The organism is Bermanella marisrubri, assembly GCF_012295615.1.
Taxonomy (GTDB): Bacteria; Pseudomonadota; Gammaproteobacteria; order Pseudomonadales; family Oceanobacteraceae; genus Bermanella; species Bermanella marisrubri.
In genome coordinates this window covers 2,818,845-2,876,515 of the sequence record NZ_CP051183.1, presented here as the reverse complement: position 1 = coordinate 2,876,515, position 57,671 = coordinate 2,818,845, and the positions used below count along the sequence as shown (strand labels likewise).

53 protein-coding genes and 1 other RNA gene (1 of these 54 only partly in view) are annotated in these 57,671 nt (G+C 44.3%); 30 read left to right on the top strand and 24 right to left on the bottom strand.

What is annotated here, in order from left to right; translation table 11 throughout:
* Positions 1 to 139: 139 nt before the first annotated feature.
* Positions 140 to 2,866, bottom strand: a complete 2,727-nt coding sequence (locus HF888_RS13385) for a hybrid sensor histidine kinase/response regulator (protein ID WP_007018517.1) — start codon at positions 2,864 to 2,866, stop codon at positions 140 to 142.
* A gap of 48 nt (positions 2,867 to 2,914) precedes the next feature.
* Positions 2,915 to 3,982, bottom strand: a complete 1,068-nt coding sequence (locus HF888_RS13380) for a tRNA-queuosine alpha-mannosyltransferase domain-containing protein (RefSeq protein ID WP_007018518.1) — start codon at positions 3,980 to 3,982, stop codon at positions 2,915 to 2,917.
* A gap of 152 nt (positions 3,983 to 4,134) precedes the next feature.
* Here HF888_RS13380 and HF888_RS13375 point away from each other — a divergent pair, with 152 nt between their 5' ends.
* The 4 genes from HF888_RS13375 to HF888_RS13360 all read left to right on the top strand — a co-directional run bounded on the left by HF888_RS13375 (position 4,135) and on the right by HF888_RS13360 (position 8,880).
* Entirely contained in the window at positions 4,135 to 4,788 is a 654-nt protein-coding gene (locus HF888_RS13375; protein ID WP_007018519.1) for a TetR/AcrR family transcriptional regulator, read from the top strand.
* Between the two features lie 37 nt (positions 4,789 to 4,825).
* Positions 4,826 to 6,541, top strand: a complete 1,716-nt coding sequence (locus HF888_RS13370; protein ID WP_007018520.1) for an acyl-CoA dehydrogenase family protein — start codon at positions 4,826 to 4,828, stop codon at positions 6,539 to 6,541.
* Between the two features lie 292 nt (positions 6,542 to 6,833).
* Positions 6,834 to 7,772: a lipase family alpha/beta hydrolase gene (locus HF888_RS13365; protein ID WP_007018521.1), complete on the top strand. Its 939-nt coding sequence runs from the start codon at positions 6,834 to 6,836 to the stop codon at positions 7,770 to 7,772.
* Between the two features lie 79 nt (positions 7,773 to 7,851).
* Positions 7,852 to 8,880 (top strand): lipase secretion chaperone, encoded by a 1,029-nt coding sequence (locus HF888_RS13360; RefSeq protein WP_007018522.1) that lies wholly within the window; start codon positions 7,852 to 7,854, stop codon positions 8,878 to 8,880.
* A 20-nt stretch (positions 8,881 to 8,900) separates the two neighbouring features.
* On the opposite strand, the gene HF888_RS13355 is transcribed toward HF888_RS13360, so the two are convergent.
* The 8 genes from HF888_RS13355 to HF888_RS13320 all read right to left on the bottom strand — a co-directional run bounded on the left by HF888_RS13355 (position 8,901) and on the right by HF888_RS13320 (position 14,627).
* On the bottom strand, positions 8,901 to 9,704 hold the full coding sequence (locus HF888_RS13355) for an inositol monophosphatase family protein (protein ID WP_007018523.1): 804 nt from the start codon (positions 9,702 to 9,704) through the stop codon (positions 8,901 to 8,903).
* A gap of 14 nt (positions 9,705 to 9,718) precedes the next feature.
* Positions 9,719 to 10,372 carry a class I SAM-dependent methyltransferase gene (locus HF888_RS13350; protein ID WP_007018524.1) on the bottom strand — a complete coding sequence of 218 codons (654 nt, stop codon included), beginning with the start codon at positions 10,370 to 10,372 and terminating at the stop codon, positions 9,719 to 9,721.
* Positions 10,369 to 10,854 (bottom strand): GNAT family N-acetyltransferase, encoded by a 486-nt coding sequence (locus HF888_RS13345; RefSeq protein ID WP_007018525.1) that lies wholly within the window; start codon positions 10,852 to 10,854, stop codon positions 10,369 to 10,371. Before HF888_RS13345 ends, HF888_RS13350 begins: the two co-directional genes overlap by 4 nt.
* Before the next feature lie 70 nt (positions 10,855 to 10,924).
* Entirely contained in the window at positions 10,925 to 11,173 is a 249-nt protein-coding gene (gene minE / locus HF888_RS13340; protein WP_007018526.1) for a cell division topological specificity factor MinE, read from the bottom strand.
* A 1-nt stretch (position 11,174) separates the two neighbouring features.
* Positions 11,175 to 11,981: a septum site-determining protein MinD gene (gene minD / locus HF888_RS13335; protein ID WP_007018527.1), complete on the bottom strand. Its 807-nt coding sequence runs from the start codon at positions 11,979 to 11,981 to the stop codon at positions 11,175 to 11,177.
* A gap of 95 nt (positions 11,982 to 12,076) precedes the next feature.
* Positions 12,077 to 12,748 carry a septum site-determining protein MinC gene (minC, locus tag HF888_RS13330; protein ID WP_007018528.1) on the bottom strand — a complete coding sequence of 224 codons (672 nt, stop codon included), beginning with the start codon at positions 12,746 to 12,748 and terminating at the stop codon, positions 12,077 to 12,079.
* A 58-nt stretch (positions 12,749 to 12,806) separates the two neighbouring features.
* Positions 12,807 to 13,454: a HopJ type III effector protein gene (locus HF888_RS16820; protein ID WP_007018529.1), complete on the bottom strand. Its 648-nt coding sequence runs from the start codon at positions 13,452 to 13,454 to the stop codon at positions 12,807 to 12,809.
* A 270-nt stretch (positions 13,455 to 13,724) separates the two neighbouring features.
* Positions 13,725 to 14,627, bottom strand: a complete 903-nt coding sequence (locus tag HF888_RS13320; RefSeq protein ID WP_007018530.1) for a hypothetical protein — start codon at positions 14,625 to 14,627, stop codon at positions 13,725 to 13,727.
* Between the two features lie 118 nt (positions 14,628 to 14,745).
* Here HF888_RS13320 and HF888_RS13315 point away from each other — a divergent pair, with 118 nt between their 5' ends.
* The 3 genes from HF888_RS13315 to HF888_RS13305 all read left to right on the top strand — a co-directional run bounded on the left by HF888_RS13315 (position 14,746) and on the right by HF888_RS13305 (position 16,099).
* Entirely contained in the window at positions 14,746 to 15,198 is a 453-nt protein-coding gene (locus HF888_RS13315) for a hypothetical protein (RefSeq protein ID WP_007018531.1), read from the top strand.
* Entirely contained in the window at positions 15,176 to 15,481 is a 306-nt protein-coding gene (locus HF888_RS13310; RefSeq protein ID WP_007018532.1) for a hypothetical protein, read from the top strand. Before HF888_RS13315 ends, HF888_RS13310 begins: the two co-directional genes overlap by 23 nt.
* Before the next feature lie 246 nt (positions 15,482 to 15,727).
* Positions 15,728 to 16,099, top strand: coding sequence for a response regulator (locus HF888_RS13305; protein ID WP_007018533.1), 372 nt, complete (start codon positions 15,728 to 15,730; stop codon positions 16,097 to 16,099).
* A 9-nt stretch (positions 16,100 to 16,108) separates the two neighbouring features.
* On the opposite strand, the gene HF888_RS13300 is transcribed toward HF888_RS13305, so the two are convergent.
* Entirely contained in the window at positions 16,109 to 16,558 is a 450-nt protein-coding gene (locus HF888_RS13300) for a hypothetical protein (RefSeq protein WP_007018534.1), read from the bottom strand.
* 307 nt (positions 16,559 to 16,865) lie between these two features.
* Here HF888_RS13300 and HF888_RS13295 point away from each other — a divergent pair, with 307 nt between their 5' ends.
* Together HF888_RS13295 and aroG are read left to right on the top strand one after the other, a co-directional pair.
* A complete protein-coding gene (locus HF888_RS13295) occupies positions 16,866 to 17,612 on the top strand; it encodes a TetR/AcrR family transcriptional regulator (protein WP_007018535.1) in 747 nt (248 codons plus the stop codon).
* Positions 17,613 to 17,724: 112 nt separating this feature from the next.
* The gene (gene aroG / locus HF888_RS13290) at positions 17,725 to 18,777 is read left to right on the top strand and encodes a 3-deoxy-7-phosphoheptulonate synthase AroG (RefSeq protein WP_007018536.1); all 1,053 of its coding nucleotides are present in this window, start codon (positions 17,725 to 17,727) and stop codon (positions 18,775 to 18,777) included.
* A gap of 33 nt (positions 18,778 to 18,810) precedes the next feature.
* Here aroG and HF888_RS13285 read toward each other — a convergent pair whose 3' ends face one another.
* Entirely contained in the window at positions 18,811 to 19,086 is a 276-nt protein-coding gene (locus HF888_RS13285; RefSeq protein WP_007018537.1) for a hypothetical protein, read from the bottom strand.
* Between the two features lie 176 nt (positions 19,087 to 19,262).
* A complete protein-coding gene (locus HF888_RS13280) occupies positions 19,263 to 20,396 on the bottom strand; it encodes an NAD(P)/FAD-dependent oxidoreductase (RefSeq protein WP_207798137.1) in 1,134 nt (377 codons plus the stop codon).
* Positions 20,397 to 20,462: 66 nt separating this feature from the next.
* On the opposite strand from HF888_RS13280, the gene HF888_RS13275 reads away from it, so the two are divergent.
* From HF888_RS13275 to HF888_RS13235, 9 genes are all read left to right on the top strand, one after another.
* Positions 20,463 to 21,950, top strand: coding sequence for an AbgT family transporter (locus tag HF888_RS13275; protein ID WP_007018539.1), 1,488 nt, complete (start codon positions 20,463 to 20,465; stop codon positions 21,948 to 21,950).
* A 71-nt stretch (positions 21,951 to 22,021) separates the two neighbouring features.
* On the top strand, positions 22,022 to 22,222 hold the full coding sequence (locus HF888_RS13270) for a DUF2788 domain-containing protein (protein WP_007018540.1): 201 nt from the start codon (positions 22,022 to 22,024) through the stop codon (positions 22,220 to 22,222).
* Between the two features lie 34 nt (positions 22,223 to 22,256).
* Positions 22,257 to 22,508 (top strand): DUF4404 family protein, encoded by a 252-nt coding sequence (locus HF888_RS13265; protein ID WP_007018541.1) that lies wholly within the window; start codon positions 22,257 to 22,259, stop codon positions 22,506 to 22,508.
* 34 nt (positions 22,509 to 22,542) lie between these two features.
* Positions 22,543 to 22,977, top strand: a complete 435-nt coding sequence (locus HF888_RS13260; RefSeq protein WP_007018542.1) for a CBS domain-containing protein — start codon at positions 22,543 to 22,545, stop codon at positions 22,975 to 22,977.
* 24 nt (positions 22,978 to 23,001) lie between these two features.
* Positions 23,002 to 23,667: a hypothetical protein gene (locus tag HF888_RS13255; protein WP_007018543.1), complete on the top strand. Its 666-nt coding sequence runs from the start codon at positions 23,002 to 23,004 to the stop codon at positions 23,665 to 23,667.
* Positions 23,668 to 24,175: 508 nt separating this feature from the next.
* The gene (locus HF888_RS13250) at positions 24,176 to 24,535 is read left to right on the top strand and encodes a hypothetical protein (protein ID WP_007018544.1); all 360 of its coding nucleotides are present in this window, start codon (positions 24,176 to 24,178) and stop codon (positions 24,533 to 24,535) included.
* Positions 24,536 to 24,600: 65 nt separating this feature from the next.
* Positions 24,601 to 26,811 (top strand): CHASE2 domain-containing protein, encoded by a 2,211-nt coding sequence (locus tag HF888_RS13245; protein ID WP_007018545.1) that lies wholly within the window; start codon positions 24,601 to 24,603, stop codon positions 26,809 to 26,811.
* A gap of 7 nt (positions 26,812 to 26,818) precedes the next feature.
* Positions 26,819 to 27,337: a DUF6436 domain-containing protein gene (locus HF888_RS13240; RefSeq protein ID WP_007018546.1), complete on the top strand. Its 519-nt coding sequence runs from the start codon at positions 26,819 to 26,821 to the stop codon at positions 27,335 to 27,337.
* Between the two features lie 20 nt (positions 27,338 to 27,357).
* On the top strand, positions 27,358 to 28,866 hold the full coding sequence (locus HF888_RS13235) for a methyl-accepting chemotaxis protein (protein ID WP_007018547.1): 1,509 nt from the start codon (positions 27,358 to 27,360) through the stop codon (positions 28,864 to 28,866).
* 54 nt (positions 28,867 to 28,920) lie between these two features.
* On the opposite strand, the gene HF888_RS13230 is transcribed toward HF888_RS13235, so the two are convergent.
* A complete protein-coding gene (locus HF888_RS13230; protein WP_007018548.1) occupies positions 28,921 to 29,130 on the bottom strand; it encodes a ribosome modulation factor in 210 nt (69 codons plus the stop codon).
* A 208-nt stretch (positions 29,131 to 29,338) separates the two neighbouring features.
* Here HF888_RS13230 and HF888_RS13225 point away from each other — a divergent pair, with 208 nt between their 5' ends.
* Complete coding sequence (locus tag HF888_RS13225; protein ID WP_007018549.1) at positions 29,339 to 30,388, top strand: patatin-like phospholipase family protein; 1,050 nt, start codon at positions 29,339 to 29,341, stop codon at positions 30,386 to 30,388.
* On the opposite strand, the gene HF888_RS13220 is transcribed toward HF888_RS13225, so the two are convergent.
* Positions 30,381 to 31,784 (bottom strand): ATP-binding protein, encoded by a 1,404-nt coding sequence (locus tag HF888_RS13220; protein WP_007018550.1) that lies wholly within the window; start codon positions 31,782 to 31,784, stop codon positions 30,381 to 30,383. The two genes, HF888_RS13225 and HF888_RS13220, sit on opposite strands and share 8 nt — an antisense overlap.
* A complete protein-coding gene (locus HF888_RS13215) occupies positions 31,784 to 32,467 on the bottom strand; it encodes a response regulator (protein WP_007018551.1) in 684 nt (227 codons plus the stop codon). The genes HF888_RS13220 and HF888_RS13215 overlap by 1 nt, the downstream gene beginning before the upstream one ends.
* A 153-nt stretch (positions 32,468 to 32,620) precedes the next feature.
* Between HF888_RS13215 and HF888_RS13210 the strand changes: the two genes are divergently transcribed.
* Positions 32,621 to 33,034, top strand: a complete 414-nt coding sequence (locus tag HF888_RS13210; RefSeq protein ID WP_007016785.1) for a Spy/CpxP family protein refolding chaperone — start codon at positions 32,621 to 32,623, stop codon at positions 33,032 to 33,034.
* 66 nt (positions 33,035 to 33,100) lie between these two features.
* Here the strand turns inward: HF888_RS13210 and HF888_RS13205 are convergent, their stop codons facing one another.
* A complete protein-coding gene (locus tag HF888_RS13205) occupies positions 33,101 to 34,522 on the bottom strand; it encodes an outer membrane protein transport protein (protein WP_007016784.1) in 1,422 nt (473 codons plus the stop codon).
* A 360-nt stretch (positions 34,523 to 34,882) separates the two neighbouring features.
* Between HF888_RS13205 and dnaE the strand changes: the two genes are divergently transcribed.
* From dnaE to HF888_RS13190, 3 genes are all read left to right on the top strand, one after another.
* Positions 34,883 to 38,377: a DNA polymerase III subunit alpha gene (gene dnaE / locus HF888_RS13200; protein WP_007016783.1), complete on the top strand. Its 3,495-nt coding sequence runs from the start codon at positions 34,883 to 34,885 to the stop codon at positions 38,375 to 38,377.
* Positions 38,378 to 39,718 (top strand): tRNA lysidine(34) synthetase TilS, encoded by a 1,341-nt coding sequence (tilS, locus tag HF888_RS13195; RefSeq protein ID WP_007016782.1) that lies wholly within the window; start codon positions 38,378 to 38,380, stop codon positions 39,716 to 39,718.
* A gap of 284 nt (positions 39,719 to 40,002) precedes the next feature.
* Positions 40,003 to 41,847: a DEAD/DEAH box helicase gene (locus tag HF888_RS13190; RefSeq protein ID WP_007016781.1), complete on the top strand. Its 1,845-nt coding sequence runs from the start codon at positions 40,003 to 40,005 to the stop codon at positions 41,845 to 41,847.
* Between the two features lie 137 nt (positions 41,848 to 41,984).
* On the opposite strand, the gene HF888_RS13185 is transcribed toward HF888_RS13190, so the two are convergent.
* Together HF888_RS13185 and HF888_RS13180 are read right to left on the bottom strand one after the other, a co-directional pair.
* Positions 41,985 to 42,125 carry a hypothetical protein gene (locus tag HF888_RS13185; RefSeq protein WP_007016780.1) on the bottom strand — a complete coding sequence of 47 codons (141 nt, stop codon included), beginning with the start codon at positions 42,123 to 42,125 and terminating at the stop codon, positions 41,985 to 41,987.
* A 135-nt stretch (positions 42,126 to 42,260) separates the two neighbouring features.
* Positions 42,261 to 43,043 carry an inositol monophosphatase family protein gene (locus tag HF888_RS13180; RefSeq protein WP_007016779.1) on the bottom strand — a complete coding sequence of 261 codons (783 nt, stop codon included), beginning with the start codon at positions 43,041 to 43,043 and terminating at the stop codon, positions 42,261 to 42,263.
* 112 nt (positions 43,044 to 43,155) lie between these two features.
* Between HF888_RS13180 and HF888_RS13175 the strand changes: the two genes are divergently transcribed.
* Together HF888_RS13175 and cysE are read left to right on the top strand one after the other, a co-directional pair.
* Positions 43,156 to 43,917, top strand: a complete 762-nt coding sequence (locus HF888_RS13175) for an RNA methyltransferase (RefSeq protein ID WP_007016778.1) — start codon at positions 43,156 to 43,158, stop codon at positions 43,915 to 43,917.
* A 52-nt stretch (positions 43,918 to 43,969) separates the two neighbouring features.
* Positions 43,970 to 44,740, top strand: a complete 771-nt coding sequence (gene cysE, locus HF888_RS13170; protein WP_007016777.1) for a serine O-acetyltransferase — start codon at positions 43,970 to 43,972, stop codon at positions 44,738 to 44,740.
* Between the two features lie 61 nt (positions 44,741 to 44,801).
* Here cysE and mltF read toward each other — a convergent pair whose 3' ends face one another.
* Positions 44,802 to 46,268: a membrane-bound lytic murein transglycosylase MltF gene (mltF, locus tag HF888_RS13165; RefSeq protein WP_007016776.1), complete on the bottom strand. Its 1,467-nt coding sequence runs from the start codon at positions 46,266 to 46,268 to the stop codon at positions 44,802 to 44,804.
* A gap of 376 nt (positions 46,269 to 46,644) precedes the next feature.
* Here mltF and purL point away from each other — a divergent pair, with 376 nt between their 5' ends.
* Positions 46,645 to 50,532 carry a phosphoribosylformylglycinamidine synthase gene (gene purL / locus HF888_RS13160; RefSeq protein ID WP_007016775.1) on the top strand — a complete coding sequence of 1,296 codons (3,888 nt, stop codon included), beginning with the start codon at positions 46,645 to 46,647 and terminating at the stop codon, positions 50,530 to 50,532.
* A 109-nt stretch (positions 50,533 to 50,641) separates the two neighbouring features.
* On the opposite strand, the gene HF888_RS13155 is transcribed toward purL, so the two are convergent.
* Entirely contained in the window at positions 50,642 to 52,159 is a 1,518-nt protein-coding gene (locus HF888_RS13155; RefSeq protein WP_007016774.1) for a hypothetical protein, read from the bottom strand.
* Positions 52,160 to 52,234: 75 nt separating this feature from the next.
* Here HF888_RS13155 and HF888_RS13150 point away from each other — a divergent pair, with 75 nt between their 5' ends.
* A complete protein-coding gene (locus tag HF888_RS13150; RefSeq protein ID WP_007016773.1) occupies positions 52,235 to 53,137 on the top strand; it encodes a sterol desaturase family protein in 903 nt (300 codons plus the stop codon).
* 39 nt (positions 53,138 to 53,176) lie between these two features.
* Here the strand turns inward: HF888_RS13150 and HF888_RS13145 are convergent, their stop codons facing one another.
* The 3 genes from HF888_RS13145 to HF888_RS13135 form a co-directional block, all read right to left on the bottom strand.
* A complete protein-coding gene (locus HF888_RS13145; RefSeq protein ID WP_007016772.1) occupies positions 53,177 to 53,773 on the bottom strand; it encodes a phosphoheptose isomerase in 597 nt (198 codons plus the stop codon).
* 124 nt (positions 53,774 to 53,897) lie between these two features.
* On the bottom strand, positions 53,898 to 54,272 hold the full coding sequence (locus tag HF888_RS13140) for a YraN family protein (protein WP_007016771.1): 375 nt from the start codon (positions 54,270 to 54,272) through the stop codon (positions 53,898 to 53,900).
* Positions 54,247 to 56,049, bottom strand: coding sequence for a penicillin-binding protein activator (locus tag HF888_RS13135; protein ID WP_165837007.1), 1,803 nt, complete (start codon positions 56,047 to 56,049; stop codon positions 54,247 to 54,249). Before HF888_RS13135 ends, HF888_RS13140 begins: the two co-directional genes overlap by 26 nt.
* 22 nt (positions 56,050 to 56,071) lie before the next feature.
* On the opposite strand from HF888_RS13135, the gene rsmI reads away from it, so the two are divergent.
* The 3 genes from rsmI to mraZ all read left to right on the top strand — a co-directional run.
* Positions 56,072 to 56,908 (top strand): 16S rRNA (cytidine(1402)-2'-O)-methyltransferase, encoded by an 837-nt coding sequence (gene rsmI / locus HF888_RS13130; protein WP_007016769.1) that lies wholly within the window; start codon positions 56,072 to 56,074, stop codon positions 56,906 to 56,908.
* 37 nt (positions 56,909 to 56,945) lie between these two features.
* Positions 56,946 to 57,312, top strand: an RNA gene (gene rnpB, locus HF888_RS13125) — RNase P RNA component class A.
* Positions 57,313 to 57,566: 254 nt separating this feature from the next.
* Positions 57,567 to 57,671 carry the 5' end (the start) of a division/cell wall cluster transcriptional repressor MraZ gene (gene mraZ, locus HF888_RS13120; RefSeq protein WP_007016767.1) on the top strand. 351 nt of this gene lie beyond the right edge of the window, so only the first 105 of its 456 coding nucleotides appear in the window; it begins with the start codon at positions 57,567 to 57,569; the stop codon falls past the right edge of the window.

The following is a 57,671-nucleotide window of genomic DNA, read 5'->3' as shown; positions in this document are numbered from 1 at the left end:
TAAGTCAATCACTGGCGTGCGCTCTTGGTGCATATTAAGGTGGCTGTTTGGCATTTCCTGACTAAGCCGTGCACCAAAAGGCTGAGGATTTAAGCATTGTCTGCGGGTTAGAACAAGTCCTAAATCAGAACGCTGTGTGTCACGGCGTTACAAGCCTGCGAATACTTTTTATCAATTCATCTTGCTTAATTGGTTTGCTAACAAAATCATTCATGCCGCTTTGTTTGGCTTGTTCTTTATGGATGTCCATGGCATGTGCAGTTAATGCGACAATTGGAATGGGCTTATGTCCGTGGGTGGTCTCTTCATGACGGATGTTTTTCGTAGCCACAAAGCCGTCCATGATGGGCATCTCGCAATCCATTAGAATAAGATCGTAATGATTACGCTTGCGATGTATCTCCGCAATGATTTTTTCGCCATTATCTAGGATCTTGGATTCGGCTCCTAGTTTGCGCAAAAGTGCTTTGATGACCATCTGGTTTACTTCGTTATCTTCTGCAACCAATATATATAAACCATTAAGCGGTTTGTCGCTTATAATCTCTGTTTGATCTCTTTGTATATGCTCTTGAATTCCTGGTTTAAAGCACTGCCATATTCCTAAGCTGGTTAGCGGTTGTCGCAAAGTATGTTGTGATTGATAATTGCCAATACAAAAAATCTTCTTGGGTCGTAAATGTGTATGCTCTGCCACTGCTTGCATTTGCTTTTCGTCATCGACGAAGCAATAGTCAATTGTATTGGGAATACTTTTTATATCATTGTAATAGAGACATTCGCCTCCCCAGTTAAAAATATGCTGACTGATAAAGCTTTGCTGTAAAGCGTGTTGTACTAATAATGCGATTTTTTTATTTTCTAACTGAGGCGTATCCAGCAATTTTTTCTCTTGCTGATGGATTTGACAATAAAACTCGAAGACAGAACCTTCATTCTCGTTGCTTTCGACGCTTACGCCGCCTCCCATTAATTCTGCAATTTTTTTACAGATTGCGAGACCTAATCCAGTACCTCCATATTGCCTTGTTGTCGATGTATCAGCTTGCGCGAATGCTTCAAATAATGACGCTTGCTTGCAAGGTGGAATACCAATGCCCGTATCTTTTACTTTTAAATTTAAAGTATTTCCTTCAACGCTTAATATTAATTGTACCGAGCCTTTTTGGGTAAACTTAATGGCATTACTCAGATAATTTAAAATAACTTGCCTTAGACGAACAGGGTCGCTTTCTATAACGATGTCTTTAGCAGGCACGAGTTCTAGTGTGACATCTATATCTTTTTTCTCGATGTCTTTTGCAAAAATGCCTGCGCATTGGTCTAAAAGATCCAGCAGGTGTATCGGGACTGATTCGATCTCTAACTTTCCCGCCAGTATTTTTGAAAAATCCAGAATGTCATTGATGATGCCTAGTAGTGATTCACCTGAGTGATAAATAGTGTTCACATAGCGGCTTTGTGTTTCATTCATGTTAGTATTTTTTAGAAGATCGCTCATCCCCATAATGCCATTGAGTGGGGTACGGATCTCGTGGCTCATCATGGCAAGAAATTCATTTTTTGCGCGGCTTTCAGCCTCTGCAGCGATGCGAATCTGTTGGCTTTCATTTTCCGCTTGATTGGCTTTCAAGCGTTCCTTCAGTGCATTTTTTTCAGCGATCTCTCGATTCCGTTGTTCATCTTGAATTCGATAGCCGAGGGCGAAAGAGAGCAGCAGTGCTTGCAGTGCTGCTGCAGCCGGCACACTGTATTGTGTGACCCAGTTTGAAGGTAGTACACCAAACTTATTCAATGCTAGCAGAGCGATGCCACATGCCACCATTATCCAAGCGCTAGTATAAATGAGAGCCGCATTGCCCAAGTATTGTCGGGCACCAAAGCCTACTAGGGTACAAGTACCTGCAGCAAAAATACTCAAAAACATGAGTATTTGAATCATGACCTCATAACTGAAAAAAAGGCAGCTAATTAACGCAATGGCTGAAGTGTATTGGACTAGCTCTAGCAACCACAAATACCAAATTCGCCGCTCTCTCACTTTTAAAAATCGTATAGTAAATTCGGCTAAGAAAATTAGGGTAACGGCGATAAAGGTGAAAACACTATATTGCTGAAATTTCGGGTTGTTTGGCCAGAGGTAATAAAACCCATAGCCGTTCAACGACATGAAAAATAAAACAAAGCAACTGGCAAACAAAACATAAAATAGATAGCTATTATCCTTAACACTGATATAGAGAAAGAAATTGTAGAGGATCATGACGACAAACAAGCCAAGAAAAATACCATACAGTAATGTGCTTAACTGATGCTCTTGATAGAAACTGTCTTTCCCCCAAAGTGTTGTAGGAACTTGAATGGAGCCCGCTGAGCGTACCATTATAAAAACGTTCGCTGATTGAGCGCCTTCTAAGTTAATCGGAAAGACATGGTTGTGGTGTTCAATCGGACGTTGATTAAAATTTAGAGTATCGCCTGAACGCCAGATCAGATGCTTACCATTATCAAGAAAGATATGAACATCTACCTCATCAAGTATTGGGTAACTAATTTCTAAAAACCACTCAACTTGACCGATAGACGCGTTTTCCAATTCAAGCCAAAACCAATGGGCTGACTCGTTATAACCGAAGTTCGGTTCTTTATCTTGTATTTGCTGCCATGGCAGATTATGGACTTCGCGTTTAATAATGCTGGATGTTAGAGAATGGAAAGGATCTTCGAGGTAGTAGAATCGTGCCCCTACATTGATCGATTCAAGATCATGGTCCGCAGAAATACGATTGCTTGCTTGCGACGACAATGGGGCAAGCAGACACAAAAGTAAAAAATAGTGTGCAGAAATAGTGAGCAAACGAAGCAAATCAATACCCTAGTCTATGAGCTAGCGCCATAGATATAGACTAGCTCATTATGAGCGGCCCGAAAGGCTTACCAATAGTGACTGATACTTTGGGGCCATATATTGCCAAGTGTAATGATGAACATCCGGTGTTTCAGGTAATCCTTGCTGGCACCACTTCTCGAGTAAACAAATGGCGTCTTGTTCTGTTTGATACAGGCAGGATTGAGGTATCCACTCTGGATAGGCTAAATCATTAGGGGCCAATGGTACGCAGTTCATAGCGGCACCTTCTAGCATGGCCAAGCCCTGGAATTCATGTGATGCAGTGGATAGGACGATGTCACTTTCTAAGAGGGCTTGTAAGTAATCCTCGACTGATTCATAGGTGCCAATACGTTTAACACAAGACAGGTCAGAGAGTTTGTCAAAAGCGTCCGGCGCCCGTTGAAAGCGTTTGCCGGCGATATTGACTTCAATTGGCAGTCTTTTTTCTTCGATCGCTCTGACAATGTTCAAAAGGCTATCCGGCCCTTTGTCGTATTCCCAGCGATGATTCCATATTAGCTTGAGTTTGTTTTCGTTGGAGTGGTTTACCCATGCTTTTGCCGGTTTGAGGTTAATCGGTACTGGCAATATCTGAGACTTTGATTCAATCCTCTGCGCTAGGTTTCTAGGTGCCAAATCGGGCATTTTAGCCATCAATTGGGTGATACCGTCAAGCATTGTCCTGCGATTAAACTGACTATTGAAAAGCACGTGATCAGCTGCCAACGCGCTGTAAAGATTGACCATCTGCGGCTCAATGCTGCCATGCTGTTGCTGGCTTTTAGGGTAAGCAAATTGGTTTTCATGGAAATAGACCAACCAAGGGGTCCCAGCAAGTTCAGGTGTTAGCCCCCTAAGTGTTGCTACATCCACCATGGATGTGGCGATGATTAAGTCAAAGCGTTGCTGAAATAAGGATTGATCTTTGCCAGTCATCCAGCTCAGTGGATTGCCGCGGATACGCCAACTGAAATATCGGCCTGGTAGGCAGCTATAGTGCCACTCAAATTCGGGCAGGTGTTGCATGAGCCCTTGGCACCAAGATTTGTGGCTATCTGTGTCATAAGCGCTTAATAACAGAACTTTCATGGGAACATCATTGGCCTTAATATCGCGCAACTTTATCAGAAAAATCAATCAGTTGAGATAAGAATAAGGACGCTCTAGTATTGTCCTACAAAATTATCTTGACTAAAGAAGTGAACCTTGGTTCACTTAAACTATGAATATGGATTCATTTTATGGTGTATCGCCAAACAGAGCATACCAAAGCAAAAAAAGCAGGCACTAGAGCTCGTATCCTAAAAGAAGCTCGGCAATTGGTGACAGAGGGCGGTTTTATGGCTGCTGCGGTAGCGCCAGTAGCCAAGCGAAGCGGCATTGCTACGGGGACGATTTATCGACATTTTCCATCAAAGGCGGAATTGGTCGCAGAGGTTTTTAGACATGCTACTGAACATGAGTTACAAGCTGTCACCGCCGAGACTCAGAGCGATGGTACTGCACAGCAGCGTTTGATCAAGGCAATTGAAACCTTTGCTTTGCGAGCTTTGCAAGCGCCACGATTGGCTTATGCATTAATCGCCGAGCCAGTGGACCCTCTGGTTGAAAAAGAACGTCTGAGCTATCGCTTCGCCTATGCGCAAGCATTTGAGGATTTGATCAATGAGGGAATGGAACAAAACGAGTTTGTGCCACAAAACGCCAGTATTACCTCTGCGGCATTGGTGGGCATGCTTGCAGAGGCTTTGGTCGGGCCTCTAGCTCCGGAAGCGATGAGCTATGAAGAGCAATTAAATGAACGAGAGTCACTGACTCAAGAACACAAGCAACAACTGGTCAATGCCATTACTGCGCTCAGTTTGCGGGCAGTAGGTTTAAAGTCACAACCATAATGCCCCAAGAGAATATGGGGCGAACTTAGGAGGCCCCATGTCTCAAATCGAATACTCCCAGCCGTCAGCGAACGGGAAAGCCCTGAGTCACGGGGAAACTCATGAAGTCTTTAACCAACCCTCGTCACTGGATCCCTATAACGCGTACGCCTCGGATCCAGCACTACAGCATTGGGTAAGAATTTTTGATGGCGCTTGGCATGAGAGCGAATTGCACACCTATGGTCAGCGCGTGGGTAGCGACTTGTTTGAAGCTGGGTTTGCCGCGAACAAATATAAACCAGAATTTAAACCTCACAACCGTTTCGGTGAACGTATTGATCAAGTGGATTTTCACCCAAGCTATCATCTACTTATGCAAACTGCCATTGAAGCCGGCCATCATAGTTTGCCATGGTGTGAAAAAAAGCCCGGCGCCCACGTGGCGCGAGCGGCTTTAGAATACATGCACACACAAGCGGACCCAGGCTCTGGTTGTCCGCTTACCATGACATTTGCAGCGGTTCCTGCTTTGATGCATCAACCCAACATCGCCAAAGAATGGATTCCTAAGATAACGGCGAACCATTACGACCATCGCAATATTCCGTTTTATGAGAAGCAAGGATTGACCATTGGTATGGCCATGACGGAAAAACAGGGCGGTAGTGATGTGCGCGCGAACACGACGAAAGCTTATCCCCTAGAAAAAGTGGGATCTGGTGAGGCCTATGAAATCGTAGGACATAAGTGGTTTTGCAGTGCACCTATGTGTGATGCATTTTTGGTGCTTGCGCACACTTACGATGTCCAAGGTAAAAGCAATGGCTTGAGCTGCTTCTTATTGCCACGTTGGCGTCCAGATGGACGTAAAAACGAAATGTATGTCCAGCGATTGAAAGATAAAATGGGCAATGTGTCCAATGCCTCGAGTGAAGTTGAATATCGAGGTGCGTTTGCGTGGATGATCGGTGAAGAAGGGCGTGGCGTGCGTACTATTATCGAGATGGTGTCCATGACGCGTTTTGATTGCATGGTAGGTTCATCGGGCATTATGCGCCAGGCATTGGCGCAGGCGTATCATCATACCAGTGGCAGGGCGGCGTTTGGTAAGAACTTACATGAACAGCCGTTGATGCAAAATGTGCTGGCGGATCTAGCTATTGAAAGCGAGGCTGCTCTCGCAATCTCTATGCGTGTTGCCCACAGCTTAGACAAGTTGCAAAGTAACCCCGAGGATGAGCAAGAGGCGCGTTTTAGCCGAGTAGCAACTGCGATTGGTAAATATTGGATTTGTAAGCGCACAGCTCAGTTCACCTATGAGTGTATGGAATGTATTGGCGGTGTTGGCGTAGTCGAGGACAACGTATTGCCGCGCTTGTATCGCGAAAGCCCTATTAATGCCATCTGGGAAGGTAGTGGTAATGTACAGTGCCTAGACGTGCTTCGCGCTATGCAAAAAGACCCAAAAGTGGTTGATGCGTTTATGGCCGAGCTGGCAAAAGCGCATGGTCGCTATGATGTATTTGATCAATATCTAGCAGCATTAAAAGACGAGTTCCAAGATTTACAAACATTGGAATACCGCGCAAGGACAGTTGTAGAGAAACTTGCGCTCGCTTGGCAGGCCAGTACATTGATTCAATTTGCAGATCGTGACATTGCGAAGGCTTATATTGATTCACGTTTAACTGGCAAACATGGTCAGTATTACGGAACGCTTCCAGCATCAGTAGATGCACAGTTGATCATGCAGCGAGTACTCAAGTTGTAACTGAAACTGTGCTAACAGTATTGGACGACACTGGCGCATTCGGTGTCGTCATTCATCTGATCTAGTCGGTATGCGACACAAAATTCATTTCGACTAGATATGTCTATTGCTATCACAAAATGATCTAAATATGGGCGAATTTTGTCCGCTGGCCTAGTTTCACATTGTGTATACTTTCTTACAATTAGAGTGCTTACTCTAATTACGTCTCTAAGGTTCCTACTTTGTTCTGAATGCTCCTCAGGACGGAATCAGTAAAGAGCGAAATACAATAATAATAGGACTGGTGCATATGAAATTTCTAAAAAGTATGGCGCTTATTTTAGCCGTAACCTTTGCATCGCAAAGCCAAGCTTGGTTTTGGGATTCTTGGTTTCAATCTACTTACACTAAAACAAAATATCCCATTGTATTTGCACATGGTTTATTAGGCTTTGATGAACTGTTGGGCGTTGAGTACTGGTACAAAATTCCAGCCGCCTTACGCAAAGACGGTGCTAAGGTTTACGTGACTCAGGTGAGTAATACGAACTTTACGGAAGTCCGTGGTGAGCAACTTATTGCTCAAATCGAAAACATTATCGCTGTGAGCGGAGCAAACAAAGTAAATTTAATTGGCCACTCCCATGGCGGTCCGACCATTCGCTATGTCGCCTCTGTACGACCTGATTTGGTCGCCTCTGTTACTACTGTTGCTGGTGTGAACAAGGGTTCAAATACAGCAGATTTCCTTCGTCAGATTCCAGAAGGTTCAGCTTTAGAGGGGCTCGCACTATCCATCGTGAATGCGTTCTCTTCTGTGTTGGATTTTTTGAGTGGTGGTGGATACACCCCAGACGCTTTGGGTGCTTTGACTTCACTCTCAACTGAGGGTGCTCTAGCGTTCAATGCTCAACATCCTCAAGGTGTTCCTACTACGGCATGTGGTGAAGGGGATTATGTAGTGAATGGCATTCGTTACTATTCCTGGAGTGGCGGTAGTCCAGTCACGAATGTTCTGGATATTTCTGATACAGCTATGGGGCTCACTGCATTGACCTTTGGTTCAGAGAAAAATGATGGGCTTGTAGGAAGCTGTGATAGTCGCTTAGGGCAAGTCATTCGTGATGATTATCGAATGAATCACTTGGACGAAGTTAACCAAGTGCTGGGGATTCATCATTTATTTGAAACAGATCCAGTTACAACTTATCGCAATCATGCGAACCGCTTGAAAAAAGCTGGTCTTTAAGGTCTCATCAAAGCCAAGGTCGAGCTATCGGCCTTGGCTTTTTTGTGTCTACTAATCAGGTTAGGGGAGCCGTCAGCCTATGTGGAAATGGTTGGTATTTTGTGCAGTGGTTATTTTATCGCTTTTGGCGATCAAGCAGTCGGTCACTGTGGTTGAGCTGGACGACAATAACCAAAAACCATTGTCAGACACATTAATCCAAGGCAAGGATGTTGCCAAACACATTCTATCTTCACCTAAAGAGGTTCTGTCGTACGAGAAAAAACAAAGCTTGTCGCTAAAAGGCACAGATACTGATGGTGCCTATCCAGTAGATGAACAGGGCCAGTTAATTTTAAGTGACCGCATTCGAGATCGTTTTGAATACTTTCTTTCAACACTAGGGGAGCTAGAGTTGGCTGAAATTATTCAGCTTATCCAAGCAGATATTCGTAGCCAGCTGCAAGAACCTGCCCAATCCCAAGCGTTACAGCTTCTCGACAATTACATTAGTTATAAAAAGGCATTAATTGCTTTAGAGCAAGCAGCAGAAGCTCCTGCCATGTATGAAATACAAGACATCGAAGCCATGCGTCAGCGTTTATATGATATGCAGTCAGTGAGACGTCAATATTTATCCGAGGAGGCGGTTAATGCGTTCTTTGGTTTTGATGAATCGTATGATGAGTACATGCTTAGTCGTTTACAGATTCTGAATAACACTCAACTCACGCAAGCGCAGCAACAAGCACAAATTGAATCATTAAAAAATAGTTTGCCGCAGGAAGTTAGGCAGCTACACAAAGAAACGCAACATATCAGTGATGTATATAAACAAACGCAGGAATATCGACAAAGTGGAAAAACTGAAGATGAAATATTTGAGTATCATCAGCAAGAATTTGGACAAGAAGCTGCTATTCGGTTGCAACAAGTAGAAGAGAAACGTAATCAGTTTATTGATGAAGTGAACGTTTATCTATCAGAGCGTAGTAGGATATTGGAAAACCAGCAATTAACTGCCTCAGAAAAAAGCAGCGCCATCGATGACTTAAAAAGTCAGTTTGACGAAAACGAGCAAGTCCGTTTGCGCGCTTATGAATTAATGGCTGATGACAAGTCTCAATAGTTTTAAAAACGCAAAGCAAGTTAAGTGTTTCGTAGAATCTCTTCTATAGCTGGGTAGAGTTGGTGGTTGGACAATAATAAGTGTTTCGATTCTAAGTGAGCGTACTGCGTGGATTCCGGTTTGATGAAATGGCCACATTGTACGCCGGCTTCCGAAGCAATGAGTAAGCCTGCTGCACAATCCCACAAACTGACGCTTTCATAATAGGCATCCAGTCGACCGCAGGCGACCCAGCAAATGTCTAGCGCAGCACTACCTAATCGTCTTACATCAGCCACATGTTGTAGGACTTTGTGTAGTCGGTTTATTAATATTGGTAACTGGGCTTGTTTGTTGTATGGAAAGCCTGTTGCTATGATCGCACGTTCTAAATCTTGTTTATCACTGGCACTGATAGGTCGATTATTGAGAAATGCACCTTTGGATTTTTGAGCGTGAAAAAGCTCGTCCGTAAACGGGTTATATACAACGCCAATTTCGATATTGCCATCAATGATTAGTGCAATACTAACGGCAACTTGAGCATGATTATGGGCATAGTTCACAGTGCCATCAATGGGATCTACGACCCAGACACAGCGACCATCAAACTCAATGCTATCCAAATCTGGATTACTTTCTTCTGCCAGTATTTGGTGATCAGGGTATTCACGCTCTATGCATTGACGAATAAAGCGATCCGCTTCGGTATCGGCATTGGTAACCAGTTCGATACCTTTTTTAAAATCTGTGCGTAACTCACTTTGACGTAACCGTTTTATTAATTCACCTGCTTCCCTAGCGGTTTGCTGAGCAAACTCCAACGTAGATGTGATTGAATGCATAAGGTCTACTCCAATTACCGTTTGCCCTGATACAAATTAACCCAGCGAAACTCGTCCAACTCATCAAGGTCGGGCACAGTGAATGATTCGATTCTGTTTAAGTGAGTATAGTGAGTGTGACTAAAGTCCTTGATTCGAGAATCGGCTAACAGAACCTCTGGCGCATAGTCGAAGAACTGATCTAGAAAACTCAGGTTGCTTCTATCGTATAAAACATCGGCTGCAATCAAGCAGTCAAAGCTATGTTTATCAAGCGCGAATAGATCATCGCTGGTAATAAGTTCTATGTTGTTTAATTGAGCGTTAGCTTGGCAGCTGATTAAAGCATCTGGGTCAATGTCGCAAGCTATGACACTAGTCGCGCCGGCTTTTTTTGCGGCTATGGCAACAATACCAGACCCAGCGCCGAAATCTAAAACACGTTTACCACGTACCCATTCGGGGTGATCAAGAATATATTTCGCTAAAACCTGGCCACTAGCCCAGCAAAAGGCCCAATACGCGGTGTTTTCCCAAATGGATCGAATTTCATCCAAAGAGAAAGCCCGCGTCATGGTAGATGGGTCTACTAGATACAGTTCAATATTCGGACATTGCGGTAATGCTTGAGGGCTGACAAAGGCATCCGCTAACATCGTTTTAATGAGCGTGTTTAGCTGATCGATCAAAGTGCTTTTTCCCAAAACATGGCTTGACCAAATTGTGGATCCATCTCATAACCACTAAAGCCAAACTTGTTATAGGCGTTTTGTGCAACTTTATTGCCTTCTATTACTTCCAGTGTCAGTTTGCAGCAGCCTTTTTCTCTGGCGATATTTTCCAGATAATCGAGCATGACTTGGCTGAGCTTTAATCCACGGAAATCCTTATGCACAACCACGTCATGAATATTAATCAGAGGTTTACATTTAAAGGTTGAAAAACCTTCAAAGGTATTTATTAAGCCGGCTGGCTGATCATCCACATAACATAGAATACTCATGGCATGGGGACGTTGAGCAAGCGCATGAGGCAAGCCTTCTTGCACGTCTTTATTCAAAGGTTCACCACCTCCCATTGGATCGAGAGCATAGCTATTGAGTAAAAACACAAGATCGGATCCGTGCTGTGGGTTTTGGTAGTCGGCGATGATGCATTGAATATTGGGCATAGCAGTTATTTCTAGCAATAAAAAAGGCCAGTTATGATACTGGCCTTTGTGTGTTAACCCAAGACAACAATTAGTTGGGGAGGGTCACGTTGACTTCAAGTACAGATAGTTGGTCATGATTGTCTACCTGAACTTGAATACTGTCGTCATCCAGCTCAATGTATTTTTGAATCACGGCCATGATATCGCGTTGCAGATCCGGCAGAAAATCTGGAGCATTGCGTTGATTTCGCTCATGGGCGACGAGTACTTGTAACCGCTCTTTAGCGACACTTGCACTGGCTTTTGGTTCGTCTTTAAAATAGCTGAACAATCCCATGTTAGCCTCCAAATACTCGCGCTAAAAATCCTTTCTTCTGTGCTTCTAAGAAACGATGTGGTATATCTTCTCCTACTAAGCGTAGGACTGCATCACTGTACGCTTGGCCAGCGGTACTGTCTTGATTCAGAATCACAGGCGTCCCTTGGTTAGATGCTTTCAAAACATCTTGAGATTCAGGTATCACGCCTAATAAATTAACCGCTAAAATTTCCTCTACGTCATTGACACTAAGCATTTCGCCTTCCTCAACGCGTTTGGGATTGTAGCGAGACAAGAGTAAGTGCTCTTTGACTTGTTCGCCCGCTTCTGCTTTTTTACTCTTGCTTTGCAGGATACCAATGATACGGTCACTATCTCGTACTGAACTGACTTCTGGATTGGTCACGATAATCGCTTCATCAGCGAAATAGAGCGCCATTTGTGCGCCGTGCTCTATACCAGCAGGGCTGTCACAAATAATAAAATCGAATTGTTCGCGTAATTCTGCAAGAACTTTCTCTACCCCTTCAACGCTCAATGCGTCCTTGTCTCGAGTTTGGCTTGCCGGCAGTATAAATAGGTTTTCGCAACGCTTGTCTTTGATCAATGTTTGCTTCAGATTAGCTTCGCCGTTAATGACGTTCACAAAGTCATAAACCACTCGACGTTCGCAGCCCATGATCAGGTCCAAATTCCGTAGGCCTACGTCAAAATCGACGACGACGGTTTTGTATCCATTTAAAGCAAGTCCAGTGCTGATTGCTGCGCTGGTTGTGGTTTTTCCCACGCCCCCTTTGCCGGAAGTGACAACGATAACTTTTGCCATGTTAAGACTCTGTGTTGGTGATCCTGAGCGTACGTCTTTGCGGTTCATTACTGAAGATGCGCACGTGGTATTTATAGTATTTCTTGAAGTATTTCTTATATGCTCTTGATATTCAAGCGTTCGTCATTCAGAGAAATGTAACAGACCTTTTGCCAGTATTCTTGAGGCAAGTCATCGCTGACTAAGTACTGACCAGATATGGCAATTAATTCGCTCTGAAAACTCTGACAACTGATACAGGCCTGTTCATTGCCATTGATGCCGGCTAAAGCACGGCCATACAAATTGCCATGAATGTGAATGCTTCCGCTGGCTAGCACCTCAGCCCCTTGTCCCACATTACCCAAAACGATCACGTCGCCGTCGCTGTTAACCACTTGTTGACCGCTGCGCACGGTTTGTACAACTTTAGGTGATGTTGATACTGGCGTTTGAGTCGGTTTTTTACGTGTGGTTTCACTGAAAATCGGCAAGTTGAGGTGCTCTGCCAAGGCATTGTGGGCTTGTTCTATGCGAAGACCCACCGGAATGAATCCTAAAGACCTAAGACACTGCATCAGGTTTTGTGCCCAGTCTAAACTTACAGGCTGTTGAGGTAAGGCTACGACAATAGGGGCATTTTTCAGTAGCTCTGGCGCTTGCTTAAGGCGCTGACTTAAATCAGCCTCAATCACAGCGAGATCGAGACTGTTCAATTCGAGCAAGGTAAAAGGATGCAAACTGGCTTTCAGTCGAAGCGCGGTTTGAGCATTTTGCGCGTGTTCCATAACAGATCCTTTTGACTAAATTGGTGTGCGCGATTGAACAGTCACTTTACGATGATCTTTATTTCGCCTCAACGGCTTTTGGCATCATGGGCACGCCATGGAAGTGTATACCTTGCCAGCCGTAGCGCATGAATTGGCGAATATTTTGATGGTCAGTGCCTTCTGGTGTGGCCAAAACATCACGATAATGCTCACCAAATGCTTTTAACGCTTGTTCTGGAGTAAAACCATTTAGGCGCCCCAGAGCAAATACCTTTAAGCTTCCCGCATTCTGACCCTGTTCATTTTGCACTTTTTTCTCATCAAGACCATTATCAAATGCACAGGGCGTGACGTCATACCATTTTTCAACCAGATCTAGCGTGGCTTGGAATGCATGTTCACCACTTTCAAGGCTTTGGCGAAAATCATTCATTTCGTTTTGCAATGCTTGTTGTTGTTGAAATAGTGCCATTTGCATGTCGGTTGAAGGTTGCTGATATTGTGCTTTCCAATCGCCATAGCTCATACCATAGGCCCACTGGCGGGCTTCGTCATCGCTAACCTCGTGGCCAAGCTCTGCAGCTGCAGCTCGATACCATTTGCTCAGACAATTACGGCAAAAACCTGCCAACGTCATAAGATCAATATTTTGTACATCTTTACGTGTATCTAAGTGTTGAAGAAAGCGGCGCATGACAGCGGCTTCGATGGCATTTTGATCCATGAATGAAGACCTTATTTTTAAGCTGTGGAGTTAGATTAAATCGTTCTTATGGGCTTATTGTACTGTGGAGTGCATGCACTATAAATAAATATATGTCTTTGATTTCTGATCCATATGGGAGCTAGGGGGCGTCATGGACAATCTTGTTCTTCTTGGAATTGTGACTGTGTTGATTCTCGTAAGCGGTGGCTTATTAACGGTGAGTTGGCATCGCTATTTAGTGACTCGCAGAGAGCGAAAGAAACCGCATCATCATTCGTGATAAAAAAATTAGCGATTTCGGAACGGAATATTGTGGGTGCATAAATAGCGCCCCCAGTCCATAACGCTGCGCGGGAAGTGCCGCCGAACCATAGATTCTACGATTTGCGCAGTACGGTAGTCGTCTTTTCTCAGAACCAAAAATACCAAGTCGCTGCGTCGCCATTCGAATTCGGCGATTTGGCAGTGTATTTTGGCGGCCCTCACGAGATAGGCTATTTGGTAAGCACTATCTCGTTTCATCAGCAATAACCAGTATCGACTGCGCATGATTTCAACGACACGCATGTCAACAGATTGCACTTCAATGTCTGCTTTTACCATTAAATCTCGTTGTTTATTACGACAATGCATAAGCAGAGCTGCGAATTTTCTTGGCTCTTCGGTATTCCGATAGTAGTAACGCCCATCGACTTCGCGATAAACAAAGGGGTAATGCTTGGTTTTGTCACCAAATAATTCGAATGACAATGCGTCAAAGTGTTCGGCATGGTGGTTTGGTATGTCTTTACATTCGGCTTCGCCGTATTCGTAAAGGCTTTCGTAATTCTCGTCAACGACGCTGGATTGCACCGCTGTTACATTTCTGATCGATAGATAACGTTTATAGCTTTTGGTTCTATGTATCTTTCTAAGTAGTCCAGCACAGTCTTTCCAACTATCACCAGCGTGCTCAAGGGAGTTGGCCGCAGCATGGTTAACGTCGGAAATGCTTAGCCAACGATGGCACAAAAAGCTTTTGGGATTGATATCGCCCAAGTATTCCATGGGCATTTCTGCGACGTATCGCACGCAATACCATACGGGGAAGAGTTTTTGTAGGAATAAATTGAACCAGGTCTCAATGTCCACTAGACCTGGCCCCTTATTATTCTTTTTACCGTTTTTGGACGGTGAATCTAATTCTGCCATGAATTCAGTTTAGTCCATGATATCGCGAGAGTACTCACTATTTAAATCGGCGTTTGACGCGACAACTTTAATAACCTTTGCTTAGTAGGTGATAGAGCCTACGTTGAAGGGGGCTGACATGTCTGCAAAAAAAGACCAAACAGAATTACCCAAATACATGACCTTAGACGCCACGACTCAGTTTGAGTTGGCGCAGTCCATTGATGAGGTATTGGCGCGGGCTGAAAAGGCCACGCAACTTAGTGATGAGCAAGCCTGTCTCAATCTTTGGCTGCAACAAATTGTTGATCACTTTCAGGATGAGTTTGCTATTGAACTAGACGAAGCCACATTTAGTCCTGATTTTGATGCATTCAAGAACCGTGTCGCAGAGGTCATCAGTACTTGCCGTCAAGAGCAAAGCAAACATGGCATGCAAGACGTTAAAGTCCGCATCCGAGCGTGTTTAGAACATAGCTACCAAGGGGCGCTGGATCTTATGCAGATTCAGAATTTATGGCGTTTTGACTTACAGCGGCAAATGCAAGAACGACAGGAAGCCCTTTTGCATGAAGTCGACTCAAGCCTCTAAGGTAACGCCCAGCCGCAGATTTCGTATTCAAGAAGCGATTCTGATACTGCGTCAAGGAAAAAGCCATCCTATGTGGCGTGAGGCCGCGTGGCACCTCATCGAGCATGCCGGAAAAGATACTCAATTACTGCTCGAAGCTCAGCGAGATTTGCTTCTCTCTTCCCAACCTCAAGAATCCCCATGGCCTCGCCGCATCCTTTTGACACTTGGCTTAGCGGTATTGACCACCCTGATCAGCGCCATTGTGTGGGTGTTTCTCAATCACGAGTATTTGGGCTGTTGAGTGATTTTGTACATGAATTAATAACTGTTAGGGCAGCCCAGTGATGGATAGTATGAAGTTCAGTGATAGTGTGATCGCGATATCATTGGTGCTCTCTGGTATTACGACCCAGTAGACGAAGCACGTCACTGAGGGCTAAACTGTATCAAATTGATAATAGAAACTGCACCCGTATGAATTAATGCTTTTGCATGATTTTGGTGCGCACTTATAAGAATAATAATAACGAAAAAGAATGAGGTGCTTATGGCCACAATACTGATTGTTGACGACTCCAGTACAATGATGGAGGGTCATAAAAAGATCCTTGAGAAACAGGGACATACGGTTCACTGTGCAGAAGACGGTGAAGAGGGTGTGGCGAAAGCTATCGAGCTGCTGCCTGATCTTGTATTGATGGATGTCGTCATGCCTAAGATGAATGGCTTTCAAGCTACGCGAAAAATAAGCAAAGATCCTAAAACGGCCCACATCCCAGTTGTTATTGTTACGAGTAAAGATCAAGAAACCGATATTATGTGGGGCAAGCGTCAGGGCGCAAAAGATTACCTCATAAAACCGGCAGATGAAGATCAACTCAAGCAAACAGTTGAACGACTGCTAGCAGAGGCGGTTTAATACTTAACTTTAGGCCGCGTCGATCTCTGCCCGAGCGCTTTGCAGGTTTTTAATGATATTCATTAAGTGCTGACTTTCGCGGTGATCAGCAAGAACTGTAGGGCGTTCTCGCATACGTCCCACATGCTCTTGTAATGATGACTCTAGGTTCATTGGTCCCGATTCATAATGGTGATAAGCCATTTGTGTCAGCATACCTTGAGCGCGCACTTGTGTGTCATTGATGAGACCAGAGTCTTTTAGTGCTTGCTGCAGTGGAATAACATCACTGACTTCTAAGGATCTCACATCAAAACGTTGCGCTATCTGTTGCAACTGTTGGCTGATAGAACCCGTTAATACTTGTGTGGGCTTTGCTGATTGATCGATTGCAGATGTAGTATTTGTTGCCTCAGCACGCTTGGGACTCATTTGCCCCAAGTGATCAAACATGCGTTTTGATAACCCCATAATATCCATAGCTGAATGACCTTATTTATTACTCAAAAAGTGAATCTATTTTCACCGACAATGTTTGCCGCTTTTGATATTTCGAACGCCTTGTAAAAAAAGAATCAATTTTTGGGCCAAATTGGTAAACAGCTGAATTTAAAAACAAAATTTCGAATTTTTACTCTAAAAAAGAGGTTGTAAATTGCCCTGATAGCAATTGCTTTTCAGTTCTTATGGGGTAATCTAAAGGCACTATAAAAAATATAATAAATCAACGAGCCGCCGGGTTCGGGTTTGAGGCTACATTCAAACCAATAGACATGGATTCTGAATCATGAGTGTACTAGAAAAAACTCACCAATCTGAGTTAAGACAGACCGAGACTGTAGGCAGTGAATCGACCGATTCGCAAATTCAGTATCGAGGTCGTAAAACCTCACGGGCAGGTAGTGAGCAACGTCGCCGGGCAATTTTAGAGGCTGCACTACGTATTGTGGTGAAGGACGGTGTACGTGCTATCCGCCACCGAAACGTGGCGAAAGAAGCGGACGTCCCGCTGGCTGCGACGACTTATTATTTTAAAGATATTCAAGAATTAATCAGTGATACCTTCATGCTTTATGCAGAGAAGGCCCAGACCATTGTTAATGTGTTTGCTCGTAAAATGTATGAACCGCTAGAAAATGCCGATGGTAAAAAGCTTGCGGAACTCACTACCGGGCCAAAATTAGTAGAAGTCATTGTTGAGCAGTTAATGGCTTATGTGATGGAAAAAACCACCCACAGTCGAGACATGGCTGTAGCGGATCAAGCGTTTCGCTATGAAGCTTTGTTGAATGACAATTTAAGAGGTTTAGCCAGTCAGCATGCAAAAGCCCTTGAAGATAAACTGATTGAATTCCTGAACCTTGTACACAGTTCACATCCAAAAGAAGATGCGCAAATCCTAATTAGTACATTGCGTCGTGTTGAGTACGAGTGTCTTTTGGTTGAGCCAGAAGACATTGATAAAGTCGCGCTACGTCAAATGTTAGAGCGTCAAGTGTCATTGATTTTAAAAATTGACGTACCCACCGAGTAATTCCTCCTTTATTAGTTTCTTGTTATCTGCATGATAGCAAGAGACTAATAGGCACCCTTCGATCAATCTGATATGGTTCCCAGACTTAATACAAAACAAGTAGTAACTATCTATGCACGCACAAACTGACGATTTACGCATTCGAAATGTTAAAGAATTGTTACCCCCCATCGCGTTACTCGAAAAATTCCCATTGTCTAGTGAGGCGGCCGATACAGTAGCCCAGGCTCGTAGCGACATACAATCTCGTTTACAAAACAAAGATGATCGATTACTTGTGATTATTGGTCCATGTTCGATTCATGACCCTCAAGCTGCACTTGAGTACGCTGGGCGCCTAATCCGCATGCGTGAGAAATACAAAGATCAATTAAATATCGTCATGCGTGTGTATTTTGAAAAGCCTCGTACTACTGTGGGCTGGAAAGGCTTAATTAATGATCCGTACTTGGATAATAGTTTTGCCATCAACGATGGTTTGCGTTTGGCGCGAAAGCTATTGTTGGATCTCAATGATATGGGCATGCCCGCAGCAACCGAATTTCTCGATATGATTACGCCCCAGTACATCGCAGACTTAATCTGTTGGGGAGCCATTGGTGCGCGTACGACAGAATCTCAAGTGCATCGTGAATTGGCATCCGGTTTATCCTGCCCAGTCGGTTTTAAAAACGGTACTGATGGCACAAGTAAAATTGCTTTGGATGCCATTGGCGCAGCTGCTGCTTCTCACCATTTTTTATCAGTGACAAAGTTTGGTCATAGTGCGATTGTTGAAACGGAAGGAAATCCTGATTGCCACATCATTTTACGTGGTGGTAAAGAGCCAAACTATGATGAAGAGAGCGTGACGGCAATTGCTAAAGATTTAGAAAAGAAAAACCTGCCGCAGAATATTATGGTGGACTTCAGTCATGCCAATAGTCAAAAGCAGTTTAAAAAGCAAATGGAAGTGGCTACAGATGTTGCTCGTCAGATAGCGAAGGGCGATAGTCCAATTATGGGGGTGATGGTGGAAAGTCACCTAGAAGAAGGACGTCAGGATTTAGAAGACAAAGGCAGTTTACACTATGGTCAAAGCATCACTGATGCATGTATCGGTTGGCCAGATACGGAAGAGCTGTTGGCGACGCTGGCGAACGCTGTAGAGCAATCTCGTAAATAGACAAGTGTATTGCTTTAATTGAGGTGCACGGCGTTAAGCCGTGCGAATGTAATATCCCATTTGTTTAAGTGCTTCTTCTAGCACTTTAAGCTCCAACGAAGAGAAACGGCGTTCGTCACCGCATTGTTTACACTTTAAACTGGGTAAACCTCTTAGAAATGCCATCGAATAATTGTGCTCTTCATCGCATAAATCACAGTGAATAGGCATGGCAGTGGAAGCAGGCAGAATCGTGCTAATACGAGTATCAGCCGCGGGCACTGGCTGCTCAATAATGGACGTATCAGCTGTTGCTTGATTCTTGATCATGCTCACTCCTCTCGTTGAATGCGAGGCCATTGTATGCACGATTTTCTTTTTTTCTAGTACTCTTGTTCGAAATTCGCCATGGATATTAGAGTTAAAGCTCTAATATCCATATAGGTGATTGATCTGTAAATACTTTTTAGTGGTGGATATTATTCGCCAGATTTAAAGTAATTAACCTATTTGCTGGCTATTAGCGCGTGAACCCGCTCTGCTAAAGCTAAACTGGCGGTTAACCCGGGACTTTCTATGCCAAAAAGCTGAACTAGGTTAGGTAGGCCGTGCTCACGACTGCTTTGTATGATGAAGTCTTTGCTTGAATCACCAGGTGCTTGCAGTTTGGGGCGTATTCCCGAGTAGCCAGCATGCAGTTTGTCCTCATCAAGCTTGGGCCAATAACGCTTTATGGCGTCGATAAAATCTGCTTTTAAAGCACTATTTACCTCGTAATCCAGATCTTCAATGTATTGGCTATCTGGGCCAAAACGCAGCTGGCCAGCCAAGTCTTGTGTGCTGTGGATACCCAAGCCCGTCTGATTTTTTTCTGGTACAGGATAAATCAAGTGCTTAAAAGGATTGCGACCACTGTAGGTAAAGTAATGGCCTCGACACAAATAAAGAGGCGGAATAAGAGATGGAGTTATCCCGTCAATTTGCTGAGCACATGCTTGCGCGCCCAATCCTGCACTGTTGATGAGCCATTGACTGGCAATCTCACCAATACTGCCATCTGGGTTTTGAAACTTAACTACCCAGTGATTGACTTGGAAAGAAGCATGTAAAAATCGAGTTTGGCCAATGAACATAGTGCCACGCTGCTGAGCATGGGTGAGCAAGGTTTGCATGTACGTGTGGCTATCGAGAATGCCTGTGCTCGGACTGAAAAGCGCAGCATGACCGTTTAAATCTGGTTCATACTTTTTGAGTTGTTTGGCGTCTAGCCATTGTAAATCCGTCACGCCATTTTGTAAGGCTTGTTGATGCAATGTCTCCAACTGCTGAACTTCTGCTGGATTAAACGCGATGATTAATTTGCCGATAGCTCGATGGGGTATGTTAAATTGCTGGCAATAATCATAGAGTAAGTGCTTACCTCTGACGCAAGTCTCCGCTTTTAGCGTATTGTTTGGGTAGTAAATCCCAGCATGAATGACTTCGCTATTGCGAGAACTGGTTTCACTTCCGAATTGAGAATGTTGGTCGATGATGACGACATCATTTAATGTTGAGCTTATTGCTCTGGCAATAGCAAGCCCAACAGCACCAGCGCCAACGACGATTGCTTCTACTTTATCCATTGCGTAAGTGTACATTGTGTAATTGCAAATCCCCAATAGCCTTGTCAGACTGCAGTGATTATCCCAAGGAAAGAATACGACATGAATGTACAGCGTTGGTTGTTTTCTATTGAACGCAAAGCCAGTGTCATTCCACACCCTATGGCATTGTTCATTTATCTTTTGCTTATTGTATTGATTCTGAGCGCTGTGGGTCAGGCTTTCAATTGGCAGGCTCAGCATCCAAGCGATCTGAAAGTTCTTGCTGTGAATAGTTTAATTTCTGCTGATGGCTTGCGCTTTATTTTAAGTTCACTTGTGGATAATTTCATGAGCTTCGCTCCTGTCGGCCCAGTTGTGATTATGGCACTTGCTTTTTCCTTGGCAGAACGCAGCGGATTATTGCGAACACTCATCATGAAATTAAATCAGGGTGCGGGCCATGCAAGCATGTCATGGGCTATTGCCTTTTTAGGTGTTATGTCTTCAATTGCCGTTGATTCGGGCTATGTCGTTTTATTGCCTTTATGTGCCGCCTTATTTTATGCCCAAGGGCGACATCCTCTCGCGGGTTTAGCCTTGGGGTTTGCCTGCGTGAGCGGAGGCTTCAGTGCTAATTTGTTGGTGGGACCAGTGGACGCCATGTTGTCAGGTATCAGTACAGAAGCGGTTGCTCTAGTTGCCAATAAAGAAGTCAGTATCCTTGGTAATTATTATTTCATGTTAGTGAGCGTTCCACTCATAGTAGCCACAGCGGTGTTGGTTAATCGCTGGTGGGTGGAACCTTACCTAAGTGCAAACAAAGGAAGTTTAATTCGTGTTGGCGAGCAAGATGATGTCTCTACTCATGCAGGTACGCTTGGTCGCGGTTTTTGGGTTGCCTTGGTATTGATTATGGCAACTTGGTTGGCTTTAACCGTACCCGATGGTGCGGTGTTGCGAGATCCACAAACAGGTTCTTTAAAGCAAGGTCCGTTTATGGCTTCTTTGGTTGCAATGATCGCGCTAAGTGTTGCATTACTTGCTAGCGTGTTTGGCATACAGCAAGGAATGTTTCGCTCATGGTCTACTTGGGTTAAAGCATTGGAGCAAGGCATAAAGGATATTGCGCCTTATTTGGTTTTAATGTTTGTCGTGGCTCAGTTCATTGCTTGGTTTAAATGGAGTGGTTTAGGACCTGTGCTGGCGGTTCATTTGGCAAAAACATTAGAGGCCTGGCAATTAAATGCAGCATTATCTATGGCGTTTTTGATGATATTTGCTGCCATTTTAAATTTGTTTATTGGCAGTGCTTCCGCAAAATGGGGTTTATTAGCGCCAATTTTGGTGCCTGCATTTTACATTCTAGGGATCGAGCCAGAAGTGGTTCAAGGGGCGTATCGTGTGGCTGATAGTAGTACCAATATCATCACGCCGTTGATGCCTTATTTTCCGTTAGTATTGGCTTATGGTCAGAAATACCAATCGGACCTTAGTGTGGGTCGTTTGCTTACATTGATGTTGCCTTATGCCTTTACATTTTTATTGATATGGGGTGGCTTATTAACACTATGGGTAGCGTTTGGTTGGCCATTGGGACCAAGTCAATAATTCATAGTTTGATATTAGCCGAGCATGTCTGCCTTGGTTATAATGGCGGCATTTGACAAGTAGGTGGTGCTATGAATTTCGAGCAGTTTGAAGAACTCGCATTGATGATAGGGCTTGCGGCCGTTATCGGTTTCATGATGTTTATCATTTGGGATTTAGGAAAGCGCAGTAACGCGGGCAAGTTTGGCATGGCTGTGCTCTTTTTTGCATTGGGCTTGGGTATGCTTGGGTTTATTATTAAGGGCGTACTCAAAGTCTTTTTCGATATTTGACGTATACTGTTTGAATGCAGGCTAGGAGAGCGATATGAAAGAATCACTAAAACAACACTTAGAGCAACTGCATGATACGCTGTCTAAAGGAGAGCCTTTGGATAGTGAATCAAAAGATTTACTCAAACAACTGGATGCGGATATCCAAAAAGTATTGAGTGGTGAGGAAGATGAAGGTCTAAGTTATCGCCTAGAGCAGCAAGCGGTAGACTTCGAGGGGCAGCATCCACAATTATCAGCTATCTTAAGAGACATTATGGACGCTCTATCCAAAATGGGTATTTGATACATCAAACTAACTAAGCAAGAAAGGGGTTGCTATGAAGCGTGTTCCTAAGGTTAAAGATGTAATGACGGCTTTTCCTTTCACGATTAATGCAACCCAGCCCATGGCCCATGCTAAAGATATGATGCGAGAGCATGGAGTTGGGCATCTCCCTGTTATCATGGAAAACGGTGATCTAAGCATCATTAGTTTTCGAGAGCTCGAGCGCATTCAACTGCCAGGGCACAGCCACACTGATTTTGAAGATCTGACTGTGGGGGATTTATGCCCAGTACAAAGCCATCAAGTGGATATGCAAACGTCTCTAATCGATGTTTTAGATTACATGAGTGATACCCATTGTGACTGCATTTTAGTGACCCGACACGACAAGCTAGCGGGTATTTTTACTATGAGTGATGCTTGCACTGCCTACAGTCACCATCTCAAGGATTTGTTTTTCCCCGGTGGCGGTGATAGCGTTGCCTAACTCAAATCATTGTATTGTGCTCTTATGACCGTTTTTATTATTCTATTCAGTGCCGGTTTAACCGCGCTTTTTGCCGTTTTATTACATATAAAAAAAATTAACGCTCCCGTTTTTGGCGCACTAATGGCTCTCTTAGTAGTGTTTGCCTTAGCGATCTTAAGTTTAGATAAAATTTACTTGCTTCATAGTGAAGAAGACGCTCATTACGAGCGACGCCTTGCTTTGTACGATGAACAAATTGCCAATCATGTTGCTTTATATAAGAAACTTACTGAAATTCAATTGGATACAACATTACAATTGCTGGCAGAAAATACTCAGCAAGATACAGAAACGAGTATCCAGCAAAAAATTGAATGGCGTGATTCGTTAATTCAGCAATTGAATGCGATCAAATTTGAAGCGAAACAGATCGAGGAAGTACAAAACAAAATTAATCAAGGCGTACATAAATTCTTAATGGAAAGGCTCAACAAGCAAATGATTGAGTCTCTCGGGCATCGAATTTATAGTGACTTTGTTCGTTCTCGTCCGCGTCACGAGTGGACAGATACTTTATTTATTAACGAATTAGAAACTTATCTAAAGTCGCAAAGCATAGATCGACCTGAAATTTTATATGCGATTAAGCGTATTAGGGCATTCTCAGAGAGTGGACAACTAGTGGAAGCGACTACGTCAGGTTCCTAGATTAAGAGAGGAAAAAGAAGCGTAGATTCAATGCAGAACGATCAAATTAACTCGTGCATGTTAATTGGCCCCGATCGTCCTGAGTCCGAAGACACGAATCTACGCCGATTGACTGGTTCATAGAGACTGATCATCTATTCAGCTAATCACTCACTACAAACCGCAATCTATGCAAGTAATAGGACTCGCGTTTAGGTTATTGCAGAAAGGGTGCCAATTTTGTCTAAGAGCGTATTTTGGTGCGAATCCCCTAAAAATGGCCGTTGTGAGTATAAAAATCAACCAGAATACATTCAGATGGCTTAGATAAGAGCGAATGATTTGGTGCATGATTTTCACAAAATGCGCCAACAAAGTGCGTTCATCTCTACTTTCGTTTGGCGAAACGGTCACATTTATATAGGTCATCGGGTGTTCATCATTGTGGTACAAGGTTTGCTCTGGGTCTTATGTAAGGCATAGATACAATGACAATGTCACCGACAAATGATGGAAGTATTAGAACGCTATGATTCCAAATCTATCAAAAGAAATGATTGACCTAATGCAGCAACTTCGTAAACGTATACGCAGCGAATTTGGTGTGGACTTAAGACTAAGCCAACCTGATGTGGTGGAAAGGCTATTGGAACTGGTTAATAAAAGTCATGACCAGAAAACTCTATTGTTGTTTGCTGACCTTGAGGACATGATGGGAATCTCTTTTGAGCACCCAACTCAAGAAAAGCAAGAATCCAGTGACCAGCACGAAACGATTATTCGTCGTGTATATCGCGGACAGGTAATTGAGGAACGACCGGCGCGTAACGAATCGCAAGCGAAAAGCGCATCGGGTAAACGAATTTATCGTGGGCAGGTTGTTGCGTAATAGACTGCCGTAAACTCAGCTCACAAGGCTGAGGTGTTTCTTCAAATAAAAGCTATGCTTCCTTCATGGCTTTCAAAAAATATATGCAAGCGCATAGCACGAGAATTTTCGCAGTGTTACTCACACTGTTGATTTCTTGGCTTGCAGTCACATCAGATAATCACGCCAATCTAATGCAGCGTATTGAATACCTTTTGTATGACTTAAGGTTCAATACCCTTTTGCCTTTCACACAACGTGAAGCATCAAATACATCCATTGTTATTGTGGATATTGATGAACGATCTCTTATCGAACAGGGTCGTTTCCCCTGGAGCCGTCATAAAGTAGCAACGTTAGTGGATAATTTAGGTGAGGCAGGGGCCATTGTTATAGCCTTTGACGTTGTGTTTAGTGAGCAGCAGGTTAACCCTGTTGATGAGATGTCGCGTGTACTAGCACAAAATATGAGACAAGAAATGCCTTCTCTTGATGCTATATACGAGGAAGTGGACGCGGATATTGCTCTTGCGGAGTCTCTCAAACGATACGACACGGTACTGGGCTTCTTCTTTCAAGATAACGAAGCCTATCGTAATGGATTGTTACCGCTACCTATCCATGAATTGGATCCAGAATGGAAAGAAAAATTAGTGGTAACACAAAGGCCAGGCTATACCGCCAATGTGGACATACTTCAAAAGGCGGCCAGTGGAGGTGGCTTTGTCACTATGTTTCCTGATTTTGACGGTATAGTGCGTCGTTCGCCGCTGGTAATTCGCTATCGAGACCACTTGTATCCGTCCCTCGCACTCTCTGCTGCTATGCGCTACTTATTCATTGAGGATATTAAACCCGAGGTGGCTGAATTGGGCGATGTTTTGACTATGACAAATCTGGCTGTGAGCGAGCACCCTGCTCCAACCGACCCTCGTGGGTTTGTTACAGTGCCGTATCAGGGCCGGGCGTTTAGCTACCCGTATATCAGCGCAACTGACGTACTGAATGGAAAACTGGAGAAGGGCCTATTATCTGACAGTATTATTTTAGTTGGCACCAGCGCTATTGGTTTAGCCGACTTACGCAGTACGCCTATGGGGCCTCAGTATCCGGGTGTCGAAGTACATGCCAATATTCTAGATGCCTTGTTAAATGGCGGCTTTCCATACAAGCCAGATTGGAGCGCGGGTGCGGTTTTATTTCAATTAGTTGTTATTGCTATCTTTATGATCGTGGTCTTACCTAAGCTTGGTGCAATGTCCATGTTATTGAGCGGAATTGCTATTGTTAGTGCGACGTTTTTTTTCAATGGGTTTGTTTGGATTCAAGGGTTTGATTTACCGTTAGCCGCCGCATTACTTCTAACCGTATCACTAACTGCACTTTTTATTGCGGACGGCTTTATACGAGAGAGTGTGAGCAAACGCGTACTGAAAAGCATGTTTGATCAATATGTTCCTCCTGCGCATATCGAGAAAATGTTGGCGGATCCAGACGCCTATAGTTTTGCTGGCGAACATAAGCTAATGACAGTCCTTTTTAGCGATATTCGCAGCTTCACCAGTATCAGCGAAAAATTATCAGCGCGTGAATTAAAACTACTGTTGAACACCTATTTCACGCCAATTACCAAAGAGATTTTTGATCACCAAGGCACTATTGATAAATATGTGGGTGACATGGTGATGGCGTTTTGGGGAGCACCATTGGACGACGAAAATCACCGAGAAAACGCTATTAAGGCTGCTCTGCGCATGCAGCAGGTGACGGAGCAACTCAAGCCGATGTTTATAGCCCAAGGATTGCCTGAGGTTAATATTGGTATCGGTATTAATACTGGCTTTATGAATGTAGGTGACATGGGTTCTAGTTTTCGGCGTGCTTATACTGTTCTTGGCGATGCGGTCAATCTTGGCTCTAGACTCGAGAGCATTACTAAATTCTATGGCGTTAAAATTCTGGTAGGTGAGGAAACACACGATGCGGTTGATGGTTTTGTTTTTCGATTTGTTGATCGTATCGTGGTGAAAGGTAAAGAAACCGCTATAAGAGTTTATGAACCATTAGGCTCGAATGGTGATGTTTCGCAAGATGTCCTAGAAGAAATAGCGGAATATAACTCAGCTTATCAACAATATGTTCATCAAGATTGGATCGGCGCTAAAAAAGCATTTGCTGCTTTGCAGCTTGCACACCCCAAAGTCCTATACGATGTTTATTTACAAAGAATAGATCAGTTGAGCAAGCAAACTTTACCACAAGACTGGGATGGCACGTTTATTCATACCAGCAAATAGAGGTGCCATGACTCGTTCACTTACAAACCGTCAATTGTCTTTTTTGATTCTTCTCTGGATTGCTGCTTGTGTACTGGTTGTATGGTGGTTTGAGTATCGTCATTGGTCTACATGGCAGCAGCAGTTAGCGCTCTTCTCGGATGAGCAAATTGAATCTTTAAAGCCAGTTGTAACCGAGCCCTCAAAAATTACGGTGATGCACCTTCGTAGCGAATCTTGTCCATGTACTGTCTATCAAGATGCACACATTGCTCAGTTGCAGTCTACACTTAAAGAAACGCATCAATTGACGCTGAGCGGTGATCAATTAAATGATCTAGGGCTGTTAGTTGCTACTCCGTCTGTAGTGATATGGGATGATCAGGGTAAGCTGGTGTATTTTGGTCCCTACTCATCGGGAGCGGTGTGCGGTCAAGGTATTGGTTTTGTGGAGCGGACTCTGCAAGAAATTGAAAGAGGATATCCACCAGATTGGTTAAACACAAAAGGTATTGGCTGTTTTTGTCAAACTAGCAGTGATTATTAACGGATTCTTAGGGTGAAGATATGAATTCAGATTCAAAATTATCTCACGAGCATTATTATCAAGCAGACAAAATCATGCTTGGTGTTGTCGTTGTGACAGTGATTTATAGCTTGGGTTTGGCATCTTGGTATGACACTTGGGCAGAGTCGATCATTATTAGCGGATTGACTCTAGGCTTGGGGGTATTCTTGTATAAGACTGCTAAAGGTCGAAGCATAACCCGCATATATATGGGTGTAGCATTGATGATGATGACAGCTCTGCACGTTCATCAAGCTCATGGCATGATAGAGATGCACTTCGGATTCTTCGCATTTCTCGCTATTTTACTTTATTACAAAGACTGGCGGCCGATTATCGCATCTGCCGCTTTTGTAGCTGTCCATCACCTCCTCTTTTATTACATGCAGACGCAAGGTGGTTCCGTCTTTGTTTTAGAAAATGGAGAGAGAGGCTGGCCCATCATTCTTATTCATGCAGGGTATGTCGTTGTTGAAACCATTGTTTTGACAATTATGGCAAGAGCAACGCTCGCACAAGAAGTAGCGGCATTTGATTTACAAGATACAGTCTCAGAAATAACAGACGATGATACGTTGGATTTGACGCAGCGTTGTTCAACTAGAAGCGCAGTTGCGAACAACTTCAATAACCTGCTTGATCGCATTGAAAACTTGGTAACGAATATTCAAGCAAGTGGTAGTACGCTTGATCACAACAGCCAAGAGTTGATGGATGTAATGGAAAAAAACAGTGAGCAATTACGCCGCCAATTAAAAGAAACAGAAGAGATTGCTGGTGCCGTTGCTGAGATGAGTGAAGCAACACAATCCATTGCACAAAATGCAGAGCAAGCCGCGAGCTCTGCCAGTGAAACACAAAGTACTGTATCTCAAACCTCCGCGAAAAGTGCATTGACCAAGAGTAATATGGAGAAGTTGCATACTGAAATAAATGCCGCGTCAAATGCAATAGAAACACTGGCACAAGATACTGTGGATATTGGATCTGTGTTAGATGTTATTCGTGAAATAGCTGATCAAACAAATTTACTTGCTCTCAATGCCGCAATCGAAGCGGCACGAGCTGGTGAGCAAGGTAGAGGTTTTGCAGTAGTGGCGGACGAAGTGCGAACACTTGCGTCTCGCACTCAGCAAAGCACAGAAGAGATACATTCTATGATTGAGAAATTACGTGGTGGAAGCCGTCAAACAGTCGAGGCGATGAATTCAAGTCAAACCATCATGCAGACGTGTATAGAGGATGCTCAATCAACCCATGATGCTCTGCATACAGTACTATCTGCGATGAATCAGATCTTGGAAATGAATACACTAATAGCCAGTGCAACAACAGAACAAGAGGCCACGGTTGCTGGAATCAATGATAATGCCAAGTCGATGCAAGCCATGAGTCAGGCGAACGGAGAGCGTTTGCAAAGTTTGGTCGGCGCTTCTGAGTCGGTGGCCAGTGTTGCTAAGTCGATGAGAAAGAGTATTGAGAGCTTTTCAACTAAAGGTACGGACTAGCACTCGCTAGTCCTTGCAATGAATTAGATCCGTTATTGGAAAAGTAAGTTAGAGTTAAAGTTGCTTGGATGCGTTCAGATACTGCACTGCAATGCGCGCGTTTAACCGAAACGCCAATTGATTTCCTTTACTCCATGCTTTAGAAGCATGAGGCGTGTTGGTCTTATTGTATGGGTTGGGTGCATCGATCTTAGCTTTAAGACCCTCATGAAATGCTTGGTGCTCGATTGCCGTTAGAAATTTATAGCCATGAAATGGTGTCATAACACCCTCCTTGGTGGTGATTCCGTTAATGAGTGTAACGGCACAACGCACAAGAACTTTAATATTTGTAATCTTTATATTCCCCGATCAACCTAGTTTATAGATAAACAGTGTGTCCTTAACATCTTTTGCTTTTTGTTGTTGATAAGCGTTGCGCTTTCCAATGAATTTGGCAAGATGCAATCATCCCTTGAAGAGTACAAAGAACATGAATTTAGAGTTGCTGGCAGGTGAATCTGCGTTTGCAGAAATTAAAGAGAATGGACTGAGTGCTGATCGTATTCGTTTGATGGTTGGTGCAAGTGGCGGACCCAAGTGGTTGATGTTAAGCCGTCTAGATCAATATTTTACCGAGCACTTCTTTTCACCCAATCATAGCATGTCGTTAATTGGCTCTAGTATTGGAGCATGGCGAATGGCATTGTATGCGCAAAAAGACCCCCTAGCGCGTTTCAAGGATTTTGAAGAAATCTACTTAAATCAACGTTATAAAACATTAAGCCCTAAAGAAATTACCGGTTTTATTGAACGTGTACGAGATGCCTTGTTCAGTGGCCAATACGCTCGGGATATTGTTGAAAACGCATCACGTCAATTACATGTGGTGGCCGTGCGTAATCGTAAACTATTAAATGGAAGAAGCAATTGGATGCAAGCCATTAGCTTGCTAAGCGCAGCTGCAGGCAACTTGGTTTCCAATAAAATTGTTGAGGCCCTTTATCCCCGTGTTGTCATAAGCCATAAAGGCAGCATAGGACCTTACAGTAAAACTCCCGAAGTAATTCCGTTGACTGAAAAAAATGTCGCGCAAGCTTTGGTGGCTTCGGGTGCGATCCCAATGGTTTTAGAACCGACACTTGTCGAGGGTGGGATAAACCGCTGGTATTGGGATGGTGGTATGGTGGATTACCATTTCTCCGGGCCATTTAATATTGACGATGGTTTGGTTTTTTATCCTCACTTTTTTCCAAAAATAGTACCTGCTTGGTTTGATAAATCCTTACCTTGGCGAAGTGCTAAAGCCAAACACTATGATAATGTGGTCATGGTAACGCCAAGCCAATCCTTTATCGATCAATTACCTTATGGAAAAATCCCTGACCGAAAAGACTTTAATAAACTAAGCGATGATGAACGTGAGCGTTATTGGCATACAGTGTTAGATCAGACCAATCGTTTAGTAGAAGAATTTCATGAAATGATGATGACAGATGCAGGTCGTAGTGCAGTGCAGCCTATCAGTAAAATAATTAAATAGGATTAACGTCAACTGTCAAGGATAGAGGCAAGCTAAGTGTTACACATAATCCTGACGGCTTTTGATTACATGCTTCAATATAGCCGCCATGTAGTTCAAGTGCACGTTTGCTGATGGCAAGTCCCAAACCATGGCCTCCTGACAGTCGATCTCTGGCAGCGCTGGTGCGGTAAAAGGGCTTAAATATTTCTTCGAGCAATTCACTTCTAACGCCTGGACCTTGATCACAAATACGGATAGCGAGGTAATGAGATGCATTCTTTGTAAGTAGTTGAATATTGATGGTAATGGCGCTGTTAGTATCATGATAATTTAGAGCATTGCGCAGCACGTTCTCAATCGCACTATGCAAAAGCTGACTGTTGGCATGAATAATACACTCATGCTGATACATCATTGGTAATTGGTTGTTAATTTCAATTTTAATATGATCTTGTTGAAAATTAAGGTCGGATCGAATTGTTTCAATCAGTTCTAGTAAATCAATACTATCCTGTATGGCTAAGTGTGGTTCCAGTTCGTAGGCAGGGAGATTGAGAAGCGTTGTAATCATATCTTTGATTTGCTCGATTTCCTTGTCAATGCGCAGGAAGTGCTCATTATCCTTGTCCGAAAATGCTTGCTTTGCCAGTTCCGTTGCAAGTTGAAGTCGCGTAATAGGACTGCGTAGCTCATGGCTAATATCGTGTAATAGGTGCTTATGACTTTGCAGACTTCTCTGTAAAGTATCTGCCATGTGATCAAAATCTTGTGCCAGCAAAGCGATATCACCTGATTGTTTAATTTTTGATGACAGACGCAAGTCGAAATTACCAAGAACAATTTGATGCGTAGCATGCCGTAATTCAATAATGGGCTTAAGAATGTAACGTGTTAAAAGCCAGCTAATAATACCGCTGATAGCGATTAAGAGCGTTATCAGATAGGCGATGTTTTCTAATATGGTGTGATGGAAAGGTGGAGGCCCAATCCGCGTATGTACCAGTACTTCAATGTGATTACCATTGGGTAGTAGAAATAATCGTCCTAGCATAGCTCGCCCATGACGACGTTCATGAATAAATGGTTTTTGCTCTGATAGACGTGTGCGCAAGGCATCTAATGCATCAGGAATTCTGCGGTTTAAGATATCCTGATCGTTTTTGACAATAAATAGTCGCCTTGTATCTTTTTTGGGCTGTTGGCGAAACCATTGCTTCACACTGGAATAAGGTTCATTTAATAATTTGAGTAGCAAATCGTCATGCAATTGTATGGGCGGCATTGGAAGGTTATGTCGGTCTGGTGTATTGAGTTTTAATACAACAACAATTGACGTGACAATGAGTATGAGTGTTAGCCAAATGCTCAGTAGAATGCGACTGGTTAATCCAATGTTTTTTAGATTAAAAGACATTAGAACTCATCCGCTTTTAAAAGGTATCCGGCACCTCGTTGGTTTACAAGTATGTCATCTCTTGCTCCCATAGCCACCAACTTTTTACGAATGTTACTAAGGTGTACATCTATACTACGATCGTATCTGGTGAGCTTTCGTCCTAACCCTTGTTCGGATAAAAAGTCCTTCTTTGTTATTTTTCCGACTCGCTCGTTGAGTAACCACAAAAGTTTAAATTCGGCACCTGTCAGGGTTATTTCTTGGCCACGAAAATACGCTTCCAATCTACTTTGGTTCATGTCTATCGGTCTTTTCTGACGAGAGTTTTGTAGTGTATTTACATGACTTCGACGAAGTATGGCATTAATGCGAGCGAGTAGTTCCCTCGGGTTACATGGTTTCGCTAGATAATCATCAGCCCCAAGTTCTAGTCCTAAAATTCGATCTAGGTCGTCGCCTTTTGCTGTGAGCATTAAAATAGGTAGTTGAATGTCTTTTTGACGTAATTGCTTGAGTACTTCGATACCATTAAGTTCCGGCATCATGACATCTAGTACCATCAAGTCTGGCTCTTGTGTTAAGGAGTCCAAGGCTTGTTTTCCATCATATGCATTGATGACTTCGAAGCCCTCCTGACTGAGATATTCAGTAAGTAGACTATTCAAAGCCTGGTCGTCGTCAACAAGTAGTAATCTGCTCATAGATGCATTCTTTAATAGATAGCCGTTGTAGATCAAGTATTCCTTGTCATCTTTACCAAACTTTACCCACCCTTAACCCTTATTTAAATATAGATGAGTAATATGATTAATCGAAGGAAGACTTCTTTAATCATTCACTTTGAGAGGATACTTATGAAAAAGCAACTGACCATTATATTAATGGTAGGATCTTTGATTCTTGTGGGTTTGAATGCCCACGCACATCCCAAGGGCCCAAAAGCGCTTATTGATGCTTTGAATCTGACTGCCGAGCAGCAACAAGAATTTGAACGTTTACATGCGGAAAGCAAGCCCAATAAAAAGTTCATTCACGAGCAACGGAAAGCGTTACATGAGAAAAGAAACAGCCTACTAGAAAATTATTCGGAGGAAAAAGCACAAGAGCTCGCTGAAGAAATTGCTCAACAAGCAAAAAATCGAGCTTTACAACGATTTTCTCATATGCATCAAGTTATGCTGATTCTGGATGATGAACAGAAAGCGACCTTCTTACAATTAATGGACAAGAAAAAGAAAGGTAAGCATTCCCATCGTGATCATCACTAATCGTAGAGTCACCTACTCACAAAAAAGGGAAGCAAAGCTTCCCTTTTTATCGGCGAGTACGTAAAACTAGATCTCGTAAGTTAGACCAAACTGGAAGCTAGTCGCTTCGGTTTTACTGAATTCAGCACGGAAAGAGCTGCTATCGTCTATTGTATTGCCAGCGTCATCCTCTCTGAAAGTTGTTTGTACAACATAATCGTTGATGAAAGTGTAGCCAAGGCCACCACTCACTTTTAAGTTTGGAAGTACAGAGTATTCAGCCCCTATAGATAGTGTGTGTGAGGTATCACCGGGTAAACGAAGTGTTGTTGAGTCTGCGCCCAACGGGGTATCGTCACTTTTTCCACCTAGCTTAATGCCGCCGGAGAAGCTAGCGCCCATGGTTAGTTTGTCATTGAAGCGATGACCCAAGCCTAGGCTGTAGTCCAAGGTATCATTCGAGAACATACTTACATTTGGATTGATAAGCGCATCTAGTTGATCGTTAGCAGTGGCAAGTTGTTGATACGTTAGAGCGCCAACAGCTGTTTCGTTGCTGCCGCGTACGTCCAAGTTAGTCAGTTTTCCATATTCACTCCAACGCATTTTTAGGAATGCTAAGGTGTTTTCCGCGATACCCGATTGGAAAGCAAGTTCAATGGTCTGTGGAGTGAAGGTTTTCGTTGCCGCATCGAATGTATAAATTCGATCATCGGCTGCATTACCGGTCACAGCAGATAGTGGTAGGAACGTTTTGTTTTGTCCTGTAGCTGAATAATCAATTTGATTGTGATAGAGAATCGATGCACGCAATGCGTATTCTGGGATCTCATAAGCAACACCGGCAATGTAGCCTACCTCGGTGCCACCATCTAAGGTCACATTCAAGTTATCATTGTTACCAACATCTTGTGGAGACAAATCTTCACTGAAGAACCCGTTTACGCTTTGAATCTTCGGACCAGCAAATACTTTCAAGTTACCAGTTCCTAGTGCGAAATCATATCCGCATGCGACAGTGAAGGATTCACTTTCATATTTTGTGCTAATCGGTGCCGTACGGAAAGCCATACTAGCGGGGTCGCCGGTAGGGTTACCAGCACTGTCGAGTGGCACTCCACTATCATTGGTCACTACGTAAGCAAGAGAGTCGTCAGCGTAATCAACTTGTGCTGCGAAAGGCTGTTCGACTTGTGCTGCGCAAGTGACATTTTCCATAATGTTGTAGCGAATACCTACTTGAGGGCGTGAAAAGTCATCGATAATTTCGCCCGATCCGCTGATTTTATCTTGAGTTGGGGCTGCACCACTGGTTTGTGCCCTTTGCAGTCGATCGATACGTGCCTTCATAGGCACTGAAGTTTGTCCATAGCTTAGGTCGATAACATTGTTATCACCGTAAATAATGTTAAATGCGCGGCTGGAGTTATCAAAACCGCCTGCCATTGCCGAACTGGCTGCCAAGATAGAGGCGCTCAGGGCGCTAATTTTTACCATAGGGTGCTTCATAAAGGCTCCTTTTATTATAGTCATTGCCTTGTTAAAACGAGTTGCTCAGAAACCCATCGACACGATTGGGTCATAAGGATGGCGAAAAACGTCTAATTATTCTTATTTAGTCATAGCATAAGGCACGAATTTGTCTGAAAACATGGTAAAAACGGCCAATGACTGACTTTTTATGATCCAGAAAGCTTAATACTTTTGGCTGAGGCTGTCTGGGGCGGGTTAGGACAGACTTGGTGACTAATTTAGACACGCTGATAGTGCGAAAGGTGGGAAAGAAACTTTGTGAAAGACTTAACAGCGCACCAGATACCGTTACAATAGACGTTTGCTTTTCGATGTCTGTTTCAAGGTTCGATTAATATGTCCAATAACAACTCCTTTGTTCATCTGAGAGTACATACTGAGTACTCATTGGTAGATGGTATTGTCCGCGTTAAGGAGTTGATTAAAGCCGCTGACGCGGATCAGCAAATTGCTCTGACAATTAGTGATCAGAGTAATATGTTCGCATTGGTTAAATTTTACACGGCTTGTCAAGCAACTGGAATTAAGCCGATTATTTCCGCAGACGTTTTCATTGAGAACCCTGACGATATGGCAAACCCATATGCGATTACCTTAATTGCACAAAATGATGTGGGATATCGCAATCTTACCGAATTGGTGAGTGCGGGTTTTACCAAGAACCAACATCATGACAGAGCGCAATTAAAACAGGAATGGTTTGAAGAAAAAGCAGATGGTTTGATTGCGCTGTCCGGTTTTCAGCGCGGAGATATCGAAGAAGCTTTGAAAAAAGACAAATTCGAATTAGCCGCATCGCGTTTGGATCGTTGGCTTGAATTGTTTCCTCAGCGTTTTTATCTGGAACTACAGCGCACTCAGCGACCCAATGATGAAGCTCTGCTACAAAAGTCCATAAAGTTAGCGGCCGACAAGCAAGTACCAGTGGTTGCTACCAACGATGTACGCTTTATGAAGCAAGACGACTTCGATGCTCATGAGGCGCGTGTCTGCATTGGTGAGGGCATGACGCTGATTGATCCCCGTCGAGAACGACGGTACAGCGACCAGCAGTATTTTAAAACCCAGCAACAGATGTGTGAGCTGTTCGAAGATATCCCTTCTGCAATTACCAATTCGGTAGAGATCGCCACCCGTTGTAATGTGCAAGTACTGTTAGGTAAATATTTCCTGCCAGAATACCCGATTCCAGACGGTTTAACAGAAAACGAGTTCTTCAAAAAGATTTCATATGAAGGGCTAGAGGAACGGCTTGAGTTTCTAATCGATAAAAACGATCCGCAATATGAAGAGGTCAGAAAGGCTTATTTTGATCGCCTAGATTTCGAACTTGATATCATTATCCAAATGGGATTTCCTGGATATTTCTTGATTGTAATGGACTTTATCCAGTGGGCTAAAGACCATGATATTCCAGTTGGACCAGGCCGTGGTTCCGGTGCGGGTTCGTTAGTGGCGTATGCACAAAAGATTACTGATATTGACCCTCTTGAATACGATTTACTGTTCGAGCGTTTTTTGAACCCAGAGCGGGTGTCCATGCCTGACTTTGACATCGACTTCTGCATGGAAAAACGAGACCGCGTAATCAGTTACGTGGCTGATAACTATGGCCGAGAGGCGGTATCGCAGATTGTGACCTATGGCACCATGGCAGCTAAAGCGGTAGTGCGTGACGTGGCACGTGTGCAGGGTAAAAGCTATGGTCTGGCTGACAAGTTGTCCAAATTAATACCCGGTGACCCTGGTATGACATTGGCCAAAGCCCTTGATGAAGAACCGGCTCTTGGTGAGTTCATCGATAGTGATGAAGAAGCTCAAGAAATTTGGGAAATGGCGCAGAAGCTTGAAGGTATTACGCGTCAAACTGGTAAGCATGCCGGTGGTGTAGTGATCGCTCCCACTAAACTCACTGACTTTTCTCCCACGTTATGTGAAGAAGACGGCACTGGCTTGGTAACTCAGTTTGATAAAAACGATGTTGAAACGGCAGGCCTAGTAAAATTCGACTTCTTGGGGTTAAGAACGCTAACTATCATCGATTGGGCGCTTAATACCATTAATGATATTCGTGCAAAAAATAATGAAGAGCCGCTGCGTATTGAAGAAATCCCGCTGGACGATGCGCCTTCCTATAAATTGTTGAAAGAAGCGAAAACCACGGCGGTATTCCAATTGGAATCGCGTGGCATGAAAGATCTAATTCGTCGCTTAGAACCAGACAATATTGAAGAAATGATTGCACTGGTGGCTCTTTTCCGTCCGGGTCCGCTGGAGTCGGGCATGGTAGATGACTTTATCAACCGTAAACATGGTCGAGCAGAAGTGGCGTATCCGCACCCGGATTATCAGCATGAAAGCTTGAAAGAAATTCTAGAGCCAACCTATGGGGTTATCGTATATCAAGAGCAGGTTATGCAAATCGCTCAGGTATTGGCGGGTTATACATTGGGCGGCGCCGATATGCTACGTCGTGCTATGGGTAAAAAGAAACCAGAGGAAATGGCCAAGCAGCGTGAAACCTTCCGTGAAGGTGCGGCCAGTATTGGTAATGACCCTGATCTTGCAATGAAAATTTTCGACTTAGTTGAAAAATTTGCGGGCTATGGTTTCAACAAATCTCACTCCGCAGCATATGCAGTGGTGTCTTACCAAACGCTTTGGCTAAAGACCCATTATCCTGCGCCTTTTATGGCAGCAGTACTAACATCGGATATGCAGAACACAGACAAAGTCGTGATCTTCATCGAGGAATGTCGGGAGATGGGATTAGATCTCGTGCTGCCTGATGTAAATGAGTCCGAGTATGGCTTTACGGTTAATGATTCTGGAGCCATTGTTTATGGCTTAGGTGCTGTCAAAGGTGTAGGTGAAGGCCCAATAGAAGCAATTATCACTGCACGTAAAGAAAAAGGTCCGTTCACAGATTTATTCCACTTTTGTAAGTCTGTGGATAAAAGCAAAATCAATAAGCGTGTTTTAGAAGCATTAGTGCGTTGTGGTGCATTTGATAAAATTGGGCCAAATCGTTCGGTTTTATTTGCAAGTATCGAAGATGCCTTGAAAGCAGCAGATCAGAGTGCGAAAAATGCGGCGGCTGGAATGATGGATATGTTTGGTGTTGTCGAAGAAGAAGCCAACATTAACCCTTACGACGAGTATAAAAATAAAGTACGAGATTGGACGCCAAAGCAGAAATTGAAGGGTGAAAAAGATACGCTGGGTTTATATGTAACCGGACACCCATTTGACGAATATGAAACTGAGCTCAAAAACATTGCGAGAACACGTTTAGCGAACATACAAGCAGACAAAAAGCCACAAAAAATTGCTGGCATTGTTGTTGATCAGCGAGTTATGAAGACTAAGCGCGGTGGTAATATGGCGATTGTAACCATTGATGACCGAACTGCTCGAATGGACGTGCGTTTGTTTAGTGATATTTATGAACAATACAAAGACAAGCTATTGGTTGACCACTTATTGATTATGGAAGTGGAAGTTAAATACGATAATTATAATGATTCTTTGGGTGCTAACTTAATCCATTTGTGGGATGTAACTCAGGCCCGAGCCATTTTTTCACAGGGCGTCAAGTTGACGCTGAATTATGCGAAAATTGATCGCCATTTAATTCGCAGTATGACAGAAAAACTCGCACCGTTTAATGTGGATGGCGCACAAGTTCTCGTGGATTATGTAGGCCCGCAAGCCAAAGCACGCTTGCAGTTAGGGCAAGACTACAAAGTAGAGGCCAATGACGATTTACTGTACCGACTACAGCATGAATTTGGTGATGATAACGTCGAAGTGGTTTATGAGTCTGCATAAATGTCTAAAACAAATATTAAAGACGCGCTAGACACAGCATTACTTCCATTAATTCAGTGCGGCAATATACAGCGTCTTTATGTTGGTTTGAGTGGCGGTATTGACTCCGTTGTCCTGTTGTTTTTGTGTAAACAATTTGTTGAGTACCATCACTCCTCGGTTGAGTTGCATGGTATCCATGTTAATCACGGCTTGAGTGAATTTGCGGATCAATGGCAGCAACATGTTGAAGGCCTATGTGAAGCTTGGTCGATCCCTTTAGTTTCCCACAGAGTCGAATTAGAACAGAAGGGCAGTATCGAAGAAGTAGCACGGAATGCCCGTTACGATGCATTTAAACGTTCTTTGGATGATCAGGATGTTTTAGTTTTAGGGCATCATCAAGACGACCAAGTTGAAACCATGATGCAGCGCCTGATGCGCGGTTCAGGTTTGTCCGGTTTACTTTCCATGAATGTGGCGCGAACCTTGGATTTGGGTAACAATAAACAAGCGATAATATTGCGCCCACTGTTATCGACTACCAAAAAACAAATTGAACAATACGCAAATGATCATCAGTTAAAGTATGTACAAGATGATTCAAATTTAGATACTCAGTTTGATCGTAATTTTTGGCGATTACAGGTCTTACCGCTCATCGAAAACCGTTATCCGCAATATCGACAAAGCGTTCAAGCCAGTTTGAATGCGCTACAGGAAGAGCAGTCTTGCTTACAGTTTTTTTTACAGCAGGCGCTTGAAAAGGTTTTGTTGTCCGATGCGAGCTTAGCAATATCAGTTTTGCAACAATACCCGAAATTTATACAGCAACAGATCATTCGCTATTGGCTGCAATTTAATGAGATATTTCCATTACCCACACAAAGCCAGTTGGATACGATATTTGATGAGGTGATAGCGGCAAGAGAGGATGCCGAGCCGCGTTTTCATTGGCAGACACACTCTCTAGCAAGGTATCGCAATGGTCTATTTCTACTGAACGATTCCTTGTTTCCCGTTGATCATAATGACCTGCCCGAGGTGTGGCGTGGTGAGCTGCTTGATTTAAGCTTTGTGTTGCTGCAGCAAAGCCCAGCTAAAGAGACAGGCTTAAAGCCGGATCAATATAAGATTGTATGGGGCAACCCAGGACAATCGATTCGACCATTGGGGCGACCCAGTAAAACCTATAAAAAGCTCATGCAAGAGGCAAATATTCCACCTTGGCAGAGGCCTCACTGGCCAGTATTGACGGCCCGTGGGCAGGTAGCGGCTGTACCTGGTATCTGTGTGTGTGAGGGTTTTTCTCAAGTGAAAGGATGGCAGATTCAGCTAAAATTCAAGCTGAACAAAAAATAAACAAAAAAGACTATAAATGTACTGGCAGTTTATAAACAAAACTGGCAGAATGCGCCCCCTATTGAGGTATTCCCCAGGTCCTATCGTGTATCCAAAGAAGAATCTTTGGATTTCAGAACACAGTGATGCGTCACTGTCGTCTATTGAAGGTCGTCTCGACCAATGTGCAGGGTGGTGGGAATCAAATTAACGTGGATTAATTTTGATTGAGCCCCTTGGAGCATGCCCGTGCATGTATTCAGCGCCGATCTAGAAAGTACTCCCCAAAAAACAGGTTATAACAGATGTCAGAATCATCCACTGGCTTTGCCAGTCTTGGTCTTCCTTTTAATTTATTGCGTGCTATCGAAGAGCAAGGTTATGAACAACCTAGCCCGATCCAAGAGCAGAGTATTCCTCACCTTTTGGAAGGTAAAGATGTATTAGGTTTAGCGCAAACGGGTACCGGTAAAACAGCAGCCTTTACCCTACCATTATTGGCTCGCACTCAGAATGAAGTGCGCGAGCCGCAGGTTTTAGTCTTGGCCCCTACCCGCGAATTAGCCCAGCAAGTAGCGATGGCGGTGGAGTCTTACAGCAAGCATGAATCGAATGTAAAAGTCGCTAGCATTTATGGCGGTAGCGATTTTGGTTCTCAATTCCGTGCACTTAAGCAGGGTCCACAATGGGTAGTGGGTACGCCCGGTCGCGTTATGGATCATATTCGTCGCGGTACTTTGAAGCTTGAAGGCATTCGTGCCGTAGTGCTTGATGAAGCTGACGAAATGTTGCGTATGGGCTTCATTGATGATGTGGATTGGGTATTGGATCAAGTACCTGAAAAGCGTCAGATCGCACTATTTAGTGCCACCATGCCTAAGCAAATTAAAGCGGTTGCCGAAAAGCATTTGCGTGAACCGACTGAGATTCGAATTAAAAGCAAAACCGCGACCAATGAGTCTATCGAGCAGAAATATTGGCTAGTAAAAGGTGTCGATAAGAACCAAGCATTGTTGCGCATCTGTGAGACCAGCGAATTCGACGCCATGATGGTGTTTGTTCGTACTAAGCAAGCCACTGAAGAGGTAGCAGATTATATGCGCTCTCATGGTTTACGCTGTGAAGCATTAAACGGTGATGTGGCTCAAGCACAGCGAGAGCGTGCGGTTGATCGTCTGAAGAAGGGTCAAGTGGACATGCTAGTAGCAACGGACGTGGCTGCACGTGGTCTTGACGTAGAGCGTATCAGTCACGTGGTGAACTATGATATTCCTTATGATGCAGAGTCGTACGTACACCGTATCGGCCGTACTGGTCGTGCAGGTCGTTCAGGTGAAGCGATTTTGTTTGTGCGTCCCCGTGAGCGCCGTATGCTGAGCACCATCGAGCGTGTTACACGTAAGAAGATTCAGCAAATTGAATTGCCTACGGCGAAAGAAGTGAACGCTAAACGTCGCGATCAATTTAAAGTGCGAGCGCTTGAACACATTGAAGGTCGTGATATAGAGATCTTTAAAAAGATTGCCAGTGAAATTTTGGCTGAGCAACCAGCATTAGATCCGATTGAATTGGCAGCTGCCTTTGCGCAAATGTCACAAGGAAACAAGCCATTATTTATGGATGAATCGGAACCACGCTTTAAACCAGAAACCGATCGTGGTGAGCGCGGCGAACGAAAAGAGCGTCGTAATAACAGTGGCCGAGAAGAGCGTAAGCCTATTGAATTGGAAGCCATGCCGTTGAAAGATTTCCCGGATGTGGAAATGCGTCGCTATCGACTAGCGGTTGGCTATAAAGACGGGGTTAAGCCAGGCAATATCGTTGGCGCCATAGCCAACGAAGCGGACATTGAAAGCAAGTTCATTGGCCATATTGAGATTTATGATACATTCGCATCGGTCGATTTACCATCGGGCATGCCTGAAGAGACATTGACACATCTGAAGAAAGCACGTGTTTGTGGTCGTCCGATTAATATCGAACCATTGAAGAACCGTGGTGCTGGCGGTGGTCAAAAGCCACGCCGCAATGCGAAAGGTGGCAACAAAGGTAAGAAGCCTCAAGGCGAGCGTGGTCAGAATAAGGGCGGTGCTAAGTCAGGTAAGCCTAAGCGTACCGGTGATCGCAAGCCTCGCATGAGTGCCCTGTAAGCTATAAGCTTGTTTAAAAGATTGGCTTAAATAAAAAGCCCAAGCAGTGAAGGCTGCTTGGGTTTTTTTTTGAATTCGTTTTCTGACAGCTCTGTGACCGCTAGGGTCAAGTTGCACTATTATTGCTTATGTTATTTTTATCGGCGGCGACGCTGCATCTGTTGACGGCGTTGCTCTTCCACCTCAACACGGATGGGTTGCGGCTTTTGTTGATCTAACGTCCATTGTTGGATAAAAGCCTGTACGGATTCAACGAAGGTTTGAATAAGTTGTTTCAAGGGCTCTACTCCATACCAATCTTTATTTGAGTATAGCTAGATAGTGGGGATAATCCAAACCTTTTACAAGGTTCGATGTTGGAATAAGAAGGGGTCTATTCATGCCCAAGCAGGACAGGAATAGACACACTTTGATTAGATTGAAGCTTTAATTAAGCTCTTGATGAGCTTAGGGTTGGCGGCGATAACGTCGCCGTCTGCTTCATAATGAGCACCACCACTAAAATCAGTCAGTAGGCAGCCTGCTTCTTTCGCTAATAGTGCTCCAGCTTGGAGGGCAGTGCTATCAACGCGGCTTAACCAAACAGCGTCTAAGTGGCCTGCTGCAAGATGTGCAAGGCTAAGAGCATCGTCACCCATAGCGCGAATCATGCGAGTTTCTTGGGCCAGCTTACTGATGCGCTGACGAATGCGGTCATTTTGCTCATTTTGCGCAATACCTGGGAATTTAACGCCAAGCATGGCTTGATTGATCTTGGTCTTCTCGCCGGTACGCATGCGGCGACCATTCATTTCGGTGCCGCGACCGCGAGTGGCAGTGAATTCTTGACCGGTAACTGGGTTTACTACAATCGCATGCTCGGTTTTTCCGTTCACTTGGCAGGCAATAACCATGCTGAAGCAAGGAAAACCTGTGCGGAAGTTTTCTTGGCCTTCGATAGGGCTGATATGCCATACCGTACCACTGGGTTCTTCAGCATCTTTGCGACCTGTTTCGCGGCCTTCAAAGCTGTCGTTTGCGAAGTGTTTACGCAGTTTAAAGATAATTTGCTTCTCGGTACCAATGGCACAGTCGGCAATGAATTTGCTGATTTCCTGATCTGAAGCGCGTTCGAAATCGAAACGCTCCACTGCGTGGACCAGCTCTTGGCCAGCATCACGAAGGACACGCAGGGCTAGGTTGACCATGGGTTGCATAGAGATCTATAACGCTCAGTAAAATTTAGGGCCGAGCATTCTACCAAAAACTTTTCAGAACTCTAAGTAAAACGAGTACACTGGGAGCAATTTCTTCAATATTCTGCGAAAAATGCTCGAAAATCTACGAATTGTACTAATTGGTACCAGTCATAACGGTAATATTGGCAGCACGGCTCGTGCTATGAAAACTATGGGGATTAATGATTTGGTATTGGTTGAGCCAAAGTCCTTTGATCCTAACAACCTTTGTGATGACGCGATTGCCATGGCCAGCGGCGCCACGGACCTATTGGCCAGCGCCAAAGTGGTTTCCACGTTTGAGCAAGCCATTGAGGATTGTGCTGTGGTCATGGGCGCCAGCGCCCGCAGTCGTCACTTACCCTGGCCGTTGATGCATCCGCGCAAAGCGGCTGCTAAGTCCATGGAGGTATTGCCCCGAGGGCAAAAGGTGGCCTTGGTGCTAGGACGTGAGCGTACCGGCTTAACCAATGACGAGTTGGCCATGTGTCAGGTTCATATCCATATACCAGCGAATCCAGATTATGCCTCACTCAATGTAGCAGCGGCGGCACAAGTTCTCTGCTACGAGGTGAGAATGGCGGCCTTGGATCACCAACAGGCCTTGGAGCCTGAGTATGAAGGGGATTGGGGAGTCAGTTGGGACAACGAATTGGCCACGCAAGGAGAGATGAACGGTTTTTTCCAGCATTTAGAAGAAACTTTGGTTGATATTCAGTTTTTAGACCCCAATAATCCGAAACAATTAATGCCACGCTTACGGAGATTGTTCCAAAGAGCCATGCCCGACAAGGTAGAAGTCAACATTTTACGTGGCATCCTCAAGATGGTTTTAAGAAATAATAAGCAGTAGAAACCGCCCTCATGGTTGATACTTTCTAATCAGTGACTCAACAGGAGAGACTGTGTTTACCACCATACGCGAAGACATAAAATGCGTTTTTGATCGGGACCCTGCTGCCCGTAATACATTTGAAGTGCTGACGACCTATCCAGGGTTGCACGCGCTAATGCATTACCGCTTTGCTCACTGGTGTTGGAATCACGGTCTGAAATACCCTGCACGATTTGTCAGCTTCATGAGCCGCTGGTTTACGGGAATTGAAATCCACCCAGGCGCTAAAATCGGTAAGGGTTTTTTTATTGATCACGGCATGGGTGTGGTGATCGGTGAAACGGCTGAGATTGGTGATAACGTCACGCTTTATCATGGCGTCACCCTTGGTGGCACGTCTTGGAAAGCGGGTAAACGTCACCCAACTCTAAAGGATGGTGTTGTCATCGGTGCAGGAGCTAAGGTGCTAGGGCCAGTAGAAATAGGCGAAAACGCACGGGTTGGCAGCAATGCTGTAGTAACCAAAGCGGTTCCTGACGGAGCAACGGCGGTCGGCATTCCGGGTCGCATTGTTGTTAAAAAAGAAAAAGCATCTGATGAACAGGATCGTCGTCGTCAAGCCATGGCGGATAAAATTGGCTTTGATGCCTACGGTATGACAGATGAAATGCCAGATCCAATTGCTCGCTCAATCCATAATCTTTTAGATCACATGCATGCTGTTGATGCAAAGATTGATCGCATGAGTAGCGCCCTAGGAGATCTTGGTCATAAAGAATGCACAGGCGAATTGCCTAAGTTGCGGAATGCGCTGGATGATGAAGCAAATACCAAATCTTAAATTAAAAAAATGCCGGCGTCAGCCGGCGAAGTAAGGTCAAAAAAAATCGTGATAGCACCGCTTAGTTTATAAGCGGTGCTATTTTTTTGTAGCCATTGCTGGCAGTAAAGAAGCTTTCTTCTTTGTTCATTAAAGCGTAATTTGGTTCAGGCTGGTCGCGCCATACTAGTAAGTCATAGAACCTGCGAATGTTTTGTACATATTTGACTGGCTCATACCCGCGCGCGTAGCCATGTCGTGTGTTTTTGTACCATTTCTTTTGCGTTAGCAGCGGTAGTCGTTCTTTTACGTCAAGCCAGCGTTCTGGGTTGCCGCCCTGCATTTCAGTAATATCTTGCGCGTCGCGAAGGTGCCCTGCCCCGACATTGTAAGCGGCAAGTGCCAGCCAAGTACGATCCGGTTCTGCAATGTGATCGAAACGTTTTTTCAGTTTGGCAAAGTAGGCGCTACCACCTTTTATACTTTGCACTGGGTCTAAGCGATTTTTTATACCCATTTCTTTCGCGGTATTGAGGGTTAGCATCATTAACCCACGTACACCGGTGCGAGAGCGAGCGTGAGGGCGCCAATGACTTTCTTGATAACCAATAGCAGCGAGTAAGCGCCAGTCTTCTTCTAGCTCTTCGGCTGTTTTAATGAATAAATCTTGGTATCGAGGGAGGCGCTGATCCGCTTGCTGCAGGAACGTTAGAGTGCCGACATTATCGATTTGCTTCAAGTGGCCGTAGTGTCTTTCTTCTAATTGAGACAAGTCACCTGTCTCGCGAATACGATTGAAGAATTCACGAGCTTTGGCAATCAAAGTTTGATCACTGTATTTTGCAAACGCCCAAGCTAATTGCTGTTCTTCGCCCAAAGTAAATGCACTGGCTACATTAGGGTAAAAATTATCAATGGATTCTAATTCGTTGCTGTCCACTATGGTGTAGTCGATTTCTCCATTTTCGACCATTTGTACAAGTTCCACCACTTCAGCATCTTCACGCTCGATCCAACTAAGTTTTGGTAAGTGATCGCGTTGTAATTTTCGTAAGTACTGTGCATGACTAGAGTGAGAGGTCACGACCAATTTACTGCCTAACAGGTCTTCGATATTGCGAGGCCGCTGAGAACCCACGCGATAAACTAGCTTTTGGGTCACTGACATATAGCTATCAGCGAAACTGACCAGCTTTTTGCGCTCATCTGTAACTGTTAAGCCTGCCGCAGCAAGGGCCACGTTGCCCGAGGCCACTTCGTTAATGAGGTCTTCCAGGGTGTCGGCGACCTTAACTTCTAGTTCCACGCCCAGGTAGTCAGCAAACATGGACGCCATTTCATATTCAAAACCGGCAGCTTGGTCTTTATCTTCAAAGTAGGTAGTAGGACTGTTACGGGTGATGATTTGTAACTTACCTCTTTCCATTATGTCATCGTAGCCATGATCATTGCCGGTGGTAAGCACCATAATGACGGCAACGCATATGAGACATAGAGCGAAACTGGCTTTTAATAACCATTGGCGCTTGCTAACTGCTTGATTATGCATCGCCTTCCTCCCCAATAATGAATAGTGCGTTGCTTTGCTTAATTCTTGTGCTGCGGATGATACCGTATTTCCAGCAAAATGTGATCTACATCATATTTTATTATTTGCTTTAAATTTCACCAAACACGCTTGTTTGACAATTGTGGCCGAACTTCACATAAATGGCTTCTAGCCCCCGTGGTTGTTGAATTATAAATTTTTATATCATTTTGTTATATAGGGCTAATATTTGACCTATGGTGTCTAAATAATAATCTTTTGCAAACTTGCTTCGTGCTTTTGGCTTATTTGTGCATAGCTCTGGTGAGTAGGGGTGCTTTCCAGTAGAATTACGCCTCCAAATTTCACCACTTATGAAACAGTAGGCCTAACAGCAATGCTCAAACTGTCCGGTGCTCCTGCACTCTCTGCATTTCGTCGAGAAAAACTCCTTAGCAAATTGCAATTAGCGAATCCTGAAGTGCGTTCTGTTTACGCTGAATTTGTTCATTTTGCAGATGTTACTGATGCCCTAACAGACCAAGAGCAAACTGTGCTCGAGCGCTTGCTGAAATATGGTCCTAGAGCTGATAAACAAAATCCAAGTGGTGAAATGGTTTTGGTGGTGCCGCGCATCGGCACGATTAGCCCATGGTCATCGAAAGCAACGGATATCGCACATAACTGTGGTTTGAACAAAGTGAAGCGAGTCGAGCGTGGCATCGCATACTGGATTGAGGGTGTAGATTCCGCTACCGAACTCCAATCGTATTTGTTTGATCGAATGGTGGAGACGGTTCTTAAAGACTTTAATGAAGCGGAAATATTATTTAAGCAGGCTGAGCCAGCACCAATGTCGCAGGTTGATATTCAGACAGGCGGTCGTGATGCACTGGTTAAAGCGAATGCCGAGTTGGGTTTGGCGTTGGCTGACGATGAAATTGATTACCTTGTCGAAAATTACAACAAGCTTGGTCGTAATCCCAATGACATCGAGTTAATGATGTTTGCGCAAGCGAACTCAGAACACTGTCGTCACAAAATTTTCAACGCCAGTTGGGACATTGATGGTGAAGCACAAGATAAGTCGCTTTTCCAAATGATCAAGAACACATACGAGTGTTACAGCGAAAATATTCTATCTGCATACAAAGATAATGCGTCCGTTATTAAAGGCCATACGGCGGGGCGTTTTTTCCCGACACCTCAAGGGAAAGATTACCAGTATCATCAAGAGCCAATGCATATCTTGATGAAGGTTGAAACCCATAACCACCCCACAGCCATTGCGCCATTCTCAGGTGCAGCGACAGGTTCTGGTGGCGAGATTCGTGATGAGGGTGCAACAGGTATTGGTTCAAAACCCAAAGCGGGTTTAGCTGGTTTTACCGTTTCCGATTTACGCATTCCTGGTTACGAACAACCTTGGGAAAGCGAATACGGACGTCCAGCGCGCATCGCGTCGGCACTGGATATTATGATCGAAGGCCCTATTGGTGGTGCTGCATTTAATAATGAGTTTGGTCGTCCAAATTTGTGCGGTTATTTCCGTACGTACGAAGAAAACGTGGTTAGTGCAAACGAAGAAGAAGTGCGTGGCTACCACAAGCCCATCATGATCGCAGGTGGTTACGGCAATATTCGTGAAGAGCACGTGCAAAAGGGTGAAATTCCAGTGGGCGGCAAGCTCATCGTATTGGGTGGCCCAGCCATGCAAATTGGTTTAGGTGGTGGCGCAGCGTCATCTGTGGATACTGGCGAATCAAACGAAGATTTAGATTTTGCTTCGGTGCAGCGCGGTAACCCAGAAATGGAACGTCGTTGTCAGGAAGTGATTGATCGCTGCTGGCAAATGGGTGATGACAATCCTATTGTTTTCATTCATGACGTTGGTGCCGGTGGTTTGTCTAATGCGTTCCCTGAATTAGTCAGTGACGCGGGTCGTGGTGGTCGTTTTGAATTGCGTGAAGTACCAAACGACGAACCTGGCATGTCGCCATTGGCTATTTGGTGTAATGAATCTCAAGAGCGCTATGTATTATCGGTAGCGCCTGAAAACTTGCAGCAGTTTGCTGAGATTTGTGAGCGTGAACGATGCCCGTTTGCGGTGATTGGTGAAGCCACTGAAGAAGAACACTTAACCGTTACCGATCGCCACTTTGATAATTCACCAGTGGATTTGCCGTTGCAGGTGTTACTGGGTAAGCCACCACGCATGCATCGTGATGTAAAAACCAAAAATCTAACGTTACCGGCAGTTGAGTTTAAAGGTATTGAACTTGAGCAAGCAGCTGAACGTGTTTTGCAACTACCAGCGGTAGCGAGCAAAAGTTTCTTGATTACCATTGGCGATCGCTCCATCACCGGTACCGTCGCACGTGATCAATTTGTGGGTCCTTGGCAGGTTCCGGTAGCCGATGTTGCGGTTACGACTTCCTCTTATGACTCCTATACAGGCGAAGCCATGGCCATGGGTGAGCGTACACCAGCGGCTATTATTAATGGTCCTGCATCAGGTCGTATGGCGGTAGGTGAAGTGGTTACCAATATTGCTGCGGCCAATATCGAACAGCTTAAAGATGTAAAACTGTCTGCAAACTGGATGTGTGCAGCGGGTCACGATGGTGAAGATGAAAAGCTATACCAAACCGTAAAAGCGGTAGGTATGGAGTTGTGTCCTGAGCTTGGATTAACCATTCCTGTGGGCAAAGATTCCATGTCCATGAAAACCAAATGGAATGAAGAATCCGGTGAAGAAAAAACTGTTACTGCGCCATTGTCTTTGATAGTGACGGGTTTTGCGCCAGTAAAAGATGCACGTAAAACGTTGACTCCGCAGCTACGTGCGGATGATGAAGAGACTGATTTGATTTTGATTGACCTAGGTCGTGGTCAGAATCGTTTGGGCGCCTCGGCGTTTGCACAAGTATTTGATCAGGTCGGTAATGAAGTGCCGGATGTGGATCAGGCTGAAGACTTGAAAGCATTCTTCGCTGTCATTCAGGGGCTAAATCAAGACGACAAATTACTCGCTTATCACGATCGCAGTGATGGTGGTTTGTGGGCGACCTTAACGGAAATGAGTTTCGCTGGCCACGTGGGTATCGATATTAAATTAGATGGCTTAGTGGATTCTTCTGACGATGTGATTCCTGCGTTGTTTGCTGAAGAGTTGGGCGGCGTGATTCAAGTACGTAAGGATGATACTGAATATGTTTTGGCTCAATTAAGCGCGGCCGGTTTGGGTGATTGCACGCAAGTTGTGGCTCAACTGAACGATCAAGATCAAATCAATGTTCAACTACAAGATGCGACGATTTATTCTCAATCTCGTATCCAGTTGCAGCGTTTGTGGTCGCGTACTTCTCACGAGATTCAGGCGATTCGTGACAATTCAGAATGCGCGAAGCAAGAGTTTGAAAACTTGCTTGATGCGGATGATCCGGGTCTGCATGCTGAACTAACGTTCGATGTGAATGACGATATTACGTCAGCATTGTCGGCGACAGAGCGACCAAAAGTTGCCATCGTTCGTGAGCAAGGTGTGAATGGTCAAATTGAAATGGCCGCAGCGTTTGATCGTGCGGGCTTCCAAGCGGTAGATGTGCATATGAGTGACATCTTAAGTGGTCGAACCACGTTAGAATCTTTCCGTGGTTTGGTTGCCTGCGGTGGTTTCTCTTATGGTGACGTATTGGGTGCCGGCGAAGGCTGGGCCAAGTCTATTTTATTCAATGCGCAAGCACGTGATCAATTTAAAGCATTCTTTGAGCGTGAAGATACATTTGCCTTGGGTGTATGTAATGGTTGTCAGATGCTTTCAAACCTACACGAATTGATCCCAGGTGCTGAACATTGGCCTCACTTCGTGCGTAACCAATCGGAGCAATTTGAAGCTCGTGTTGCCATGGTAGAAGTTCAAGAAACGGATTCCATTATGCTGCAAGGCATGCAAGGTTCTCGTATGCCAATTGCGGTTGCTCATGGTGAAGGTCATGCTGAGTTTGCCAATGAGGTTGATCTTGAAGCAGTAAATAAGCAAGGTCAGGTCGCACTACGCTATGTTGATAACTATGGCATGGTGACTGAGCGCTATCCATTTAACCCTAATGGTTCTACTCAAGGCATTACCGGTTTAACGGCTGCTAATGGTCGTGTGACCATTATGATGCCGCACCCTGAGCGTGTATTCCGAGCTATTCAAAACAGCTATCAACCTGATGAATGGTCAGAAGATGGTGCTTGGATGCGTATGTTCCGCAATGCACGTAAATGGTGTAGCTAAGCCTAAATATGTGTGCAGTGAAATGGAAAGCTTTTCATTTCACTAAAACAAATGCCAATGGTGCAGACATAAAAAATCCCGCTTAAGCGGGATTTTTTGTTTTCTAGATTTAAAGGCTTTTTCTGCGCCTAATTAGACACAGTAATAGTGGAGATAACCACAATAAAGCACCACCTCCGCTAGATTCTTGCTGGGAATCGCTGGTTGTTGCCGAGTCATCTGTTTCTACTGATATAGAAATCGTTTCATACTCAACTCCCTCGCAAAGATTGAGTTTTGACTCACAAACGCGATATTGAATTGAGGTTGAGTCTGCCTCATTAAAAGTCGCATTGAATGTAACTGAGTCGGTGTCACCTGGTTCCATTGGATTGATGCAACTTAGAATAGTTTCGCCACCGATGATTTCGACACCGCAGTCTGACTCTATGTAGTCTGATTCAGCGCTATAAAAGTCGCTCAAGTTACCATTTAGATTATTCAGGGCATTGAATGGTAATTTAAGCTCTACACGTGGAGTTCCAAGATGCTCGCCAGTACTTGCAAGGCTAAAATCGAAGGTCTTTGGTTCACCTATTACGGCTTTTTTATCGCTATTCAGAGTCAATGTGTAGCTACTATTTAATAGTGAAGAGAATCTGATGGGATCAGATAGACTTGAATATATTGTATAGTCATATTGGTTTGTAGCTATGTGTTGAGAATAGACATTATACTCTATCCCTGGGTCTATTGATTGCGTCGAGCTAAAACTTTCAGCAGTTGTTTCGATGAACACTGGAGCGGAAAAAGTACTTAAGTTTGTTGATTCAGTTGTCTTAGTAAGTAATTCCTCAGTAGAGTTTTCAAAAAATAGGCCGAAGTTGCTAATACTGTTTTGCGTTAGCGTGGTTTTCCAGTCCGCTAAAGATTGTGTTTGTTCCTTACTACCTATTGTGACGCCAACTTCCCCACTGTTTAAAGTAAAAATGTCATCAGTAAGAAGAGAAGGGTCTGATAATAAAGCAATATTCTCGTCATCTTTTATTATTGCTTCTATTGTTACATAGCCTTCAGGATGAGCTTCAAAAGACCATCTAACAGCTACTGCATTATTGTATTCCTTGACAATAATTCTAGGCTCGAAATCGGCAGGTTCAATATCGTATAAATGTTCAACTTGTGCAGATACTGTACCAATAACTGTATTGGATTCGCTAATCAGTTCTACCTTACCTGTGTTGAAAATACGTAAAGTAGGTACGGCTATATCATCAAAAGAAAGGTTTAAATCTTCACTGACGGTGTAGTCATAGGATTGTTCAGGCATCACACCAAGCGCTATGAAGTGATCTCCAAGTGCTCGTTGACCGCCTAGAATAGTTATTGTTTGGTCAAGTCCCTGTGGTTCATGCTGCAGATACCACCTTACCTCTTTGAAAGTAATACCGTCGGCACTTGGGTTTCCTTGGCTGTCAATAATTTCCATTCCAGAGGTTTCAAAGGTTGCTTCTAGAGCTACGTTTTTTTCTTGCTGGGTAGGGGCTGTGACCTCTGGCTTTGCAGGGAAGTAGGCTACACTCGAACCTGCATAACTCAATTGAGAGGCTGAAATAAACAAAATAGAGAAGAAAAGATTCCTTTTCATTATCGAATCCTAGTGGTTTGTGTAAAAATGGCGCGACTATACCGTATAAATAATGAACGATAAAGGAGTTTTAATTTGTCCGAGTTGGCGCTAGTTATAACGCTGTTCCTACTTGTTGTCTTGAGTGTATGGCATGCTTGGGTTAAAGGTGCGAGCTTTGAAGATGACGTTAGTAATGTGGCTGTCTGGGTCTTAAGTATGTCAGTTGGTGGCATAATGTTGGTCGTTATCACGCCACTGTATCATTGGATTTATTTCCAGCGTATTTGGTTGGAGTTGCCCTCTAGTATTGCAACATACGCGTTAGCAGTACTAGCATACGATTTCCTATATTACTGGTTTCATCGCGCTTCCCATCGATATCGACTTCTATGGAGTGTCCATTCAGTGCACCATCAAAGCAAGCGCTTGGTTCCCAGTCTTGGTGTGAGGTCGAGTGTTTTCGACTTTGCGGTTATCTGGATTATTTTAGGAGCAATGTTTTGGCTTGGATTTAGCAGTGACATGATTGTTTTCAGTGTCGCAACACACGGACTTTATCAATTGTTTCTTCACAATGAATGGAATATTCGATTTGGTATATTCGAATGGATCCTAAATACTCCAAGCCATCACCGCTTACACCATGCAACCAATCCAGAATATATCGATAAAAACTTTGGAAGCGTTTTTATTGTATGGGATAGATTTTTTGGAACTTTTGCTGAGCAGCAATCCAACCCAAAAATCGGAATTTTGGGAATGAACGCATGGAAGTCTCCTTTAAAATCTAACCTATTGCCTTGGTTTACTGTTCTAGCGAAAGAAGGGGAAGATAAACTATCTCTTGTAGGGATGATTTTGATTTCAGTAGCGATAGTGGTTAGTTTGCTGGCTTTGCTGATGCAGTGGTCGATTGAGATTGCTACCTTGATACTGTTAGTAGCTTTATTGGCCTCTGACATTATATCTATTAAAAAACATAAAGCAGAGAGTTAGCACTGCTCTGCTTCAAGTGTTTTAAACCTATTCGAGTCGTTAATCCTCTAAAGGCCCAAATAGCTGCCAATCAATCAGGTCGCATAGGCAATGAATGACAACCAAATGTACTTCTTGAATGCGAGCCGTGACCGCGCTAGGTACACGAATTTCAATGTCGTCTGGTTGATAAAGCGATGCCATATCGCCACCGTCTTTACCTGTTAGAGCAACCACTCGCATGCCACGGTCGTGTGCCGCTTGAATGGCCTGAACCACGTTGGCGCTATTGCCACTAGTGGATATTGCCAGTAGCACGTCGCCTTCATTACCTAGCGCGCGAATTTGTTTGGAGAATACTTCGTTGTAGCTGTAATCATTGGCAATCGAGGTTACCGTCGAGCTGTCCGTTGTTAGAGCAATCGCTGGTAAGCTAGGGCGTTCGCGCTCGAAGCGATTCAATAATTCAGAAGAGAAGTGCTGAGAATCCCCTGCGCTACCACCGTTACCACAGCTTAAGATCTTGCCGCCATTGAGCAGGGCATTGACCATCGAAGCACTAGCCTGTTCGATTTGCGGGGCCAGTTCCATCACAGATTGCTGCTTGGTTTCGATACTATCAACGAAATGTTGTGTAATGCGTTCTTGGAATTCCATATGTATATCTCGTATATCGAGGGGCTAGTCGAATTATTGTTGTCTAGCTTACAAAGCCTTGCGGTTATTGACTAGTATTACCCAATAAAAATCCGTGCCTTCACACAGATGTGCTGTTATTTGCTTATGCAAATGCATTCTTGATCCAAATTGCTTTGGTATTCGCTCCCTCAAAAGCGACCACATCAATACGACATGGTGGTGGACGATTGCCAAAATGCTTTTGTAAATAAGTTTGTGCGGCTCGCCTTACTCGCGCTTGTTTACTAGCCGTGATGCTTGTGACTGCACCACCGTAATCTTGTGACGATCGATAGCGAACTTCAACAAACACCAAGTGCTTGTTGTGCTTCATGATGAGGTCGAGTTCACCGGTTTTAAAGTTCACATTCTGTTCAATAAAGATCAGTCCCTGATTCACTAGAAACTGCTTGGCTTGTGCTTCGTAAAACGAGCCAGTTTCAATTTTGCTTTTAGAGTGATCGCTGTTGCTCCACATGCCCCACTACTCCTTGTGTTTTTTTGGCAATTCCATTTTTGAATTGAGCAAATGAAAGCTTACGCACAATCTGTCCATATTGGTCCATGGCAAGCTGCCCGGTATAGCCAGGAATCCGGCTATAGCGCAGTACTTTAATTTGCCCTAACCGAGGGTAGAGCGTAAATGCATCAGCCCCCATTGCATATAAACGGTCAAGTCCGCCCGCTGCCTGTGGCCATTGCTTTTTCACTGTACTACGCAATTCAGGGTCATCTAGAATCCAAGGAATATCACAGAACATAACATCGTTTAGATCCCTGTCTTTAGAGCGGGAAGGGCTACCAGAATACACTTGGCTAGTGGCAATCATGGGTAAATCGCTGGCGAAGTTAAAGGCTAATGTTGGTTTGATTTGTCGGGCTTGATGGGGCAAGGCCGCTACGAAAATAAAATCCACATCTTGGCGGCGGCGAGCCTGAAACTCTAAGCGTGTACGTAGTTGGCGACGTAGTTGGTACGCGCGGCGTTCGCTATCGTCCACGGAAAGTAATTGGCTGATCACTTTGTTGTAATCACCACTGCCGCTGAAAAATTGGGCTTCTACCAAGGCACCACCTTGGCCTTGCCATGCTTGACTAAAGCGGCTAAAAACGCGTTCTCCCCATGATCCCTGAGGAACAAGAGCGATAGCACTTTGATGACCTTGTTGTCGAGCGAACGTAGCAGCGAGTTCCGCTTCATCTTCAACTGCGAGGCCGAACTGATAAAGTTGCTCCGGGTTTTCTTGGTAATCGCGATTGCCGTAGTTCAGCGCCAGTGTTTGAACGGGCAAGCGATGCTCCTGCTGCAGGCGTTCGACGCTTTGCTTACTCAATGGACCGATTACCAGTTCGTTACCATCTAGGATCGCTTGCTTGTAAAGATTCCAAAAGTCCCCTTGACTGGTATCGTAGACTTTGACTTGTGGCACTTTGGCACCGGCTTGCAATGCTTGGTAATACGATGCAAAAAAACCATCGCGGATTGCTTTGCCTGTGCGTGCAAGTTTGCCATTAAGTGGCAGCATCAACGCAATATAATCGGCCTTGTTTTCTACATAATCTTCTAACTGATCCAATTCACCTGGCAAGTCTTTAGCAGCGGGGTGGCCATCGTATTGTGCTTGCCATAGTCTCAAGTTGCTAAGCTGCTGGTCGAGGTTGATTTGATTTCGTTTAATTAGTAGCGCCAGGTCAAGCCAGCCTTTAAATAAAACCGTTTGTGTTTTTTGTTGAAGGGCTTCTATGTCTTTAAGCTCTGCCTGCATTAAGCTTGACCAAATACCTTGATGGTTTTGTTGGTTAGCTTGTCCGCTTAATACTCCAGATAAAAACATGCGCTCGCGAGCACTAGCGATGAACTCACCCTTTAAGTACAGGGCTTGTGCGCGAATAAATCCACTGTCATGTTCGGGGATGTCTTTTATGCGGCTGAATGCACCGGGCGGAACCGCATTTAATGCACTAATGGCCTCTTCGCCACGACCCAATGCAACAGCTAGTTTGGCTTTGAGCCAGTAGTAGCGGACTTGGTCGTCTTGGCTGAGTGTATAAGGGTCTAATTCCTGAATGGAGATGTCTGCTTCAAACAAACGATCCATGGCTATATGGTTTTGAATCGTTGATAATGGTCCCTCTTCGACAATCGGTACACTGCCGCTTTTGGTACGACTTGGCTGGGTTGAGCAGCCTGCGATCATCAGAGTGGTGATAATGAGTACAGACAATAAACGATTCGACATAGCTTGAGTTTTCATCAGTATCTTAAAGGCGAGCATTATGGCAGAAAATAAACTCTATGTGGTGGCCACACCCATAGGAAATTTGGCGGATATCACACAAAGAGCCGTTGAAATTTTAAATTCTGTAGACTGTATCGCGGCAGAAGACACTCGGCACACTAAACGTTTACTCAATCACCTAACCATTGAAAAACCCCTGTTAGCTGCCCATGATCACAATGAGGATCAGGTCGCAAAGCGTATCATTGATAAGCTAAGTGCGGGAGAGTCTATGGCGCTTGTAAGTGATGCAGGTACACCGCTTATAGCCGATCCTGGATATCATGTAACACAAGCCGTGGTTGAGGCTGGGTTTGATGTGGTACCAATCCCCGGCAGTTGCGCAATTATTGCAGCGTTGTCGGCTGCGGCATTGCCCACTGATCGCTTTTTATTTGATGGCTTTTTACCAGCTAAAAGCCATGGTCGACAAGCCTATTTCCAAAGCATTTTGGAGCAAGAGCGCACCGTAGTGGTCTATGATTCACCCCATCGCATTACAGCCTCTCTCTCTGATTTGATCGAAGTAATGGGCGATGATAAGCAATTGGTGGTAGCGCGAGAAATCACCAAAACGTTTGAAACTTTTTTACGAGGTTCGGCCAGTGATATTCTGAAAACCATGCAGGACGATGCCAACCAACAGAAAGGCGAGTTCGTTATTATGATACGCGGGGCGCAGGCGAAAAAACATCAGGAGGTCAGTCAAGAGGCCATCGATTTAACCTTGCTGCTGTCTACCGAACTGCCGATGAAAAAGGCGGCGGCTCTAGCGGCAACTCATACGGGTTATAAAAAGAATCAACTGTACCAGCTGGCGTTAGAAGCAAAATAAACTTGATTAATTGTGATCACAGAGTATGCTGCGCGCCGGAGTTGGCCGCACGATCGCTGCTTGAATTTGTTCAAGGAGAGGAAAGTCCGGGCTCCATAGGGCAGGGTGCCAGATAACGTCTGGGGGGCGTGAGCCCACGGCCAGTGCAGCAGAGAGTATACCGCCGATGGCTATTTAGGTAGCACAGGTAAGGGTGAAAGGGTGCGGTAAGAGCGCACCGCGCGTCCGGTAACGGTACGCGGCATGGTAAACCCCACTCGGAGCAAGACCAAATAGGTTCCCTGAGGTGCGGCCCGCACTGGGAACGGGTAGGTTGCTTGAGCTTTGGAGCGATCCAAAGCCTAGATGAATGATCGTGACCTTGTTCGCAAGGGACAGAACCCGGCTTATGGCCAACTCCACTTCTTTTTTGCCCTAGGCATCGTTTCATGCGCTTGTTTTATGGGCTTTTTCAAAAACCTTCTTTGCTACCGTTTTATATTCCTAAAAAATCTAAGGTCATCCGCCTGAAAATACCGTGATCTCTAGCTCAAAGCGATGTTTTTACTGTTTCTCTCCTTGCAAAGCACGTCTACTGTTTCTATAGTGTGTAAAAGTGTAGTTTTGTGGGTAAAAGTGGGAAATTGTGAGCTTGTAGGCTAACAAAGGCGCAAAAATCATGTTTCGAGGCGTGCATCATATTAATCTTGACGCAAAAGGCCGTATGGTTGTGCCCACCCGCTACCGCCAATTGTTGCATGAGAGCAACGATGGAGCTCTGGTT

Bases quoted from the DNA above. Each gene is read 5' to 3' on its own strand.
- HF888_RS13215 (WP_007018551.1), bottom strand. From the start codon at position 32,467: ATGAGCAGATTACTACTTGTTGACGACGACCAGGCTTTGAATAGTCTA.
- HF888_RS13345 (WP_007018525.1), bottom strand. From the start codon at position 10,854: ATGCCCAATATTCAATGCATCATCGCCGACTACCAAAACCCACAGCAC.
- HF888_RS13275 (WP_007018539.1), top strand. From the start codon at position 20,463: ATGAATGTACAGCGTTGGTTGTTTTCTATTGAACGCAAAGCCAGTGTC.
- HF888_RS13380 (WP_007018518.1), bottom strand. From the start codon at position 3,982: ATGAAAGTTCTGTTATTAAGCGCTTATGACACAGATAGCCACAAATCT.
- HF888_RS13145 (WP_007016772.1), bottom strand. From the start codon at position 53,773: ATGGAATTCCAAGAACGCATTACACAACATTTCGTTGATAGTATCGAA.
- HF888_RS13180 (WP_007016779.1), bottom strand. From the start codon at position 43,043: ATGCAACCCATGGTCAACCTAGCCCTGCGTGTCCTTCGTGATGCTGGC.
- HF888_RS13370 (WP_007018520.1), top strand. From the start codon at position 4,826: ATGTCTCAAATCGAATACTCCCAGCCGTCAGCGAACGGGAAAGCCCTG.
- HF888_RS13310 (WP_007018532.1), top strand. From the start codon at position 15,176: ATGAAGTCGACTCAAGCCTCTAAGGTAACGCCCAGCCGCAGATTTCGT.
- HF888_RS13270 (WP_007018540.1), top strand. From the start codon at position 22,022: ATGAATTTCGAGCAGTTTGAAGAACTCGCATTGATGATAGGGCTTGCG.
- HF888_RS13295 (WP_007018535.1), top strand. From the start codon at position 16,866: ATGAGTGTACTAGAAAAAACTCACCAATCTGAGTTAAGACAGACCGAG.
- HF888_RS13245 (WP_007018545.1), top strand. From the start codon at position 24,601: ATGGCTTTCAAAAAATATATGCAAGCGCATAGCACGAGAATTTTCGCA.
- HF888_RS13230 (WP_007018548.1), bottom strand. From the start codon at position 29,130: ATGACACCATTTCATGGCTATAAATTTCTAACGGCAATCGAGCACCAA.
- HF888_RS13250 (WP_007018544.1), top strand. From the start codon at position 24,176: ATGATTCCAAATCTATCAAAAGAAATGATTGACCTAATGCAGCAACTT.
- tilS (WP_007016782.1), top strand. From the start codon at position 38,378: ATGTCTAAAACAAATATTAAAGACGCGCTAGACACAGCATTACTTCCA.
- minD (WP_007018527.1), bottom strand. From the start codon at position 11,981: ATGGCAAAAGTTATCGTTGTCACTTCCGGCAAAGGGGGCGTGGGAAAA.
- HF888_RS13365 (WP_007018521.1), top strand. From the start codon at position 6,834: ATGAAATTTCTAAAAAGTATGGCGCTTATTTTAGCCGTAACCTTTGCA.
- HF888_RS13285 (WP_007018537.1), bottom strand. From the start codon at position 19,086: ATGATCAAGAATCAAGCAACAGCTGATACGTCCATTATTGAGCAGCCA.
- HF888_RS13360 (WP_007018522.1), top strand. From the start codon at position 7,852: ATGTGGAAATGGTTGGTATTTTGTGCAGTGGTTATTTTATCGCTTTTG.
- HF888_RS13355 (WP_007018523.1), bottom strand. From the start codon at position 9,704: ATGCATTCAATCACATCTACGTTGGAGTTTGCTCAGCAAACCGCTAGG.
- HF888_RS13300 (WP_007018534.1), bottom strand. From the start codon at position 16,558: ATGGATATTATGGGGTTATCAAAACGCATGTTTGATCACTTGGGGCAA.
- HF888_RS13375 (WP_007018519.1), top strand. From the start codon at position 4,135: ATGGTGTATCGCCAAACAGAGCATACCAAAGCAAAAAAAGCAGGCACT.
- HF888_RS13280 (WP_207798137.1), bottom strand. From the start codon at position 20,396: ATGTACACTTACGCAATGGATAAAGTAGAAGCAATCGTCGTTGGCGCT.
- rsmI (WP_007016769.1), top strand. From the start codon at position 56,072: ATGGCAGAAAATAAACTCTATGTGGTGGCCACACCCATAGGAAATTTG.
- HF888_RS13205 (WP_007016784.1), bottom strand. From the start codon at position 34,522: ATGAAGCACCCTATGGTAAAAATTAGCGCCCTGAGCGCCTCTATCTTG.
- HF888_RS13320 (WP_007018530.1), bottom strand. From the start codon at position 14,627: ATGGCAGAATTAGATTCACCGTCCAAAAACGGTAAAAAGAATAATAAG.
- HF888_RS13235 (WP_007018547.1), top strand. From the start codon at position 27,358: ATGAATTCAGATTCAAAATTATCTCACGAGCATTATTATCAAGCAGAC.
- HF888_RS13135 (WP_165837007.1), bottom strand. From the start codon at position 56,049: ATGAAAACTCAAGCTATGTCGAATCGTTTATTGTCTGTACTCATTATC.
- HF888_RS16820 (WP_007018529.1), bottom strand. From the start codon at position 13,454: ATGGATCAAAATGCCATCGAAGCCGCTGTCATGCGCCGCTTTCTTCAA.
- HF888_RS13210 (WP_007016785.1), top strand. From the start codon at position 32,621: ATGAAAAAGCAACTGACCATTATATTAATGGTAGGATCTTTGATTCTT.
- HF888_RS13140 (WP_007016771.1), bottom strand. From the start codon at position 54,272: ATGTGGAGCAACAGCGATCACTCTAAAAGCAAAATTGAAACTGGCTCG.
- HF888_RS13260 (WP_007018542.1), top strand. From the start codon at position 22,543: ATGAAGCGTGTTCCTAAGGTTAAAGATGTAATGACGGCTTTTCCTTTC.
- HF888_RS13240 (WP_007018546.1), top strand. From the start codon at position 26,819: ATGACTCGTTCACTTACAAACCGTCAATTGTCTTTTTTGATTCTTCTC.
- HF888_RS13190 (WP_007016781.1), top strand. From the start codon at position 40,003: ATGTCAGAATCATCCACTGGCTTTGCCAGTCTTGGTCTTCCTTTTAAT.
- minC (WP_007018528.1), bottom strand. From the start codon at position 12,748: ATGGAACACGCGCAAAATGCTCAAACCGCGCTTCGACTGAAAGCCAGT.
- HF888_RS13255 (WP_007018543.1), top strand. From the start codon at position 23,002: ATGACCGTTTTTATTATTCTATTCAGTGCCGGTTTAACCGCGCTTTTT.
- HF888_RS13265 (WP_007018541.1), top strand. From the start codon at position 22,257: ATGAAAGAATCACTAAAACAACACTTAGAGCAACTGCATGATACGCTG.
- HF888_RS13175 (WP_007016778.1), top strand. From the start codon at position 43,156: ATGCTCGAAAATCTACGAATTGTACTAATTGGTACCAGTCATAACGGT.
- HF888_RS13220 (WP_007018550.1), bottom strand. From the start codon at position 31,784: ATGTCTTTTAATCTAAAAAACATTGGATTAACCAGTCGCATTCTACTG.
- dnaE (WP_007016783.1), top strand. From the start codon at position 34,883: ATGTCCAATAACAACTCCTTTGTTCATCTGAGAGTACATACTGAGTAC.
- mltF (WP_007016776.1), bottom strand. From the start codon at position 46,268: ATGCATAATCAAGCAGTTAGCAAGCGCCAATGGTTATTAAAAGCCAGT.
- aroG (WP_007018536.1), top strand. From the start codon at position 17,725: ATGCACGCACAAACTGACGATTTACGCATTCGAAATGTTAAAGAATTG.
- HF888_RS13305 (WP_007018533.1), top strand. From the start codon at position 15,728: ATGGCCACAATACTGATTGTTGACGACTCCAGTACAATGATGGAGGGT.
- purL (WP_007016775.1), top strand. From the start codon at position 46,645: ATGCTCAAACTGTCCGGTGCTCCTGCACTCTCTGCATTTCGTCGAGAA.
- HF888_RS13225 (WP_007018549.1), top strand. From the start codon at position 29,339: ATGAATTTAGAGTTGCTGGCAGGTGAATCTGCGTTTGCAGAAATTAAA.
- minE (WP_007018526.1), bottom strand. From the start codon at position 11,173: ATGGGATTGTTCAGCTATTTTAAAGACGAACCAAAAGCCAGTGCAAGT.
- HF888_RS13315 (WP_007018531.1), top strand. From the start codon at position 14,746: ATGTCTGCAAAAAAAGACCAAACAGAATTACCCAAATACATGACCTTA.
- HF888_RS13155 (WP_007016774.1), bottom strand. From the start codon at position 52,159: ATGAAAAGGAATCTTTTCTTCTCTATTTTGTTTATTTCAGCCTCTCAA.